Consider the following 56509-nt stretch of genomic DNA (forward strand, 5'->3'; position numbering starts at 1 on the left):
TGTTCGGTCTCCACGCGCTGGCGCTCCAGGCCGCTGGAGCTGTTGTGCGCCAGGGTGTTGGACTGCGCCGCCTGGTCGTTGAGGTGTTCGGCGGTGTCCTGCAGGCGGGTCAGGCAGGTCTTCAGACGCGCTTCCTGGCTGAGGATCGACATCTCCAGGCGCGCCTGGGCGCCACGGCTGTCGGTGTACATTTGCGCGATCAGCGGGTCGGAGGTGGTCTGTTCGGCCAGGCGCAGCAAACGCTTGAGGCCGCGCTGCTGCCAGCTCAGGCCCAGCAGGCCCAGTGGCACCGACAACCCTGCCGCGAGGGCAAAGCCCCACTGGGAAGTGAGGGTCGCGCCGATCATGAAGCTCAACTGGCTGACCAAAATAAACGGCAGCCAGTCCTGCAGCACCGGCAGCCACTTGTCCCGCTGAGGAACGGCCGACTTGCCCTGGTTGATGCGTTGATAGAGCGCTTCGGCCCGGCGGATCTGCTCGGCGGTGGGCTTGATGCGCACCGATTCGTAGCCGATCACCTGGTTGCCGTCGAAAATCGGCGTCACATAGGCGTTAACCCAGTAGTGATCACCGGTCTTGCAGCGATTCTTGACAATGCCCATCCATGGCAAGCCTTGTTTGAGCGTCGACCACATGTGCGCGAACACCGCCGCCGGAACGTCCGGGTGACGCACCAGGTTGTGCGGGGCACGGACCAGTTCATCGCGGGTGAACCCACTGATTTCGACGAAGGCGTCGTTGCAGTAGGTGATCACACCCTTGGCGTCTGTGGTGGAGATCAACCGTTGCTGAGCGGGGAAGGTACGTTCGCGCTGGGTAACGGGTTGGTTATTACGCATGATTGTTCAATCCGCAAGGCTTTCACGGGTTATCGGCCATGCCGGGCGTTTATTTAACTTATTTTTGCAACAATCCAGCGAGCAGCGTTGCCCCTGTAGGAGCGAGCTTGCTCGCGAAGCACTCAAGGGCAACGCGTTCATTCAGGATGCCTGCGTTAGCGTTGACGTCCTTCGCGAGCAAGCTCGCTCCTACAGTAACGCAGGTTTAGCCGGCGAGCATAGGGTAGGTGAACAACCCGAAGTGCAGCAGATTCAAGCCAAAATGCGTGGCAATCGCCGCGCCCAAACCACCAAAGCGATAGGCCAGGCCGTAACCCACGCCGGCAATACTCGCCAGCAGCATCCACTGCCAACCCGCAGCAAAATGCACCAGGCCGAATAACAGCGAGGCCAGCAGCAGCGCGAGGTTCTCGCCGTAGGGCAGGTGTTTGAAGCGCCGACTTAGGCCGCCCTGGATATACCCGCGAAACAGCGCTTCTTCGACCAGCGTCACCAACAGCAGATTATTCAACACCCACAGCCACGCCTCGTCCGGCCATTTCGGCGCCCAACTGATCATCCCTAGCAGCGCTGCACCACCCAGGGCGGCGATGGCGGCCAGGGTCAGGGCCACGGCCGTAACGCAGATCGACAGGCGCAGTGAGCGGCGCGCCACAATCCACGGGCAGGCCAGCAATAGCCAGAAGCCGATCAGCGGTTTGTCCTGGTTCAGGTACATCGAGAACGGCACCGCGTCTGGGGTGAAGCGCTGAGGCGCGATGGCGCGGCCATTGTGGAACCCCGGCAACCAGTGCATCGCCAGGCCCAGGGCCAGGACGATAAACAAGCCGTGGCCCAGGTAGCGTGCCCAAGGGTTGCGTTGCTGGCGTACGGCGTACCCGGCTACTAACAGCAGTGCGATGGAGACCGCGGCCAGTACGCCCAGTTGGCCGTAGATCAAGGCCACGACATAGCCAATGGAAAGTAGGGTGAGGTACAGCCAGGGCAGAGCAATCATGTGCAATCCTTGAATAAACTGGGCGGCATTATAACGAGCGGTCTGCCTGGGCGGCATGAAAACTCCGCCACGCACAGGGTGAGGGGAAAGGATTGCAAAATGTATTTGCGGCTGGTTATAGTCGTCGCGTCTTTATCCCTTCAAAAAGATCAGCACATGCCAGCTTCCCAGCGCATAGCGGTAGTCGATTCAGCGGTCAACGCTGTGGTCGTGCCGTGCGGCGCCGAGCAGCCTGCGCAGATCAGTCACTACCCCCCCACCTGTCAGTAGCACGCCGGTGTACGCAGTCGTATCACCGCCGGGTTTGGGCATTTCGGGCTGATCAGCGATTCGCTGCCGTCCGGTGCCTGCCTGAAAAAAACCTACTGAAATTCAGTCCTTACTGAGTCGGCTTTTTTGCCTGATGACAGGTGGTAACTCATGTCTGTTCTTTCGAAACAATCCGTGGCCGCGGCGGCCTCGACGAGCTTGTTCGTTCTGCTATGGAGCAGCGGGGCGATTTTTTCCAAGTTGGGCCTGGCGCATGCTTCGCCCTTTGCCTTTCTGCTGATCCGGTTTGCCATCGCCCTGTTGGGGTTGGTGCTGCTGGTACCGCTCCTCAAGTTGACGCTGCCACGTCCCGGCAAGCCCATGCTGTATGCGGCGGCGACGGGCCTGGTGTTGTTGGGGGCCTATCAGATTTTCTATCTGCTGGCCCTGGACCTCAAAGTCACCCCCGGGGTGATGGCGACCATCATGGGCGTCCAGCCGATCCTCACCGTGGTGCTGATGGAGCGCCAGCGCTCCTGGCGCCGGCTGTTCGGCCTCGGGTTAGGGCTGGCCGGCTTGATCATGGTGGTGTACCAGGGCATCGGGCTGGCGGGCATGTCCCTGGCCGGGATGCTGTTCGGGCTGCTGGCGCTGGCGAGCATGACGTTTGGCTCGATCATGCAAAAGCGCATCACCGACAACCCGTTGGGCACATTGCCGTTGCAATACCTGGCCGGGATGCTGTTGTGCGCAGTGTTCGTGCCGTTCCAGCCATTTCACTTTGAACACGAGGCGGGCTTTTACCTGCCGGTACTGTGGATGGGGCTGGTGGTGTCAGTGCTGGCGACGCTGTTGCTGTATCGGCTGATCGCCCGCGGCAACCTGGTGAATGTCACCAGTTTGTTCTATCTGGTGCCGGCGGTGACGGCGGTGATGGACTACCTGATCTTCGGCAACCGGCTGGCTCTGTTGAGCCTGTTGGGGATGGCGTTGATCATCGTTGGTTTGGTGTTCGTATTCCGTAAGAACTAGCCCCCCTGCAGGCGCGAGTTTGCTCGCGAAGAACATCAACGACTACGAGGGCATCCTGAATGAACAGGGTGCTCTCGGATTTTTCGCGAGCAGGCTCGCTCCTGCAACGCAGTTGTTATTTGGCCGGGCGCAGCACCAACCACAACGCCCCGGCAATCAACACCCCGCCGTATACGTGGGCCATCGACAGCGGCTCGTCCAGCAGCAACGCGCCCCACAGTACGCCGAACGGCGGAATCATGAAGGTCACGGTCATCGACTTGACCGGGCCAATGGATGACAGCAGGCGGAAATACAGAATGTAGGCGAACGCCGTACACACCAGGCCCAACCCCAGCAAGGACAGCCACACCTGCCAGCCACCCCAGCTCGCTGGCGGCTGGCTGATGGTGCTGTAAGCGAACAACGGCAGCAAAAACAACGTCGCGCCGAGCATGCTGCCCAGCGCGGACAGGCGGCTGTCCAGCCCACCGCGCTGATCCAGCCAGCGCCGTGCGAGAAATCCGGCAAAGCCATAGCAGGTGGTGGCCAAAAGGCACGCCAGCGCCCCCGTCAACAAGTCCATGTCAAAAGCTACCGGACCCGCACGGGTCAGCACGCCCACGCCGAACAGGCCCAGGCACACCCCGGCGATTTTCGACGGCGTCAGGCGTTCACTGAAAAACATCCCGCCAATCAACACGCCCATCAATGGCGTAGTGGCGTTGAAAATGGCCGAGTAACCCGCCGGCAACACCTGTGCGGCTACCGAATACAGGGTCGCCGGAATCCCGGAGTTGATCACGCCCAGCAGTAAAATGGTCTTGAACTTGCCCTTGAAATCCCAGTTCACGCGCATAATCGCAAGAATCACCAACAATCCGGCGGCAGCGATTGATACGCGGAAAAACGCGGTCGGCACGCTGCCGATTTCCGGCGCAATGATGCGCATGAACAGGAAACTCGCCCCCCAGATGGCGGCCAGTCCCAGCAAGTACAGGGTGTCGACAGGTCTCACGGAAAACTCCTACGTAATCGGGCGGCGGAGTGTTGCCCAGCGTTTCGGTCGGCACAATCGTTAAGTATCGCTGTCGATGAAAAATCGGCCTTCTCCTGCCTCGGTTCACTGGCTAAGCTCAGGGCTTCCCGCTACCCGTTCGAGGTTTTCCGCATGTCGCAGCCCGCCCTCGCTATCGCCCGGATGATCCTCGACGGTTTCGACGACTACCGTGAACACTTTCGCCAGATCACCGATGGCGCTCGCGAGCGTTTCGAAAAGGCCCAGTGGCAGCAAGGGCAGGCGGCTTCGGCGGCGCGCATCAACCTCTACGAAGAGAAAGTGGGGGAGGTCACGACGCGTCTGCGGGCGGCTTTTGATACGGGCGTGTTGCAGGCTATCGATCTGTGGCCGCTGGTAAAAAGTGCCTACATCGGTCTGATTGATCTGCGCTTTGACGATGAGCTGTCGGAAACCTGGTACAACTCGGTGTTCTGCAGCCTGTTCAGCCATGACCTGATCAGCGACGGCTGCATGTTTATCCACACCACGCGGCCCAGCCTGCGGCGGGCGCGGGCGGCGCAAACCCGCACCTATACGCCTGTCGGCAAGATAGCGGACATGCTCGCGCAGATGTTTGCGGACTACCGCTTCAGTGAGCCCTACGCCGACTTGCCTGCCGACCTTCGCCGCCTGGAAGCTCAACTGCGGGAAAACCTGCCGGACTGGGTATGCAAGGACCCGGACCTGACCGTCGAGCTGTTTTCCTCGGTGCTCTACCGCAATAAAGGCGCCTACCTCGTCGGACGTATCCACACCCGCGACGAACAATGGCCGTTGGTGATCCCGTTGCTGCACCGCGAAGGGCAGGGGATTCAGATCGATGCGTTGATCACTGACGAAGCCGACGTGTCGATCATCTTTTCCTTCACTCGTTCGTACTTCATGGTCGACGTGCCGGTACCTGCGGAATTCATCGACTTTCTCAAGCGCATCCTGCCCGGCAAGCACATTGCCGAGCTGTACACCTCCATCGGCTTTTACAAACACGGCAAGTCGGAGTTCTACCGCGCACTGATCAATCACCTGGCGACCACCGATGATCAATTCATCATGGCGCCGGGAGTGCGTGGCATGGTCATGAGCGTGTTTACCCTGCCGGGTTTCAACACCGTGTTCAAGATCATCAAGGACCGTTTCTCACCGTCGAAAAACGTCAACCGCGCCACGGTGATCGAGAAGTACCGCCTGGTCAAAAGTGTCGACCGGGTAGGGCGCATGGCCGATACCCAGGAGTTCGCCGACTTCCGTTTCCCCTTGAGCAAGTTTGAGCCCGAGTGCCTCGCCGAGTTGCTGGAAGTCGCCGCCGGCACCGTCGAAGTGGAGGGCGACACCGTCCTGATCCGTCACTGCTGGACCGAACGGCGCATGACCCCGCTCAACCTTTACCTCGAGAATGCCAACCCCGCCCAGGTGCGCGAAGCCCTGGAGGACTATGGCCTGGCGATCAAGCAATTGGCGGCGGCCAATATCTTTCCGGGTGACATGCTGCTCAAGAACTTCGGCGTCACCCGTCACGGCCGGGTGGTGTTCTACGACTACGATGAAATCTGCTTTCTCACCGAAGCCAACTTCCGCCACATTCCCGCGCCGCGCACTCCCGAGGATGAGATGGCGTCGGAACCCTGGTATTCCATCGGTCCGCTGGATGTGTTCCCCGAAGAATTTCCGCCCTTCCTGTTTGCCGACGCCAGCCAGCGCAGGTTGTTCGATGAGCTGCATGGCGAGTTGTATAACGCCGATTATTGGAAAGGCCTGCAGGAGGCGATACGTGCCGGTAAGGTCATTGATGTATTCCCTTACCGGCGCAAGCAATGCGATGAATCATAAGAACGAGCGGTGTTTGAACCGCATGATGGCAGTGTCAAATCCCGCTCATGAAGTTCATGCCGCGTACTGCCTGGCTGGTTGTGTGGTAATTCGCAATTCTTTGGGCCGCCAGGCTGGTGACTGGCGCTGACGTGGTTCGAGGGCTTGATGTAGAAGACGCCTTTTCTGTGTAGGCGGGGGGGAATTCATATTGGGGAGGTGGCAGCGACTCTTTTGAGCGCGGTTGGGCCTGCATGGACTGTGTGTAGCTTGGCGGGCGTGGGGTGACGGAATCGATTGACATTTTAAACTCCAGTTTCAATAGGGGACACGTTAATTTTCTAGACCTGTCCAGAGCTTTATTGAAACTCGCGTATTGGGTCCATTACATCGGATTTTCGCTTTTCAACCATGAGAAATTGGATCCAGGATTTGTAGTAAAAGTCGCCCCAGACGGCTAAGCCCGCGCGTTCATTTTTGATTGACCGTCTCAAGGCCGGAAGAAATCTGCGACAATCTTTCCCCCATGCAATCGATCCACGCTGTGCAGGGCAGACCTGCCTCACCAAAAGACCCTTGCCACCCAGATGACTGACCAAGCACCCACCCTCGACCAACTGCTCAAATCCCTCGATCACGCCATGCTCGCCGACCGCCACCGCTTGCGCCGGCAGTTGCTCGAGCTGCGCAAGAAGCCCGACGAGGAAAAGCTGGCGCAGTGGGTGGCGCGCATGCAGGCGTCATGCGCCCAGGTCACGGCGCGGCGTGCGAGCCTGCCGGTGATTCGTTACGACGACAGCCTGCCGATTGCGGCCAAGCGCGACGAGATCAAGGCTGCGCTGAACAAGCATCAGGTGCTGATCATTGCCGGCGAAACCGGCTCGGGTAAAACCACCCAGTTGCCGAAGATCTGCCTGGAAATCGGCCGTGGTCAATACGGCCTGATCGGCCATACCCAGCCACGCCGGATCGCTGCGCGCAGCGTGGCCAGTCGCGTCGCCGAAGAACTGGCCACGCCGCTGGGCGCCTTGGTCGGCTATCAGGTGCGCTTCGAGGACCAGAGCGATTCCAATACGCTGATCAAGCTGATGACCGACGGTATCCTGCTGGCGGAAACCCAGAACGACCGGTACCTGGAACGCTATGACACGATCATCGTCGACGAGGCCCACGAGCGCAGCCTGAACATCGACTTCCTGCTCGGTTACCTCAAGACGCTGTTGCCGCGCCGCCCCGACCTGAAAGTCATCATCACCTCGGCCACCATCGACCTTGAACGTTTCTCCAAACACTTCGACGACGCGCCAATTGTCGAGGTCTCGGGCCGTACTTTCCCGGTCGACACTTGGTACCGCCCGCTGACGCTGGAGCAGGACGAGGAGGGCAACCGCGTCGAGGACGACCTCACCGTCGACCAGGCGATCCTCGCCACTCTCGATGAAATCGCCGCCTACGAGCGCAGCGAACGGCGCAGCCCCGGCGATGTGCTGGTGTTCCTGCCCGGCGAACGCGAAATCCGCGACGCTGCCGAAATGCTGCGCAAGGCCCAGCTCAAGCACACCGAAATCCTGCCGCTGTATGCGCGCCTGTCACCGGCCGAGCAACAGCGCATTTTCCAATCGCACCCGGGTCGCCGCGTGGTACTGGCGACCAACGTTGCGGAAACCTCGTTGACGGTGCCCGGCATTCGTTATGTGATCGACAGCGGCACCGCGCGCATCAGCCGCTACAGCTACCGCGCCAAGGTGCAGCGATTGCCGATCGAGGCGATTTCCCAGGCCAGCGCCAACCAGCGTAAAGGCCGTTGCGGCCGGGTCGAGCCGGGCATCTGCATTCGGTTGTACAGCGAAGAAGACTTTATCGGGCGCCCGGAATTTACCGACCCGGAAATCCTGCGCACCAACCTCGCGGCAGTGATTCTGCAGATGCTGCACCTGCGCCTGGGCGAAATCACTGACTTCCCGTTTATCGAACCGCCGGATGGCAAGGCCATCAGCGATGGTTTCAACCTGCTGCAAGAGCTGTCGGCGGTGGACCGCAACAGCCAGCTCACGCCGTTGGGCCGCCAGCTGGCACGCTTGCCGGTGGATCCGCGCATGGGCCGCATGCTGCTCGAGGCCGCCAAGCTGGGCAGCTTGCAGGAAGTGTTGATCGTGGCCAGCGCCATGTCGATCCAGGACCCGCGCGAGCGCCCGCCGGAACGCCAGCAGGCCGCCGATCAGGCCCATGCGCAGTGGAAAGATGCGGATTCGGACTTCGCCGGGCTGGTCAACCTGTGGCGCGGCTTTGAAGAACAGCGCCAGGAATTGACCGCCAGCCCGCTGCGCAATTGGTGTCGAAAGAACTTTCTCAACTACCTGCGCCTGCGCGAATGGCGCGACTCCCATCGCCAGTTGAGCCTCATCTGCCGCGACATGCAGCTGACAATCAACAAGGAACCGGCCGATTTCCCGAAATTGCACAAGGCGGTGCTGTCCGGCTTGCTCAGCCAGATCGGCCAGAAGACCGAGGACGGCGACTACCTGGGCGCGCGTCAGCGGCGCTTCTGGATTCATCCCTCCTCGGGTATCGGCAAGAAACGCCCGCAGTGGCTGATGACCGCCGAACTGGTGGAAACCACCAAGCTGTATGCGCGCATGGTGGCCAAGATCGACGCCGACTGGATCGAACCGCTGGCCGGGCACCTGATCAAGAAAAACCACTTCGAGCCGCATTGGGAGAAAAAGCGCGGGCAGGTGGTGGCATTTGAACAGATCACCTTGTTCGGGCTGATTGTGGTCGGACGCCGGCCGGTGCATTACGGGCCGATCGATCCGGTGGTGTCGCGCGAGTTATTTATCCGTGAAGGCCTGGTGCGCGGCGAAATCCAGTCCCGAGCCAAGTGCCTGGCGGCCAACCAGCAACTGCTGGAGCAGCTCGACGAACTGGAAGCCAAGGCGCGCCGCCGCGACATCCTGGCCGACGAGGAAACCCTCTACGCTTTCTACGATGCGCGCCTGCCGGCCGAGATTCACCAGACGGCGACCTTCGACAGCTGGTACAAGGTCAACAGCCAGAAAGACCCGCAACTGCTGATCATGCGCGAAGAAGACGTGCTGGCCCGCGAAGCCAGTGAAGTGACTGCCGCGCATTATCCGGACACCTTGCACCTGGGCGACCTGGCCTTGGCCTTGAGTTACCACTTCGAGCCCAACCACCCGCGCGACGGTGTCACCTTGCGCGTGCCGGCGCCGTTGCTGCCGGCCTTGCCGGCCGAGCGTCTGGAATGGCTGGTGCCGGGGGTGATCGAAGCCAAGTGCATCGCTCTTGTGCGCAACTTGCCGAAAGCGCTGCGCAAGAATTTCGTGCCGGTGCCGGATTTCGTCAAGGCGGCGCTGCAGCGCATCGAGTTTGGCCAGGGCTCGCTGCCCCAGGCGCTCGGCCGTGAATTGCTGCGCATGACCGGTGCGCGGGTCAGCGACGAGGCCTGGGCCGAGGCCGCGCAGCAGGTGGAAAACCATCTGAAGATGAACCTGGAGGTGGTCGACGGCCAGGGCAAGTTTCTCGGCGAAGGCCGGGATCTGGCGCAGCTGACGGCACGTTTCGCCGAGGCCAGCCAGGCGGCGCTGGCGGTACCGCAAACTGCGAAAAGCCAGCAGCCGGTGGAGGCCAAGGTGTTTGCGGCGGTCGCTGAGAAGACCCAGCAGAACATCGCCGGCCTGTCGATGACGGTGTATCCGGCGCTGGTGGAAGAAAACGGCACCGTCAAGGAAGGGCGTTTCTCCACGGCCGCCGAGGCCGAGTTCCAGCACCGTCGTGCCTTGCAGCGCTTGCTGCTGCAGCAACTGGCGGAGCCGGCGAAATTTTTGCGCGGCAAATTGCCGGGGCTGACCGAGTTGGGCCTGATGTACCGCGAACTGGGGCGCATCGATGCGCTGGTGGAAGACATCCTGCTCGCCAGTCTCGACACCTGCGTACTGGAAGGCGAAGCCACTTTACCGCGCGATGGTGCCGGGCTGGCCGCGCTGGCCGAGCGCAAGCGTGGCGGCTGGACCGAACACGCCGAGCGTCTGGCGCGCCTGACCCTGGACGTGCTGAAGCTCTGGCATGGCCTGCAAAAACGCTTCAAGGGCAAGATCGACCTGGCCCAGGCGGTAGCCTTGAACGATATCAAGCAGCAGTTGAGCAACCTGGTCTATCCAGGGTTTGTGCGCGAAACCCCGGCGCAGTGGTTCAAGGAGCTGCCGCGTTACCTCAAGGCCATCGAGCTGCGCCTGGAAAAACTGCCGAGCCAGGTGCAGAAGGACCGTGTGTGGAGCACCGAACTCAGCGGCCTGTGGGCCCAGTACCAGAACCGCCTGAACAAACACGCCCAGGAAGGCAAGCGCGATCTGCAGTTGGAGCTGTATCGCTGGTGGCTGGAGGAATATCGCGTGTCGTTGTTTGGCCAGCAACTGGGGACCAAGGTGCCGATTTCCGATAAGCGCCTGAGCAAGCAATGGAGCCAGGTAGAGCCCTGAAAAACGTTCCCGATTCCTGATTTGGGCAAAGTCGAATGTGGGAGGGGGCTTGCCCCCTCCCACATTTGATCTTCGCAGCTTTAAGCATTTTGTTCGCTTAACTGACTGGCATTAGGGCTTGCCCCCTCCCATATTTAAACGGTGTTTGTCCGGGAAGTGGCGCCAAACCCCAGTGTTTGTGGCAAACTTCGCGCCCATAAATGCCGGGTTCGTCGTAGCAGCGACGCGATGGAATAAAGCGTTGCCAGTTTGATGCCCGCTGGACGGAATCAAACGACCTACAGTTTGGTACGACGGTACCAATATCTTCTGCCTGACAGATTTAGAGGAACGACCGTGCATAACGTCGTCATCAGCGGCACTGGCCTGTACACCCCGGCCAACAGCATCTCCAACGAAGAGCTGGTGCAGTCTTTCAATACCTATGTGCAGCAGTTCAACAGCGAAAACGCCGCGGCCATCGAGCGCGGCGACGTGCAGGCGCTGACGGAGTCCAGCGCGGCGTTCATTGAAAAGGCCTCGGGCATCAAGAGCCGTTTCGTGATGGACAAGGACGGCATCCTTGACCCACGGCGCATGGCCCCACGCTTGCCCGAGCGCAGCAACGACGAATGGTCGGTGCTCTGCCAGATGGCCGTCGGCGCCGCCGAACAGGCCCTGGAGCGCGCCGGCAAGACCGCCGCCGATATCGATGGCGTGATTGTCGCCTGTTCCAACCTGCAGCGTGCCTACCCGGCCATCGCCATCGAGGTGCAGGAAGCCCTGGGTATCCAGGGCTTCGGGTTTGATATGAACGTGGCGTGCTCTTCGGCCACCTTTGGTATCCAGAATGCCGCCAACAGCATCCAGCTGGGCCAGGCCCGGGCGATCCTGATGGTCAACCCGGAAGTCTGCACCGGCCACCTGAATTTCCGTGATCGCGACAGCCACTTCATCTTTGGTGACGCTGCCACCGCAGTGGTCCTCGAGCGTGCCGACCTGGCAACCTCCGAGCACCAGTTCGATGTGGTGAGCACCAAGCTGCTGACCAAGTTCTCCAACAACATTCGCAACAACTTTGGCTTTCTCAACCGCACCGCCGAAGAAGGCGTCGGCGCGCCGGACAAATTGTTCGTGCAGGAAGGCCGCAAGGTGTTCCGCGATGTCTGCCCGATGGTGGCCGAGTTGATTGGCGAGCACCTGGCGCAAAACCAGCTGAGCGTCACCGATGTGAAGCGCTTCTGGCTGCACCAGGCCAACCTGAGCATGAACCACCTGATCGTGAAGAAACTGCTGGGCCGCGAGGCGTCGGTGGAAGAAGCGCCGGTGATCCTCGATACCTACGCCAATACCAGCTCGGCGGGCTCAGTGATTGCCTTTCACACTTATCAGGACGACTTGCCCAAAGGCGCCGTGGCGGTGCTCAGCTCGTTTGGTGCGGGCTACTCCATCGGCAGTGTGATCCTGCGCAAACGCTGATGGCGGAGCGGGTCTGCACGTTTTTATCGAGGTGTTGAATGGCAGCAGCGGACGACGCGCACCTGCTTGAACGCCTGCTCAAGGGTGAGCAGCGGGCCTACAAGGAGTTGGTCACCACTTACCAGAGTGCGATGCGGGCGGTGGCCTATGCCATCGTCGGCCAGCGGCATGCCGATGAGGTGGTGCAGGATGCCTGGTTGTCAGTGGTACGCAACCTCGCCAGGTTCGAAGGGCGTTCCAGCCTCAAGACCTGGTTGCTGACCATCACCGCGAACGCCGCCAAGGGTCGCTACAAGCAAAATCGCCGGGAGGTGTTGCTCGACGACCTGCCGTCTCCCCATGGGACCATTGGTGATGAACGCTTTACGCCTGACGATGGGCACTGGGCAGTGGCCCCGTATGCCTGGCACCAGGACACGCCGGAAGCCTTGTTGACCGAGGAGGAATTGCGAAAATGCCTGGAGCATACGCTTCTGAGTTTGTCCCAATTGCAAAGCAGCGTGCTGGTGCTGCGTGAGCGCCAGGGCCTGGAGCTGGAAGAAATTTGTAATCTTCTGACGCTCTCGCTCTCCAATGTGCGTGTGCTGTTGCATCGAGCAAGGCTCAAAGTCTTTGCCACAGTGGAGCATTTTGAGGAAACGGGCGAATGTTGACGTGTAAGGAACAAGTGGCACGTTCCAGTGACTATCTCGATGGGCAATTGACCTTTCGTGAGCGTCTGCTGGTGCGTCATCACTTGATGTTCTGCCCGAACTGCCGACGATTCATCCGTCAGATGCGCCTGATGCAGGCGACATTGCGGATCATGCCGGACGAGCCGGTCAGGGATGCGGATGTGCTGGCGGAGCGACTCGCTGCCGAGCGGCGTAAAGACTTGTAGGAGCGAGCTCGCTCGCGAAAAACCTCAACGATAACGCGGGTATCCAGGATAAACGCGCTGCCTGTTCGTTCTTCGCGAGCAAGCTCGCTCCTACAGTGGTGAGGTTAGAACTTGGCTTCAGCATCCAGCTGCAAGGTGTTGGTGTTGGCATCACGCTGGGTACGGCTGGCGTAGTCTGCCTTGGTCAGGAAGTACGTGGCGCCCAAGGCGAAGTTCTTGTCGATGTCGTAGCTGACCTTCATCTTGTGACCGCGCGAACCGGTGGTGCCGTTGGCGAAGTCCGAATCGGTGAAGGCGCCTACAACTGCGTCACGTTGCGTATCGCGGTAGTTATAGTCGAGGTTGAAACCGAACACCTTGGACTTGGCACCCACCAACCAGGCGGTGTCCTGATCGGTCACGGCATCGTTGTTTTTCACGTACTGGCCGTAGAAGGCCAGCGGCACTGCCAGGCCGCCGATGTCGGCTTGGGCAAACCCTTCATACAATCGGAATTCGTTATTGGCCGAGTTGCCATTGACCGCCAGTGCGCAAGGCGTGGTGGTGGTCGTGCAGCGGCTGTCCTTGTCGTTCTGGTAGGCGTAGACACTGCCGCCCAGGGTCATTTTCAGGTTGTCGGTCAGCGAGAAACGCGTACCCAACTGGCCGGACGTCAGACGCAGGTCGTGGCGAAATTGCACGCCGTCGCCGTCGACGTTGTCCTTGAGGTTGTAGTTACCCAGGCTGCCGAACAGTTCGGCACTGCTGCCCAGCGGGTATTTGTAGGTGACTGCCAGGCCTTCGGGGTTGATGTCGCTATCCCAGATCACGTCACCCATGCTCACCCACGGCTGCAGCATCTTGCCGCCGATCACGTGCAGGTTCTTGATCTGGTCCGGGTGGTAGTCGATGTAGCCGAGGTCCAGCCAGATCGATTTTTTATCGAAGTAACCATCCTGGTCCTGGTTGGTGGAACGCGCATCGTCGCCGCCACCCGTGGCGATACGGATACCGGTGTCCACTTGCGGGTTGATCTCGGTATAGGCGCCCAGACGCGCGCGGATTCGCTGACGGTCCTTGTCACGCCCACCGTTGTTGGGCTCGCCGTCGATCTTGATGGTTTCCTGGCGAAAGCGCACATCGCCCTTGAACTGAGTCTTGGCGGCCCAGGCCAGTTTCTGGTCGAAGCTGCTCAGCTCGCTGGTCTTTTTCGCGGTGGCCGCGATCTGTTCGTTGCTTTCCTGTTGAGCCTGCCGTGCGATCTGCTGTTCTTTCTGATCCTTGGCCAGCTCGTTCTGCAATTCGGTGTACTGCGAAGCGGTGATCTGGCCGTTGGCCTTGAGCATGTCGAGCAACTTAGCGTCGACTGCAGCGCTGGCCGGAACGCTCAGGGCCAGCAACAGGCCGCCACACAGGGCCGCAGCAGTTTTAGTGGAAGCAAGACGCATATCAATCTCCGAAAGTGAGGAGGGATAACAAACCCTCCAGGACACAACCGACCGCTGACGGACGGAAAAAGGCCACCTGGCAAACCCGGGTGCTCTAAAAACAGGCGTCAGTATCGCGACGGTTTATGACGCAGTAGTGGCTAAGTGATTTCATCTGTATGACAATTCGTTTGCTCACGGAACTATTGATTTCGAGTTGTGTCAGGGGATTTTTCGGGGTGTGCGCGGGGCTGTGATAGGCGATACTCGCCAGGCCTTCACGCCCTGGACACAGAGAAGATGCCGATGCCGCTGCAACGCCTGGACAGCCTGTCCGACATCACCCCGCAGGCCTGGGATGCCCTGGCGCCGCAGGCCCAGCCATTCGTGCGGCATGCATTCCTGAGCGCGCTGGAAGACAGTGGCAGCCTGGGGGCCCACTCGGGCTGGCAACCGGAGCATTTGCTGCATTGGGAAGGCGAGCGGCTGGTGGCGGCATTGCCCGGTTATCGCAAGTGGCATTCCTATGGCGAGTACGTGTTCGATCACGGCTGGGCCGACGCCTGCGCGCGTGCGGGCATCGACTACTATCCCAAGCTGCTGACGGCGGTGCCGTTCAGTCCGGTCAGCGGTCCGCGGCTGCTGGCCGCCAACGCCGAGGACGGTTTCGAACTGCTGAACAGCCTGCCCGGTTACCTGGAAATCGAAGGGCTCTCCAGTGCCCATATCAATTTCACCGACCCGTTGGCTGACGATGCGCTGGCCCGGCAACCTGGCTGGTTGCAGCGCCTGGGCTGTCAATTCCATTGGCAGAACCGTGGCTACCGCGACTTCCAGGACTTTCTCGACGCCCTGAGTTCACGCAAGCGCAAGCAGATGCGCAAAGAGCGCGAGCAGGTGGCGGGGCAGGGTATCGAGTTCGAGTGGCTGCAGGGCCATGAACTGAGCGAAGCCCAATGGGATTTTGTCTATGCCTGCTATGCCAACACCTACGCGATACGTCGGCAGTCGCCCTACCTGACCCGGGCGTTTTTCAGCCTGCTGGCCGAGCGCATGCCCGAGGCGATTCGCGTGGTACTGGCCAAACAGGGCTCACGCCCGGTGGCCATGGCGTTCAGCCTGATCGGCGGTGACAGCTTCTACGGCCGCTATTGGGGCTGCCTGGCGGAGTTCGATCGACTGCATTTCGAGACCTGTTTCTACCAGGGCATGGACTACGCCATCGCCCACGGCCTGCAACGCTTCGATGCCGGCGCTCAAGGCGAGCACAAACTGATTCGCGGCTTCGAACCGGTGATTACCCGTTCGTGGCATTACCTGCGCCATCCGGGGCTGAAAAACGCCGTGGAGGATTTCCTCGAGCGCGAGCGTGTGGGCGTGTTGGCCTATGCCGAAGAGGCGAGGTCGGCGCTGCCCTATCGGCAGGCCTGACCCTAAGATCGTTCCCATGCTCTGCGTGGGAATGCCGCCTTGGACGCTCTGCGTCCGCGCTTGAAGTCGTGACGCAGAGCGTCACAGGATGCATTCCCACGCGGAGCGTGGGAACGATCAAGGCCGGCTCTCATTAATCGATGCCAACAAACCCACCCGTCTGGTGCTGCCACAAACGTGCATACAGCCCGCCATGAGCCAGCAGTTGGGCGTGGCTGCCGCTTTCGGCGATCTGGCCTTTCTCCAGTACCACCAGGCGGTCCATCCGCGCGATGGTCGACAGTCGGTGCGCAATCGCAATCACGGTCTTGCCCTGCATCAGGGTTTCCAGGCTCTCCTGGATCGCCGCTTCCACCTCGGAGTCCAGTGCCGAGGTGGCTTCGTCCATGATCAGGATCGGCGCGTCTTTGAGCAGCACGCGGGCGATGGCGATCCGCTGGCGCTGGCCGCCGGAGAGTTTCACCCCACGCTCGCCCACATGGGCATCCAGCCCGGTACGGCCTTCGGAATCCGACAGCAGCGGGATGAACTCGTCGGCGCGCGCCTTGTGCACGGCGGCCCAGAGTTCTTCGTCGGTGGCCTGCGGCTTGCCATACAGCAGGTTGTCGCGGATCGAGCGGTGCAGCAGCGAGGTGTCCTGGGTGATCATGCCGATCTGCGCGCGCAGGCTTTCCTGGGCGACCTCGGCGATGTCCTGCCCGTCGATCAGAATGCGGCCGCCTTGCAGGTCGTACAAGCGCAGCAGCAGGTTGACCAGGGTCGACTTGCCCGCGCCGGACGGACCGATCAGGCCGATCTTTTCCCCGGCCTTGATTTCAAGGTTCAGGCCGCCAATGATCCCGCTCTGCTTGCCGTAGTGGAAATCCACCTGCTCGAAGCGCACCAGGCCATGGGGCACTGTCAGGCGCGGGGCGTCGGTACGGTCGACCACTGCGAGCGGCTGGGCGATGGTCTTGAGGCCATCCTGCACGATGCCGATGTTTTCGAAAATGCCGTTGACCACCCACATGATCCAGCCGGACATATTGACGATGCGAATCACCAGGCCGGTGGCCAGGGCAATGGCGCCGACGGAAATCAGCGACTGCGTCCACAGCCACAGGGCGAGGCCGGTGGTGGTGACGATCAGCAGGCCGTTCAGGACGGTGATGACCGCGTCCATGCTGGTGAGCACGCGCGCCGCCAGTTGGGTTTTTTCGGTTTGCTCGACAATCGCTTCCTTGGCGTATTCCTGCTCATTCTGCGTATGGGCAAACAGCTTCAAGGTGGTGATGTTGGTGTAGCCGTCGACGATGCGGCCCATGAGTTTGGAGCGTGCTTCGGAAGAGATCACCGAACGCTCCTTGACCCGCGGCACGAAGTAACGCAATGCCAGGCAGTAGCAGATGATCCAGATGATCAACGGAATCATCAGTCGCCAGTCGGCCTCGGCGAACAACACCAGCGAGGTGATGGCATAGATCGACACGTGCCAGATGGCTTCCGCCGTTGCCACCGCAGAGTCACGCAATGAGTTGCCGGTTTGCATGATGCGTTGGGCAATGCGTCCGGCGAAATCATTCTGGAAGAAATTCAGGCTCTGCTTGAGCACATAGCTGTGGTTCTGCCAGCGGATCAGGCTGGTCATGCCGGGGTTGATGGTCTGGTGCACCAGCAAGTCATGCAGGCTGTTGAAGATCGGCCGCAGCAGCAGGGCGACCACTGCCATCCAGATCAGCTCGGTGCTGTGCACCTGAAAGAAATTCGCGGGTGGCGTGCCCTGGGCCAGGTCGATGATGCGGCTCAGGTAACTGAACAGCGCGACCTCGATCAGTGCACCAATCAGGCCCACCACCAACAGCGCGGCAAAACACGGCCACACCTGGCGCAGGTAGTAGAGGTAGAAGGGCAGGACTTTATCGGGCGGGGCCGCGCTGGGAGCATCGCGGAAGATGTCGATCAGTTGTTCAAAACGACGATAGAGCATTAGGCTTGACGCCCGCCGTGCGGGCTCTCCTTTCAAATGCGCACGTCGCCTTGTGGGCAACGTGCGGAAGTTCCCGCGGACCTCAGTCGATGCGCTTGGCCGACTTGATCAAGACAGGATCGATTGGCACGTTCTGCATGCCTTGCTTGGTGGTGGTCTGCGAGTTGACGATCACATCAACCACGTCCATGCCCTTGACCACCTTGGCGAATACGGCGTAACCGGCATCGCGACCCGGGTCGAGGAAGGCATTGTCGGCCACGTTGATGAAGAACTGGCTGGTGGCCGAGTTCGGGTCATTGGTGCGGGCCATGGACAAGGTGCCGCGAACGTTATGCAGGCCGTTGCTGGCTTCGTTCTTGATCGGTGCTTCGGTCGGCTTTTGCGACATCTGCTGGGTGAACCCGCCGCCCTGGACCATGAAGCCCGGGATCACACGGTGAAAAATGGTGTTGGTGTAGAAGCCCTTGTCGACATAGGCGAGGAAATTCTTGGTGCTGATCGGCGCCTTGACCGGGTCGAGTTCGATTTCAATGTCGCCATTGGTGGTGGAGATCAATACGTGGGGCGCCTTGGCGGGCTCGGCCGCCATCAGGTTGGCAGCGAACAGAACGGAACCGGCAAAGAAGGCGATTTTTTTCAGCATGGGTCAGTGATCCTGGGTTGTGGGGTCGACGGTGTTTCGAGCAGGGTAGCGTTAAACACGTCGGGTTGATCCAAGGGCGTGGCATGGCGGGAATCTTCGATTACCACCAGTCGCGCGTAGGGCAGCAGTTTTACATAGTTTTCTACGTTGATGACCAGGGTTCGACAGGTGATTCTGGAACGTTGTTCCTGTCGCCACAGCCCACAATCGCGTCGAAGCGCGCGGGATTGAACCAGGCCATGGATAAACTCCGTTTCAGGCTTGCCGGGGGGCCGCGAAGGGCGCATCCAGCGGAGCGGTGTCAAAGGTGCGCAGCAATTCCACAAGGATCTGCGTCGCCGGCCCCAAGGGTTTGTCCTTGTTCGAATACAAATAGAACGTGGGGTGGCGGCTGCCGCCCTGTTCCAACGGCAGTTGCTTGAGCACGCCTTCGGCCAGTTCGCGCTCGATCATGTGCCGGGGCAACCAGGCAAACCCCAGGCCGCTGCCCACGAACGCGGCGGCGGTGGCCAGGCTGCCGACGGTCCAGCGCTGTTCGGCGCCGAGCCAACCCACATCCCGTGGTTGCTGGCGGCCGGAGTCTCGGATGACCACCTGCATCTGGCTTTCCAGGTCCTGGAAGCTCAACTCGCGGTTCATGCGGTGCAACCCGTGTTCTGGATGGGCCACGGCGACGAATTCAACATCGCTCATTTCGGTGCCCAGGTAACCGGGAATGCTGAAACCGCAGATCGCGAGGTCGGCCACGCCTTCTATCAAAAGCTCCTCGACGCCGGACAATACCTCCTCACGCAAGCGTACCCGGCACCCTCGGCTCTGCGGCATGAAGGCGGTCAGGGCACGTACCAGGCGCGCGTTGGGATAGGCCGCGTCCACGACCAGGCGCACTTCGGCCTCCCAGCCTTGTTCCATATGATGGGCGAGGTCTTCCAGCTGGCTGGCGTTTTTCACCAGTTGCCGCGAGCGGCGCAGCAGCACTTCACCCGCATCGGTGAGGACCGCCTTGCGCCCGTCGATGCGCAGCAGCGGCACGCCGAGTTGGTCCTGCATGCGCGCCACGGTGTAGCTCACCGAGGACTGTGAACGGTGCAGCGCTTCGGCCGCCTGGGCGAAGCCGCCATGGTCGACCACGGCCTGCAATGTGCGCCATTGATCAAGGGTAACGCGGGGCGCTTTCAAGATGAGCTCCTCTTGTCCTAAGCTGGCGGTCCTTATTGGAGACTGCCGAATGAGAAAATTGTGTTGTGTGTGGCTGGCGCTGCTGCCGATGAGCGCGTTTGCCTACCCCATCGACGTGACCAAAAAGATCGACGGCGTCAGCATCGACTACACCGCATCCGATGTGGACGGCGATATCAGCTCGATTCAGTTGAATAACTACGGCACTCAAGATGCGCTGTGCTCTGTCATCTTTACCAATGGCCCTGAAGCGCCGCGCCGACGCACCGTCAGCGTACCCGCAGGCAAAAGCACCCACACCACGGTCAAGTTCAACCGCGCAATCATCAAGATGCGCATTGCCCTGGCGTGCGCGCCGAAATAAAGCGACAGCGGAGCAGGCCTATAGGAATACTCCGCTTATAAACGAATTTATAGATGGGTTATAGCAGTTTTTTGCGCTTTTTAATCGAAGTGGCCATGGTTAATCTTTTCTGCATCGACTTACAGCATTTCCCGATGGAGCCTACATAGCCATGTCCAACGTTCTGATCATCGAAAGCAGCGCCCGCCAGCAGGATTCGATTTCCCGCCAACTGACCCGGCAGTTCATCAGCCAATGGCAGGCCACCCACCCGGCCGATCAGATCAACGTACGCGACGTGGCGCTCAACCCGGTGCCTCACCTGGACGCCAACCTCCTGGGCGGCTGGATGAAACCTGCCGAACAGCGCAGCGTGGTCGAAAAGGCTTCCCTGGACCGCTCCAACGAATTGACCGACGAACTGCTCGCCGCCGACGTATTGGTGATGGCGGCGCCGATGTACAACTTCGCCATCCCCAGCACCCTCAAGGCCTGGCTGGACCATGTGTTGCGCGCCGGGGTGACCTTCAAGTACACCCCCACCGGGCCGCAGGGTTTGCTGACCGGCAAGCGCGCCATCGTGCTCACCGCCCGTGGCGGCATTCACACCGGCGCCACCTCGGACCACCAGGAACCTTACCTGCGCCAGGTCATGGCCTTTATCGGGATTCACGACGTCACTTTCATTCATGCCGAAGGGGTGAACCTGAGCGGCGATTTCCAGGAAAAAGGCATCAACGATGCCAAAGCCCTGCTTGCGCAGGTGGCTTGATCCTTTAATCGCCAGATAATCCGCCAGTGTTTATCTAGCGCCACGCAATCCCTTCAAGTACGCGTACCGAACCTCCCTTTGCACTTGTTGCTCCTGAGTGCTCCTGCCCGACTGCCGCTTCAGCGAGGTCGGGTTTTTTTTGCCTCGAGTTTCTTCAACCGTCGAAAAGCTTTAATGTCGCGCCCATTCGAAACGAGGCGCACATGGGCTATCTACTGGTTGTCACCCTGATTCAGGCATTTTCCTTCAGCTTGATTGGCGAATACCTCGCCGGTCACGTCGACAGCTACTTCGCGGTACTGGTGCGTGTGGTACTGGCCGGGTTGATCTTTATTCCGCTGACCCGCTGGCGCTCGGTGGCACCGGCGTTCATGCGCGGCATGCTGGTCATCGGTGCGCTGCAATTCGGCGTGACCTACGTGTGCCTGTACCTGAGCTTCCGGGTACTGACGGTGCCGGAGGTGTTGCTGTTCACCATTCTCACACCGTTGCACGTGACCCTGATAGAAGACGCGCTCAACCGGCGGTTCAATCCCTGGGCACTGGTCGCCGCGCTGGTGGCGGTGGCGGGCGCGGCGGTGATTCGCTTCGACCAGATCACCCCGAACTTTCTGATGGGCTTTTTGCTGCTGCAACTGGCCAATTTCACTTATGCCGCCGGGCAAGTCATGTACAAGCATCTGGTGGCGCGCTATCCGAGCGATCAGCCGCACTACCGGCGTTTCGGTTATTTCTACCTGGGTGCCTTGCTGGTGGTGTTGCCCGCGTTCCTGCTGTTCGGCAAGGCGGACTTTCTGCCTCAAGCGCCGTTGCAATGGGGCGTGCTGGTATTCCTGGGGCTGGTCAGCACCGCACTGGGCATGTACTGGTGGAATAAGGGGGCCTGCCTGGTCAATGGCGGCACCCTTGCGGTGATGAATAATCTGCATGTGCCGGTGGGGCTGCTGTTGAACCTGCTGATCTGGAACCAGCATGAGCCGCTGGGAAGGCTGGCCCTGGGCGGCCTGGTGATTCTGGCGGCGGTGGCGGTCAGTCGATTGGGTATCAAACCCGCCGCTGGCGTAAAGTCTGCGACCTGAGGGTGCCAGCGATGTGTGAGCGGTAATGAAAGTGTGTTATCGAAAGGAACGGTGTGGGGGTGGCAGAGTGGACAAGGTTGATGAACTGATAATAGCTGCCTTGAAGGATGACTCCCGCGTCAGCCTGGCGGAACTGGCGCGCCAGGTTCACAAGTCTCGAACCGCCGTGGAGTCGCGGGTTCAAAAACTGATCGAAAAGGGCATTATCCTGGGCTTTACCATCAACGTCGCTGAGGACGATCAAACCCTGCAATCGGCATTCTTGATGCTCAAGCTCAACGGTAGCAGCTGCCACCTGGTGTTCCCCAAAATCTACCAGTATCGCGAGGTGGTGCAGGCCTATTCGTTGTTTGGCGACGTGGACATGATGCTTGAGGTGCGCTACCGCAATTTTGAAGAATTGATGGTGTTCAAGGAAAACCTGCTCAAGATCGAGCATGTGAATGAGGTGGTGGTCAACCCGGTGCTCAAGGCCTGGCGCTAGCCGGTGCCGTCCGCGACGGCAGCGGCTGACGCCCGATCAGGCTGGCGCGTGGTCGTGGAAGGTTTCGAGAAAGTAATGGTTCAAGGCAGGCATTGTCTGGCGCAGGGTGTCCACGAATTCTGCGATGACCGTCTGGTTGAACGCCAGCGTCGTGTCCTCATGCCCCAGTACCACCACCAGCAGGCTGGACGATGCGTCCGTCAGCCTGAAGTCATGGGCATCGGCATCGACTTTGCCGATGCTCGCCAAGGGCACGTCGCCGCAGGTATAGACGATGTCGCCGGCGGGGATCATCACGTCCTTTTTGGCAAACAGCGGACGGAACGCCCTCGGTGCAGGCGAACGCATGACGTGTATATCGTCCCGCTGATGATAGGTATGTACGCCTATGCTGACGCCGTGTCGGATTGCCACGGCGTTATAGGCGTCGACGACGTTATTGATGGGGCGCACACCGTTGGCGATCAAGCGCCGCAGCAGTTTTTCATTGGCGCTGACGGTGTTGGTGTAGCCGAGCTTTTCAAGCTGGCGGGCAAATCCTTCGTAAACGGGGTTCGACTCCAGTTCGTTGAGGCGTGAGGCCACGTGGTTCAAGTTGCTTTGCAGGAGACTGACGAAACTCGGGTCGTCAGACACGCTGATGTTTTCGACAACGGCGGCGCACGCATTATTGAGGCCCAGGTCGAGGGCAGACTGTTGAATGATCAAACGACTTTTCATACCCTCAGCTCCATAGCTTCTTGCGCAGAAGGTCGGTGCTGGCATCCAGCTGTTGCGTGCTTGGGTGCTGCAACCAGAACAGCCCGGGGCAGGTGGCGAAGTCGATCGTGACCGGTGTGGTGTCGCCCGGGCTGATGAAGAAGCGATGGCCGCAGTAGGCTTCATCCAGCATCGCGCTCTGCAGGGCCTGGGGGGAAGGGGCGGTAAAGGTGCGGCGCTCATCGGAACAGAAAAAGCCGATGCGACCATGGCTGATCTCGCGTGCAGCGCCGGCCGGCGGGCGAGGCCGGCCGAGGTAGCTGTCGATGGCCAGCGACAGCAGGTCCGGCTGGTACACCTGTTGAAACAGCAGTGGCGCGATGCCGCCATGCAAGCGGCCGCCCGCCTCAATCATCACCGGGCCCGTGTCGGACCAGATGATTTCCATATGAATCGGACCGATCTCGATGCTCAAGGCCGCCGCTGCCTGACGGGCGTAGTCGATCAAGGGTTGCAGCGCTTGTGCCTGGGGATCGAGGGTGTCCAGGCTTTCGTAGACAAACTTGCTGCCGTTTCTGTGGATCTTGGTGTATTTGCACACCGTGGCGATGGTGTACTCGCCGTCAAAGGCGACCATGTCCACCACGTACTCCGGGCCCGACACGAACGGCTGCACGATAAACCCGAGGTTGAACTCCCCAAGGTCGTTTTTCTGCCGCCAGGCCGCATTGTTCAAGGCGGCTTCCACTTCGTGTTTGCCCTGGGCGAATACCACGCCTTCGGTGGCGGCGGAATTGAGTGGCTTGACCACGTAGGTGGCGGCTTCCTCCAGTGATTCAACCACCGCCCGAATGCGGCTTGGCGAACTCAGCAGTTGGGACGCAATGTTCGCCAATCCCTTGTTCTTGAGCGCTTGCTGCATGGAAAACTTGTTGCGCCGCAGGTCGCTGGTGATGCGGCTGTTGCCTGCAATACGCAGCACTTCTGTGAGGTAATCGGTGAGGTAGATTGCGGTTTCGCAGCCTGCGATCACCGCGCTCAATGACAGTTTCTCCAGGGTTTCCAGCAAGCTTTCTTCCCAGTGGTAAACCTCTTCGAAATCTTCCCTGATCAGGTCATCGGTGAAGTGCCTGGGCAAGGTGTCGGTGGAAATCACCGCGATACATTTCACGCCCTGGGCCTTGAATAACGGGGCGTAGAGTTTACCGGTGGAGAACGGATCGACGATCAGTACGGTTTGCAATTGAGGCATTCCTTATTCAAGGGTCGCGGTGGCCGGAACCGCCGGCGTGAGGTTCCACGCCAGTACGGCGGCGGCCAACAGGCCGGCGGAGACGATCATCAACGCGCGCGCGCCTTCCAGGCCGAGGAACCCCGCCGTGGTAAAAAACGTCAGGATCATCGGCGCTGAACCGCTGACCAGCAGGTAGTAGAGCGAACTTTTTGCGGCGATCACGTCAGCCACCCGAGCGTTGGGCGCCGACTCGATCAGGTTTTTACGCAATTGGATGCGCAGGCTGTTGATGCAAAAGCCCAGCAGGAACGCGGCCGCCATCATCACGTAGAGGTTCTGCCAATACACGATTGCCACGTCGGCCAGCAGCACCAGCACGATGGCGCCATAGCTGTTGAGCTTGATACGTGGCAGCACTGCCGCACTGAATGCACCCAGGCCCGCCAGACCGCTGGCCACGCCGAACAGGGTGGCGTTCCACTCATTGAGTTTTTGAAACACGATCGGCACCAGGCTGTTGAAGGCGCCGATATGGAACCCGATCATGCTTAATACGATGATCAGCACGTAAAGGTTTCGCGGCAGGTTCAGCGCCTGGGCGACAGGGCTGTCGCTGGTCTGTTCGGCGGCGTCGCTGCCTGGCGTGGCCTGCACGAACAGGATCGCCACCAGCGAGACAATCGCCGCCAGGCTGATGATCTGAAGGGTCTGGCTGACCGAGAATACGTCCACGATCACCCCGCCCAGCAATGCGCCGCCAAAGGCGCCGATCTGGATGGACGTTTGCATCAGCCGCGCCGAGGTGTCGCTGTCGGTCGCACCGGCCAGCACCAGCTTGGTATTTTTCGACTCGAGGGTGCTGATGGTGAAATAGTCGGTGACACCGACCACAAAAGCGATGGCCAGGAAGCCGACGGGCAACACGGCGGCGTCCGTGAACGACAAGCCAAGCACGGCGGCGAACGCGGTCAGGCGGATGTACAGCAGGCGTTTCATGCTCAGTTCAAGGGTGAAGAATTTGCCGATGTATTGTTCGCACACATACGGCACCACCGTCGCCACGCACAGCGTGGCCCCCACCAGAAATGTCGAGCCGGTGGTTTCCAGGCCGAACCAGACCATGGCAATCACAATCGCCATGTCCAGGCCGGTAAACAGGGTCACGATCGAGTAGAACGCTGTCAGTGTTGATTTATTAGTCATAGGGATCAGTCGTAACGAGAGAGTTTGAGTAAAGGCACGCACCGTTGGGTGTCACCTACGACGGTACTGAACTGGTTTCTGACGCGAACGCTGGGTGGCGACTTCTTTTCCAGGTTGCACACCTTGTAAGCGTTGTCGTGCCAGGGGCAGATCACACTCTGCCCGTCGCCGCTGGTTTCACCCATGTGCAACGGGCCGCCGCGATGGGGGCAAGTGGTCGGCAGCAGCTGCGTCGAATAGGTGTGGCGCTTGAGAAAATAAGTGGTGTCTTCCACGGCCACGTAGTTGGCGTCGGTCAGGTTCAGACGGATAGCTTTCATGGGGTGCCTACTCAAAGTGCCGTGACGGTATAGGTGCAGGATGGGCTGACGACGCGTGTGCCATGCAGCATGCCCTTGGGAATCACCACGCCTTCCCCGGCCTTCAGGCGCACGCTGAGTTCGGGGCTGGCGACAAAATCCAGCTCGCCGGTTTCAACCCAGAACAGCTCGTCATTGGGGTGGGTGTGCGGCACCGAGAGTTCGTGCTCGGTCTCGGTAATGCGCAGGTCAACCGGCTTCAGGCCGTGGCGGGCGGCAGCCAGTGCACGGTGTTCATCCAGCTCGTCATGCCATTTGATATGGGCGTAGAGCTCTTCGTCGGCGATGTCCTGCAGCAACCTGAATTCCTCGAAACCGCGGACGAGGTCGGGAATGATCTTGCTGCCAAATTGCTTGATCATGGGCAGGATGAGGCGCTGCAGGGCCATTCTTCCGTGATGGACATCGATGTGTGAATGTTCATCGAAATAATCGGTGGAGACGCTGTCGCCAAAAATGGCCTTGATGGCGCTCGACTGGTGCTTGGTGGTGAGGGCCAGGCTGGCCTCGGTGTAATACATCGCGCCGATGTAGCGGAACAGCTCGCCATGGTTGGCGGATACATAATGGAAGTAGTTGGTTAGCGACAGGGAACCTGCGGTGTAGAACTGCCAGTAATGGTGCACATGATGAGACATGCCCATGTCTTTGAGCATGTCTTCAAAAATGGTGCTGTGCTTCTTTTTATCGACACCGTAGCCATATTCATCGATCAGGATCTTGAACAGCTCGCTGGTGTAAACGCCGCAGTTGCCCAGCACATTGCGCGCCATTGCGGAGGCTTCACTGAGGAAATCGCCGGCGCATTGGGTCATGAAAAAACGCGCGGCACGTTCAGGGTTGCGGCTGGTGGTCAGCACCTTGTGCAGCTTGGACTCCGACTGCGCGACATCCTCCAGGACCTTGTCGGTGTGGGCGACAAACGATTCCAGGCACCACGAACCGTTGATATGCACTTCTTGCTTGAGCCAGTCATACAAGTACTGTTCGAGCAGTGGACGGATCTTCTTGCCGCTGGCGGCGTGTTCAGGGTCGTAGAACTGTTTGAACGCCTTGAGATCAAGTTCCATGGGCGGCTTGGGCAGAAATACCAGGTCCTGCTCGTAGATATTCAGTAACAACCGCTGTGCCAATAAATGATGGCTGTCGGAAAGTTGATCGCTTGTTAGACGACTACTGATAATTACGTCTGATATGTCCTGCGGCCGAGAAGGGCGCTGAAAGGGACTGTTGGTATAAAAGCTGCGCGGCTGGGCAAAAGCACTGGCGCTACCGTAGTGGGTAAGCGCCTCGGCATCTGAGCTGAGTGCGAAGTGTGGCGCATCATCTGACAGCTTAGTTGTCCATAACATAAGAAATGCCTTCTGGCTGATTTGTTCGATGGCCAGATGCTATAGATTTGGTTTTTCTAAAAACAGATTGAAAATTGGGTGCGTAGATAGTGAATTTCACTAAATCAATAGGTGGAGTCTGCTTTGTGATTTGGGTGAGTTGATTTATTTCGGGGCGACGGCTAGACATGTTCGCCGGCGTTTTTCCGGCATGCGGGCTGAAAGGCCGGGAAGGAGAGGGAAGATGACAGTCAACGTTTTGATCCTGCCGGGCCTGTTCAACTCCGGTGAAGCCCATTGGCAATCGCAATGGGAGCGTCAATTCCACGGGTTGCAGCGGGTGGAGCAGCAGGACTGGGAAACACCGGTCGCTGCCGATTGGGTGGCGCGCCTGAATCAGGCGATAGAGGCGGCTGACAGCGAGGTTGTGCTGGTCGCGCACAGCCTGGCGATTACCCTGATTACGCGCTGGGCGGCGCAGTATCCGCAGTCGAACAAGGTGAAGGGCGCCTTGCTGGTGGCGCCAAGCGATACCGAGGCGGACTCGTATCCGTCGGGCACAACCGGTTTTACTCCGATGTCGATGCAGCGCCTGCCTTTTCGCACCATCCTGGTGGCGAGCACCAATGATCCCTACGTCACCCAGCAAAGGGCGAGAGCGTTCGGCGAGGCATGGGGCAGTGAACTGGTGTGGGAGCAGGACGCCGGCCATATCAGAGGCGACGCGGGGTACGGGCCTTGGCCAAAGGGTGTGGAATACCTTTACCAATTGACCGGTGACCCGCAGTTCCAGCTTAAGTAGCGCCACTGCGAGGGGCCGCTCAAGCCCCTCGCAGCTCAGTTGCTCAATGCTCCAGGGTTTCCACGGCCTTGGCATTCTGCGTCATCGCAAACAGCCCGCCGCGCAGGTCCGTGCCGCTCGGCTGCTGGTACAGGCTCAAGCCGAACTCCGGCAACACCGCCAATAGATAATCGAAGATATCCCCCTGGATCCGCTCGTAATCCGCCCACGCCGTGGTGCGGGTGAAGCAGTAGATCTCCAGCGGCACGCCCTGGGCGGTGGTCTGCATCTGGCGCACCATGCAGGTCATGTTCGGCTGGATGTCCGGGTGACTTTGCAGGTAGGCCAGGGCGTAGGCGCGAAAGGTCCCCAGGTTGGTCATGCGGCGGCGGTTGGCCGACAGCTGCGCGCTGTGGCCCTGGGCCTCGTTCCAGGCCTTGAGTTCGGCCTGCTTGCGGCAGATGTAGCCGGTGAGCAGGTGCACCTGGGTCATGCGTTCTTCTTCGTCATCGCGCAAAAAGCGCACGCCGCTGGCGTCGATGAACAGGCTGCGCTTGATGCGCCGTCCGCCGGATTGCTGCATGCCGCGCCAGTTCTTGAACGACTCGGACATCAGGCGCCAGGTGGGAATGGAGACGATGGTCTTGTCGAAATTCTGCACCTTGACCGTGTGCAGGGTGATATCCACCACATCGCCGTCGGCGCCGACCTGGGGCATTTCGATCCAGTCGCCGACCCGCAGCATGTCGTTGCTGGTCAATTGCACGCTGGCGACGAACGACAGCAGGGTGTCCTTGTACACCAACAGGATCACCGCCGACATCGCGCCCAGGCCCGACAGCAGCAACAGCGGCGAACGGTCGATCAGGGTGGCGACGATGATGATCGCGCCAAACACGAACAGCACCATCTTCGCCAACTGCACATAGCCCTTGATCGAGCGGGTGCGCGCATGTTCAGTGCGCGCGTAGATATCCAGCAGCGCGTTGAGCAGGGCACTCATCGCCAGCACCATGAACAGAATGGTGATCGCCAGGGCCACGTTGCCGATGAACAGGATGGCAGTCTTGCTCAGGTCCGGCACCAGATACAGGCCGAACTGGATCACCAGGGACGGCGTCATCTGCGCCAGGCGCTGGAACACTTTGTTATGCCGCAGATCGTTGAGCCAGTGCAGCGCCGGTTGCCGGCCGAGCAGCTTGACCGCGTGCAGGATGAGGTAACGCGCCACGCGCCCCACCACCAGGGCCACCACCAGCAATACCAGCAGACCGAGGCTGGAATGCAGGACCGGGTGTTCATCGAGGGCGCCCCAGAGGTCTTGGACGTTGCGCCAGAGCTGTTTGGTATCCATGGGTTAACCGATTCTTCTGTAAGACAACACGGGCCGATTAGAGCATTTAAGTGCAACAAAGTTGACGCCACGGACAAAACCGCTGACAAAAAAGCAGCTGATTAGCACCGTTCGCGTAAAGAAACTCGGTTTGGACGCCCGAAACCGGTAACCTATGCCGCTGATATTTTGTATTTCTTCGAGGTAGCACCCGTGTTTTCCCAATTCGCCCTGCACGAACGCCTGCTCAAAGCCGTGGCCGAGCTTAAATTTGTCGAGCCTACGCCTGTGCAGGCAGCGGCCATTCCGCTCGCGCTCCAGGGGCGTGACCTGCGGGTGACGGCGCAAACCGGCAGCGGAAAGACCGCCGCTTTCGTCTTGCCGGTTCTCAACCGCCTGATCGGTCCGGCCAAGGTTCGCGTCAGCATCAAGACCCTGATCCTGCTGCCGACCCGCGAGCTGGCCCAGCAGACCCTGAAGGAAGTCGAGCGCTTCTCGCAGTTCACCTTCATCAAGTCCGGCATCATTACGGGTGGCGAAGACTTCAAGGTCCAGGCCGCCATGCTGCGCAAGGTCCCGGACATCCTGATCGGCACCCCGGGGCGCATGATCGAGCAACTCAACGCCGGCAACCTCGACCTCAAGGAAGTCGAAGTGCTGGTGCTCGACGAAGCCGACCGCATGCTCGACATGGGTTTTGCCGATGACGTGCAGCGCCTGGTGGCCGAGTGCGTCAATCGTCAGCAGACCATGCTGTTCTCCGCGACTACTGGCGGCTCGACCCTGCGCGACATGGTCGCCAAGGTGCTGAACAACCCCGAGCACCTGCAGGTCAACAACGTCAGCGACCTGAACGCGACCACGCGTCAGCAGATCGTCACCGCTGACCACAATGTGCATAAAGAACAGATCCTCAATTGGTTGCTGGCCAACGAGACCTACCAGAAGGCGATTGTGTTCACCAATACCCGCGCCGCGGCCGACCGCATCTACGGCCGGCTGGTGGCGCAGGAATACAAGGCGTTCGTGCTGCACGGCGAAAAGGACCAGAAGGACCGCAAGCTGGCCATCGACCGCCTCAAGGCCGGCGGCGTGAAAATCCTGGTCGCCACCGACGTTGCCGCGCGCGGTCTCGATGTCGACGGCCTGGACATGGTGATCAACTTCGACATGCCGCGCAGCGGCGACGAATACGTGCACCGCATTGGCCGTACCGGGCGTGCCGGCAATGATGGCCTGGCCATCTCGCTGATCTGTCACGGCGACTGGAACCTGATGTCGAGCATCGAGCGCTACCTCAAGCAATCGTTCGAGCGCCGCACCATCAAGGAAGTCAAAGGCGCTTACACCGGTCCGAAGAAGGTCAAGGCGTCGGGCAAGGCCGTTGGGGTGAAGAAGAAAAAAGTCGACGCCAAGGGCGACAAGAAGAAAGCCGGCGCCAAGTCGCCGACCAAGCGCAAGATCGCCAACCGGCCGAAGACCGACAACCTGTCGCTCGTCAGCAAGGACGGCATGGCCCCGCTCAAGCGCCGCAAGCCGGAAGCGCCGGCTGCCGAGTAACATCCGTCTGACCGATCGTTCCCACGCTCCGCGTGGGAACGCCTCCCGGGACGCTCCGCGTCCATGCCTGCATTCAGCTTTTGGCTTTAGCCGCTGCTTCCTTGAGTTCCTTGAGGCGCGCATCAATCAACTGACACTTGTCGGGAAATTCCGCGCTTTCGGTGTCCAGGTCCATTTTCTGCAGCTCGTCATTCATCTCTTTGGCCTTGGTCGGGTTCTGCTCAGTGAGTCGAGTCACTTCCCGCGCGAGTTGCTCGCGCTTGGCTGTGGCTTCGTCCGGCGTGCAGGCCCAGGCGGACACGCTGCTCAGCAGCGTGGCGGCGATGGCCAGGTTCATCAGGGTTTTCATCGGGGACCTCCTTGGCGATTGTGTGCGGTTGAGGGCGCGAACGTCGGGAAAGTTCAGCGAAATGACCGCCGTCGATCAGGCTGAACGGCGAGTGAGCTGGCGTGTCACACCTTCAGACGGGCTACTTTTTCGTGGGCCTGCAGGAGGAATCAGGATGACGACTTACAACTGGGATCTGATCGAACGTCTGCTGCATGAAGTACAAAACGGCGACGGTAGCTTTGCCCCGCGCAAATATGCGGAACAGGAAGCCGCCGACAAGGCCACGGCGGGCGAGTCTGTTGGCAATCTGGATGCGCTGAAAAAGGAGGCTGCGGATTACGAAGCACTGCTACTCAAGCGTGGATTTATCGAATCGCGTCCGGAGGAAGAGGGCGGCAATGGCGAGAATTTCATTTTGACCCCGCGAGGTTCAAGCCTGCTTTCCCTGATCGACAGTTCGATTCCAGGTGAACACCATCCACGCCATGTCCTGGATCAACAGGAAGATGCGCTGGACGAAGCAACTTTCGACCAAGTGGCCTCCAAAGCCGCAATTGCCGGCGGCGCCATCTGAAGCCCCGCATAAGCCTGTGGGACGTGTAGGAGCGAGCTTGCTCGCGAAAAACTCACGGGCACCGCGTTTATTCAGAAAGCACGCGTTATCGTTGACGTTTTTCGCGAGCAAGCTCGCTCCTACAGACGGCGGTAAGGCTTTTCCCCGATAGCGGTTTGTCAGTCATCAAAGATAAGTCTGACCCGCCGCTCTCGAGAGCAAGCCCTCTCCCACATTAAATCGAGGCAGCCTTGAGGCATTTGAGGGCCTTGAAGTCGTTGCGTACGCTGTCGATTTTCTGGGTCAGCTTCATGCGCTGTTGCGGGGTGCTCTGCGCCATCAAATCCACAATCAGGCTACGCGCCGCCGCTTCGGTCTGTGCATAGGCAGCACGGTACTCGGGTGTCCAAAGGCTTTCCCGGTCCACCAGCAACTGCTGTATTTTTTGTGCAAAACCCGGACTGTTGCGCTGCTGCACCGCCTCGCTGAATTGCGTCTGCCAATGGGCGCGGTTGCCGATCCACGCGCCGTTCTGATCCCCCAACGCAACAGACCAGTCCATCACCCGTTGCTGCTGGCTGGCGCTGAGTGGGCCGATCCAGGCATCCAGGCGCTTGCTCATGCGCTCGGCGCGCTCTTTGATCTGCTGGGCCAGTGGTGGCTTGAGGTATTCGTCCTGGCGCTTGCGCAGGTCCTTGGCCAAGGCGTCATTCATTTCCTTGACCTGCTGATCGTCCAGACCTTGCAGCAGTTGAACCGCAGACGGGGTAATTTCACGCGCGATCTCGGCGATAGCCTGTTTTGCTTCGACAGTGCGGGCCTGCAAGGCGGCGTCGGTGACCTGGTTGCTGTCGACCATCTGTTGCAGGCGGTCCAGCCAGCCCAGGTAACCCGGCAATTGCGTGGTGCAGTGCCAAGCCAGGTGTCCCTTGAGTGTGTCGTTGAACCAGCTCTTCTGCCCGGCGTTCATGTCCAGGTAGTCGTTGAGGGTCCAGGGAATGATCACGTCAAGATTGCGGTAGGCCAGGCCCACGCGATTACAGCCGGCGAGCGCCAGGCTCAGGGTCAGCAATAACACCAGGAATTTGAGCCGACGCAACATGGGCGGGTCCTTGCACGGATGGGATTAATGCATGTGAACCTGCGCAGGGTGCGACAGTTCAGCCCATCAATAAAACGACCGGACAGCCTTCAAGGTCAACAGGCCGTCACATTGCGAATTGTGTCCGGAGTACGCCGAGCAGTCACCGCCACTGAGGCTGGAGTCGCTGTAGATCAGGTCCAGGTCCACCCCTTTCCAGGCTCGGGACAGTTGCACCGACCAGTCGCTGAAGCTGCTGATAGCGCCGTTCTCCACTGACACCGGTGTGCCCAGTTGATGGGTGGTGTACTTCATGCTGACGCCGATGCCGAAAGGCTGGGTGCCGCCGAGGTCGGCAAACAGCGTGCTGTCCTGGCGGTCGGGGTCGTTGCTGAAGGATACGCCGAAACGGTTGCCCAGCAGGTTCAGCCCACCATAAAACGCCTGGCTGTCGAGGGGGCTGACCTTGGGGTAGCTGTAGTGGATCAAACCCACTTCGTAGCCCAGAGTCTGGTCGAAAGGGTGTTTGAAGCCCATGTAGGAATCGACTTCAAGGGTACTGGGCGAGGACAACCCCATGTTCGGTGAAAACTGGCCGACGTACAGGCCGCTGTCGTGAGTCAGGTCCAGCCCGCCATGGAACGCATCGCTGCCGGGGGAGGTCGGTTTGACCAGGCCCTGGGCCATGGTACGGCTGGGAGTGGTACCCAATTTGAGGTCGAAGTCGCCCAATTCGCGCTGGAAAATATGCGCTTCGGCGAGTGGACAAGCGGCAAGCGCGCTGATCAGGAAAATGCAGGATTTGAGCATGCTTCACTCCATGAAAAGCGAGGAGCAGTGATGAAGAAAACTGGGCAGATGCCCGTGCCAGACGTGTGCAAGGATACCGGCGAATGCTCGGCAATGAGGCCCGTTCGTCGATTGACGTGAGAATCCAGGTGCTGCGGGGTGTGTTTCGGGCTCTAGTCCTAGCGCCTTGAGGGCAAGACGCTTAGGGACCAGGTGCGTTGCGAGGTATTACTTCTTGCCCAGGCTGATCTGCTTGGACGGGCCGAAAGTCTGGCCGCTCACGCCCTTGGCAATTTGCTGGATTTCGCCGCCGGACTTGAGGAACGCAGCAATCTGGTTGTTGATCGATTCGCTGGTTTCAACGGCGGGAGCTGGCTTTGCTTTGCTGTTGGATGCTTTTACACGCATGGCGGCCACTAACCTGTAGAAAATTAACTTGGCCAGGCATCGTACAGGAAATACTTGACAATTGCTTGGCCAATATCCCCGAAGAATTAAATGCAGCGTCTGCAAAACACTGAACTTGATCAACGAATTAATCCCCTAACTGACTGTTTTAACTCGAAAGCTCGAGATGAACGGGCGCTGGCGATGAGCAAAAATTCGCAGGATTGATCAGACGAGCGGGGCAGTGCCATTGGAGCGCCACGCCAGCCTTCGGTTTTTTCAGGCGCGCGCGCGTGTCCGGCTCAACTCGGGTAGAATGCCGCCCACGCAATGAGGGTATCTGGAAATGGCTTTAGTCGGGCGCTACAACAGCTTGCAAGTGGTTAAACACACTAACTTTGGTTTGTACCTCGATGGGGCGCAAGACGGTGAAATCCTCTTGCCTAATCGGTATATCCCCAAAGATATTCCCAGTGAGGATGAAGACTGGCTTAACGTTTTCATTTATCTGGACAGTGATGACAAACTTATTGCCACCACTGAAAAACCCAAAGTTCAAGTGGGCGAATTTGCCAGTTTGAAAGTGGTGGAAGTCAACAGTATCGGTGTTTTCCTCGATTGGGGGCTGCCCAAGGATCTGTTGCTGCCCTATTCGGAAGAAAAACGCCAGTTGAGCGCCGGAGAATATTGCGTGGTGCATGTCTACCTCGACAAGCACACCAAACGCATCACCGCCACCGCGCGCCTTGACCGCTACCTGGACAAGACGCCGGCCAATTACCAGGTGGGCCAGGAAGTCGACCTGTTGGTGGCCGAAGCCACGGACATGGGCTTCAAGGCGATCATCAACAACAAACATTGGGGACTGATCCACAAGAACGAAGTGTTCAAGTTCCTGCGCCCAGGCAAGGAAGAGAAAGGCTTTATCAAAGAGATTCGCGCCGATGGCAATATCAGCCTGAGCCTGCAGCCGGTTGGCCAGGAAGCGGCTTCCAGCCTCAACTCGAAGATCCTCGCCAAATTGCGTGACAACAACGGCACCTTGCCGGTCAGTGATAAAAGCGATCCCGCCGTCATCAGCAACTTGTTCGGCGTGAGCAAAGGCAACTTCAAAAAGGCCATTGGCGCGCTCTACAAGCAAGGGCAGATTGTGATTCATGCCGATCGCATTGAACTAAGCTGAGTGCGGCTGGCTCTGCTGTAGGAGCACGCTTGCTCCTGCAGTGGAACGGTCAGATGTCGAAGAAAACCTTGTTTGCCTATCTCGGTACCTTATTCACCTTTCTGGTGCTCGACGGGCTCTGGCTCGGCGTCCTCATGGGGCCTACCTATAAAAGCCTGCTCGGCGCGCTGATGCTCGATCAGCCCCGCCTGTTGCCCGCCGTCGTGTTTTATCTGCTGTATGTCCTCGGTTGCGTGATCTTCGTGGTCTTGCCCAGCGCAAGCTGGCAACGCGCTGCGCGGTTGGGCGCCTTGCTTGGGTTGGTGGCTTATGGCACCTACGACCTGAGCAATTGGGCCACACTGCAAGGCTGGTCCGCCGGCCTGGCGATGATGGACATGGCGTGGGGTACTGTTCTCACGGCGGTCTGTTGCACAGTCGGCTTCCTGTGTGCACAACGGGTGCGCCAGTGATTGTGTACAGGATTGTCTTGCACCGTTGCTGCGCATAGCTTCTATTTCTAAACCTTCTTAGATCCTTTGGAACGTCGTTCCAGAGGGATTGTGTGCCATTGGCACGCATTCTGCTGAATACCTCGTATACAACCCGTATCGTCCACCGTATGCATATCGCTACGACGGCGCACGGCGAGCTTTCGAGGAGCCCAGCAATGACAGAACAATTGCCCAAAGGCTACAGTCCGCGGCTGTATAACCATGACCTGGGCCCATTGCCGCAGAAGTGGACCTGGTACAACATCTTCGCCTTCTGGATGAGTGATGTGCACAGCGTCGGCGGCTACGTGTTCGCCGCCAGCCTGTTCGCCCTGGGGCTGGCCAGCTGGCAGGTGTTGATTGCCCTGCTCGCGGGCATTGGCATTGTGCAACTGATTGCCAACCTGGTGGCCAAGCCAAGTCAGCAAGCGGCGGTGCCTTATCCAGTGATTTGCCGCCTGGCATTTGGTGTGTTTGGCGCGAATATTCCTGCGGTGATCCGTGGCCTGATCGCGGTTGCCTGGTACGGCATTCAGACGTACCTGGCCTCGAGTGCCTTGATCATCGTGGTGCTGCGCTTTTTCCCGTCGATGGCTGTATATGCAGAGCCGCATTTTGCCGGTTTGTCTTACTTGGGCTGGTTCGGTTTTCTCACCCTGTGGGTCTTGCAGGCCGCCGTATTCTGGGCCGGCATGGAGTCCATCCGCCGCTTTATCGACTGGGCCGGCCCGGTGGTGTATGCGGTGATGTTTGCCCTGGCCGGCTGGATTGTGTGGAAAGCGGGCTGGGCGAATATCAGCTTTACCCTGGCGGAAAAATCGCTGTCAGGCTGGCAGGCGTTCGGCCAGGTGATCGTGGCGACGGCGCTGGTGGTGTCGTACTTCTCCGGGCCGACCCTGAACTTCGGCGATTTCAGCCGCTATTGCCGCAGCATGCAGGACGTGCGCCGTGGCAACTTCTGGGGGCTGCCGGTGAACTTCCTGGCGTTCTCCCTGGTAACCGTGGTGATCGTTTCGGGCACCCTGCCGGTGTTTGGCGAAATGCTGCATGACCCCATCGCCACCGTGTCGCGTATCGACAACAGCATGGCCGTGTTGCTGGGCGCCTTCGCTTTCGTCACCGCGACCATCGGCATCAATATCGTCGCCAACTTTGTCTCGCCGGCATTTGACTTCGCCAACATTGCGCCGAGCAAAATCAGCTGGCGTGCGGGTGGAATGATCGCGGCCGTGGCATCGATCTTTATCACGCCGTGGAACCTGTTCAATAATCCGCTGATGATTCATTACACCCTGGATATCCTCGCCGCATTTATCGGGCCGCTGTTCGGCATCCTGCTAGTGGATTTTTACCTGGTCAAAAAGCAGCAGATCGACGTGGATGCGCTGTTCGATGACAGCCCGAGCGGGCGCTATTACTTCGACGGCGGGGTCAACTGGACGGCGGTCAAGGCTCTGGTGCCGGCTACGCTGGTGGGTGTCGCGATCACCTTCACCCCGGCGTTGCAGGGCATGGCGAATTTTGCCTGGTTTACCGGCTGCTTCCTGGGAGGGCTGTTTTTCCTGGTACTGGCACGCCGTGAGCAGGTGCGCTTGCCGAGCCCTGTGGTCGCTGGCTGAGCAATACACCGCCCGCCACCAACAGGCCGCAACCGGCGATCACCAGCGCCGGTTGCAGGCCGCCGCTCAAGTGGCTGCTTACCGAGGCCAGCAGCGGCCCGCTCAATTGACCAATGGCAAAGCTGGCCGTCAACAACCCGGTGCTGCGCTGGTAGCCGTGGGGCGCGATCTCGCGCAAACGCGCCATGACCAATTGCATGCATGCCAGAAACGGTGCACCGCACAGCAACACTCCCAGCGCCAGGCCCCAGCCATTGCCCAACAGACAAGTGAATACACCGGCCGCTTGCAGCCACAGCGTGGTCATCAGCCAGCGCCGGGTGGTGTTCGGATCCTTGCGGCGCAGGCTGGCAATCGCCACGCCCGTCGCTGCGGCGAGGCCAAAGCACGGCCAGAACAAGTCGGCCTGCCAGGCGCCCTTGAACTGCGCACTGGCCATCTGCGACAGGAAAGTCGCGGGAATGATGTAGCCCAGGCCGTACAGGAAATAGATCCAGCCCAAGTGCGCGATGCTGCCGTTATTGCCAGCGCTGGAGGCGGGCGCAGCCAGCGTGGTCGGCTTTGGCAGGAAGGGCAGGATGGCCAGCAGCATCACCAGTGCCACCGCGCCATACACCAACCACAGCGTCGCGGAGCTTTGCCCCAACAGGTTGGAGCCCAGCGCCAGCAGTCCGGTGAGCACAATGCCCAGGCCAGGCCCTGCGAACACCAGTGCTCCCAGACGTGGCCTGCCGGCGGCAATCGCCAACGGCTGGCTCAGGCTGGTAATCATCACCAGGGCCCAGGCGCTGGCGACACCGGTGCCGAAACGCAGCAGCAGGTGCGGCCAGAAACCGTGGGCCCAACAGGACGCCAGGGTCAGCAGCATGCAGAGCCATAATCCGCCGTACAAGCGCCCCTTAATATGATGGTGACTGCGGGCGAATATCGAGTCCACCGCACCGACAAAGTAACCCAAGTAGTTGGCGGCCGCGATCAACCCGGCGCCGGTCAGGTCGATCTGGCCTTCGCTGAGCAAATGCGGCATCTGCGGGGTAAGGGCAAAGCGGCCAATGCCCATGGCCATCATCAAGGCGACAAAGCTGGCGGTTAAGCGAATCAACGGTGACATGTTCAAGTGTCCTGCGAAAAAGCGAAGACCGTCAGGCTAAAGCGGATTGACTTTCTGTAAAAATGAATAATAGTGAGCAACTTGTTCAGTTTTGGAGAAAGGGTATGGAGTTCAGTCAACTGCGCATCTTCCAGGCGGTGGCGGAGGAGGGCTCCATTACCCGCGCCGCCGAGCGCCTGCACCGTGTGCCGTCCAACCTGTCGACCCGCCTCAAGCAAATGGAAGAACAGCTTGGCGTCGAGCTGTTTGTGCGTGAGCGCCAGCGTTTGCAGCTTTCTCCTGCGGGTAAAGTGCTGCTGGACTACAGCACACGCTTATTGGCGCTACACGACGAAGCTCACGGCGCCGTGCAGGGCGGGCAACCGGCCGGGGATTTTGTGCTCGGCAGCATGTACAGCACGGCGGCGATTCACTTGCCCAAACTGTTGGCGCGTTATCACAAGGCCTATCCGATGGTGAACCTGCAGGTGCAATCGGCGCCGAGCGGCGAACTGCTGGAAGGCTTGATCACCGGTCGGCTGGATGCGGCGCTGGTGGATGGTCCGTTGACGATTGCCACGCTCGATGGCGTGCCGCTGTGCGAAGAGCGTCTGGTGATCATTTGCGAGGCCGACCATCCGCCGGTGCGTGGCCCCCAGGACGTGGCCGGCCGCTCGGTGTTCACCTTCCGCCGCAGTTGCGCCTATCGCACCCGCCTGGAGACCTGGTTTTCCCACGAACGCGTGGCCATGGGCCGCGCCATCGAGATCGAGTCCTACCAAGGCATGCTCGCCTGTGTGGTCGCCGGCTCCGGTGTGGCGTTGATGTCCGAATCCATGCTCGACAGCCTGCCGGGCAGGGACAGTGTGTCCGTTCATCCGCTGACTGGGCCTTTTGCCACTGCCACCACCTGGTTGATGTGGCGAAAGGGTATGCTCGGCGCTAACCTCAATGCATGGATCGAGCTGCAGCAGGCGGGCCAGGCAGAGAGCGTGCAAGACGGGCGCAAGATCGCTTGAACGATCCGACAGGATTCTGATCCATTCAGTAATAGTTCGTTGTGGTTTGGCGCAAGCAATACATAGGACTTAGGGCTACTATCAGTGTAGGAAAGGGCGACAAAACAGACGCCTACCCGCATCACCCTCAAAGGGGGCACATCATGAAAGAGAAAATTCAAACCTGGCTCCATGACCTTGGCGTTGCGCTGGGCTTGATCGAGCCTCCGCTGCAGCCGGTACCGATTCGTACCGATGACGAGCAACGCCGCCCCCGTCGGCGTTGAGCTCAAGCCAACCCGGTATTCGTGTGGGAGCGGGCTTGTTCGCGAATGCGGTGAGTCAGTCGATAAATAGTTGACTGGTTTACTGCATTCGCCAGCAGGCCCGCTCCCACATTTTGTTTGTGTCCGGCAAGACGAGCGGATAGGGCGCCTGACTTAATAATAAAACGGGAGGGCCGAGCGCCAGTCCGTCGTTGTGCATAAACGCCCGCGCGGTCACGAACACCAGAGTCATCGCAATTCACTTAAAAAAGCCCAGCTCAACCAAGCCTGAAAAAACATGTCCAGACCCCAGTGTTCCCGTTGCCTCAGGCCCCTCAGCCACTGCTTGTGCCCGCTGATTCCCCAGCTTGACAGCCGAACCCGCGTGTTGCTCTTGCAGCATCCGAGCGAGGTCAACCACGCGCTCAATACCGCGCGGCTGGCGGCGTTGGGATTGAACAATGCGCAGTTGGTGGTGGGGGAGGTGTTTGATGACCTGGCGACCCTGTTGAACCCGCCCGGTTATCAGGCGCGCCTGCTGTTTCCGGCCGACGATGCCCAATCTCTTCACGCCTACGCACAACACGATCAGCCGCTGCTGCTGGTGGTGCCCGACGGCACCTGGCGCAAGGCGCGCAAGTTGCTGCACCTCAACCCATTGCTGGCGGCGTTGCCTCGGGTGACGCTGGCCAACGGCGGCATCTCCCGGTATCGCTTGCGCAAGGCGCCGGGGCCTGGCGCCTTGTCGACGGTCGAAGCGATCGTGCAAGCGTTGCAGGTATTGGAAGCGCCAGCATCGTTCGAGACGCTGCTCAAACCCTTTGAAGTGTTGATCGAGGGGCAGATTGCGGCGATGGGGGAAGAGGTTTTTCAGAGAAATCATGGCGGTGGGGATTAGGGCCAGGCGGATGATCGAGGCGCGGCCATCGGGGGCAAGCCCCCTCCCACATTCGACCGCGTTCCAGCATGGGATTGCGGTCCAGGGTGGGAGGGGGCTTGCCCCTGATGGCGCCCTCACTGGCACCACATCCCTTCCTTATTCCTATAAGCCATAAGCACCACACTTTGCGTGATATGGCCTGCCGACCTTTCCCGGTATGATGTGCGCCCCGCAGTCTGGATTGCGAATACGCCATGACCTTGCAGTACCCAACAATCGCCGATTGCGTCGGCAACACGCCCCTGGTCCGCTTGCAACGCATGGCGGGTGAAACCAGCAATACCCTGTTGCTCAAGCTTGAAGGCAACAACCCCGCCGGTTCCGTCAAGGACCGCCCGGCGCTGTCGATGATCAGCCGCGCCGAGTTGCGTGGGCAGATCAAGCCGGGAGACACGCTGATCGAAGCCACTTCGGGTAATACCGGGATCGCCCTGGCTATGGCCGCCGCGATCAAGGGTTACAAGATGGTGCTGATCATGCCCGACAACGGCAGCGCCGAGCGCAAGGCGGCAATGACCGCCTATGGCGCCGAACTTGTCCTGGTCACCCAGGAAGAAGGCATGGAAGGCGCCCGCGACCTCGCCGAACGCATGGCCGCCGAAGGCCGTGGCGTAGTGCTGGACCAGTTTGCCAACGGTGATAACCCCGAAGCGCACTACACCAGCACCGGCCCGGAAATCTGGCGCCAGACCCAGGGCACCATCACCCATTTCGTCAGCTCCATGGGCACCACCGGCACGATCATGGGCAATTCGCGCTACCTCAAGGAGCAAAACCCGGCGATTCAGATCGTCGGCCTGCAGCCGATGGAAGGCGCGGCCATCCCCGGTATCCGCCGCTGGCCCGAAGAGTATCTGCCGAAGATCTACAACGCCACGCGCGTGGACCGCATCATCGACATGGCCCAGCGTGAAGCCGAAGACACCACCCGGCGCCTTGCCCGTGAAGAGGGCATCTTCTGCGGTGTGTCGTCCGGTGGCGCCGTGGCCGGTATGTTGCGCTTGTCCAAAGAGGTGGAAAACGCGGTGATCGTCGCGATCATCTGTGACCGAGGCGACCGCTACCTGTCGACCGGCATTTTCGACGAACCCAACTGATGGCCAAGCACGAGAGAGGCCTGCGCTTCCAACCGACGGGCGGCAGCCGGGCCCCACAGATTCCTGTGGGCAAGAAGCAACGCCTGACCATCGAGCGCCTGGCCAATGACGGGCGCGGCATCGTGTTCTTCGAAGGGCGTACCTGGTTCGTCAACGGTGCGCTGGCCGGCGAAGAGGTGGAAGCGCGGGTGCTGGGCGCCCACGGCAAGGTGGTCGAGGCGCGCGCCGAGCGTGTGTTCAAGGCCAGCGAACTGCGTCGTGCTGCACCCTGTGCGCATTTTGGCCGCTGTGGCGGTTGCAGCGTGCAGCACCTGCCCCATGCCGAACAACTTGCGCTGAAACAGCGCATGCTCGCCGAGCAATTGTCCCGTGTGGCCGGTGTCGAACCGCACGCGTGGGCGCCGCCGTTGAGCGGTCCGGAATTCGCCTACCGCCGCCGTGCCCGCGTGGCCGTGCGCTGGGATGCCAAGGCCAAACACCTGGAGGTCGGTTTTCGTGCCGTGGCCAGCCAGGACATCGTCGCCATCGATGATTGCCCGGTACTGGTACAGACCTTGCAGCCGATCATGCAGCGTCTGCCGAGCATGCTGCGCCGCTTGAGCAAACCCCAGGCGTTGGGGCATGTGGAATTGTTCAGTGGTACGTCCATCGCGGTGTTGCTGCGGCATATGGCACCGCTGTCCGACGCGGACATGCAGGTGTTGCAAGAATTCTGCAGCTTCCATGATGCCCAGTTGTGGCTGCAGGGTGAGGGCCAGCCGGAGCCGGTCGAGCCGGGTAACACGCTCGGTTTCCGCCTGGAGGCATGGGATCTGGAGCTGGCGTACCGGCCGGGCGATTTTGTGCAAGTCAACGCCGGAGTCAACGAGGCGATGGTGGCCCAGGCCCTGGAATGGTTGGCGCCGCAACCCGATGAGCGGGTGCTGGATCTGTTTTGCGGGCTGGGCAATTTTGCCCTGCCACTGGCCGGGCAGGTACGTGAGGTCGTGGCGGTGGAAGGCGTGCAGACCATGGTAGAGCGCGCGGCACAGAATGCCCTGAGCAACAATTTGCATAATGCACGGTTTTTTCAGGCCGATTTGTCCCAGCCCCTGACTGACGCGGAGTGGGCCAAACAAGGCTTTTCTGCGGTACTCTTGGACCCACCTCGCGACGGTGCCCAGGAAGTTGTGCGCAGACTTGCCACTCTGGGGGCCAGGCGCCTGGTGTATGTGTCCTGCAATCCGGCCACGCTGGCGCGGGACACGGTTGAGTTGGTCAAGCAAGGCTACCGGCTAAAGCGTGCCGGGATCCTCGACATGTTTCCGCAGACCGCGCATGTCGAGGCCATGGCGTTATTTGAAGCGGGCTAGGATGCCCGTTTAATCCGACTGGCCTGCAGTCTCCAGGGCCGTGAACTGCCAGGGAATCTGCAGCAAGGTCGGCGATGATTTTTGGCGCATCCAAGGTGCGTCGTAGGGAAGGTAAGCAAGATGGTACAGGTGAGAGCACACCAGCCGATCAACACCGACGGCAGTATCAATCTCGAGGCATGGCTGGATCATGCCGTCAGTGTCGACCCGGCACTGGACCGTGAAGCCTTGAAAGCAGCGTGCGAGTTCGCGCGTGAGTCTGAACAGCAGGACAATGCGGCCAAGAACCTGTGGGCGGAGGGCACTTCAAGCTTTCGTACCGGGTTGGAAATCGCCGAGATCCTGGCCGATCTCAAGCTGGACCAGGATTCGCTGATCGCCGCCGTGCTCTATCGCGGCGTGCGCGAAGGGCATATTCCGTTGCCGACCGTCAGCCAGCGTTTCGGCGCGGTGGTGGCCAAGCTGATCGACGGCGTGCTGCGCATGGCGGCCATCAGTGCCAGCCTCAGCCCGCGCCAGTCCATGGTGCTGGGTACCCAGGGCCAGGTGGAAAACCTGCGCAAGATGCTGGTGGCGATGGTCGACGACGTACGCGTCGCGCTGATCAAGCTGGCCGAACGTACCTGCGCGATCCGTGCAGTGAAGACCGCCGACGACGAAAAGCGCAACCGCGTCGCCCGCGAAGTCTTCGACATCTATGCACCGCTGGCGCACCGCCTGGGTATCGGTCATATCAAATGGGAGCTGGAGGACCTGTCCTTCCGCTATCTCGAGCCCGATCAATACAAACAGATCGCCACGCTGCTGCATGAGCGGCGGCTCGACCGCGAGCGCTTTATCAGCGACGTGATGGGCCAGTTGCGCTCCGAGTTGCAGGCCACCGGCGTCGATGCCGACATCAGCGGTCGCGCCAAGCACATCTATTCGATCTGGCGCAAAATGCAGCGCAAGGGCCTGGCATTCAGCCAGATCTACGACGTGCGGGCCGTGCGTGTACTGGTGCCGGAAATGCGCGATTGCTACACCGCGCTGGGGATCGTCCATACGCTGTGGCGCCACATCCCCAAGGAATTCGACGACTACATCGCCAACCCCAAGGAAAACGGCTACCGCTCGCTGCACACGGCGGTAATCGGTCCTGAGGGCAAAGTGCTGGAAGTGCAGATCCGCACCCATGCGATGCATGAGGAGGCGGAGCTGGGCGTCTGCGCGCATTGGCGCTACAAGGGCACCGACGTCAAAGCGGGGTCGAACCAGTACGAAGAGAAGATCTCCTGGTTGCGCCAGGTGCTGGAGTGGCACGAAGAACTCGGCGACATCGGCGGCCTGGCCGAACAGCTGCGCGTGGATATCGAACCGGACCGGGTCTACATCTTCACTCCCGACGGTCACGCCATCGACCTGCCCAAGGGCGCCACGCCGCTGGACTTCGCTTACCGCGTGCACACTGAAATCGGCCACAACTGCCGGGGCGCCAAGATCAACGGGCGCATCGTGCCGCTCAACTACAGCCTGCAAACCGGTGAGCAGGTCGAGATCATCACCAGCAAGCACGGTACGCCGAGCCGCGACTGGCTGAACCCGAACCTGGGCTACATCACCACCTCGCGGGCGCGGGCGAAGATCGTCCACTGGTTCAAGCTGCAGGCCCGCGACCAGAACGTCGCGGCCGGCAAGACCCTGCTCGAACGCGAACTGGCGCGCCTGGGCCTGCCCCAGGTGGACTTCGACAAGCTGGCCGAAAAGGCCAACATGAAGATCGCCGAAGACATGTTCGCCGCCCTCGGTGCCGGTGACCTGCGCTTGGCGCAGCTGGTCAACCTGGCCCAGCAACTGGTCGAACCGGAGCGCGGCAACGAACAGCTGGAACTGATCCCGCGCAAGGCCACCGGCTACAAACCCGGCAAGCGCGGCGATATCCAGATCCAGGGCGTAGGCAACTTGATGACGCAAATGGCCGGCTGCTGCCAGCCGTTGCCGGGCGACGCGATTGTCGGCTACATCACCCAGGGCCGTGGCGTGAGCATTCACCGCCAGGACTGCGCCTCGGTGCTGCAACTGGGCGGGCGCGAGCCGGAGCGGATCATCCAGGTCAGTTGGGGGCCGGTGCCGGTGCTCACCTACCCGGTGGACATCATCATCCGCGCCTACGACCGTTCCGGTTTGCTGCGTGACGTGTCGCAAGTGCTGCTTAACGAGCGGATCAACGTACTTGCGGTCAACACCCGCTCGAATAAAGAGGACAACACCGCGCTGATGTCCCTGACCATCGAGATTCCGGGGCTGGACGCGTTGGGGCGGCTGCTGGGGCGGATTTCCCAGTTGCCGAACATCATTGAGACACGGCGTAATCGCACCCCTGGGTGAACGCAGTTAAATAATGTGGGAGGGGGCTTGCCCCCGATAGCGGTGGGTCAGTCAATACAGGTGTCGGCTGATCCTTCCCCATCGGGGGCAAGCCCCCTCCCACATTGGATCGGCGGTGTTCATACCTGATTGGAAAGAGATCGATGTATTCACTAGATGACCTGCTGCACCTGATGAACCGCCTGCGCGACCCGCAATTTGGCTGCCCGTGGGACATCAAGCAAACCTACGCCAGCATCGTGCCGCATACCCTCGAAGAAGCCTACGAGGTGGCCGATGCCATCGAGCGTGGCGACTTCGATCACCTGCAAGGTGAGCTGGGCGACCTGTTGTTCCAGGTGGTGTATTACAGCCAGTTGGCGCGCGAAGAAGGGCGCTTCGAATTTGCCGGAGTGATCGACAGCATCACCCGCAAGCTGATCCGGCGCCATCCCCATGTGTTTCCTACCGGCGATCTTTACGCACCGCTGGATATCCCGCAGTTGAGCGAAGAGCAGGTCAAGCAGCGCTGGGAGCAGATCAAGGCGGAGGAGCGTGCGGAAAAATCCGACGCACCCGAGCAACTGTCCCTGCTCGATGATGTACCCACCGCCTTGCCGTCACTGTCCCGTGCCGCCAAATTGCAAAAGCGCGCCAGCCAGGTGGGTTTCGACTGGCCGTCGGCGTTGCCGGTGGTGGATAACGTGCGCGAAGAGCTTGATGAAGTGCTCGAAGCCATGGCCGATAACGATCCGTCAGCGATTGCCGATGAGGTCGGCGACCTGTTGTTCGCGGCGGTCAACCTGGCCCGTCACCTCAAGGTTGACCCTGAAACCGCATTGCGTGGCGCCAATGCCAAATTCGAGCGACGTTTCCGATTTATCGAACAGGCATTGCGCGACACGCACCAACCCATAGAAGATTGCACCCTCGAAACGTTGGACGCCCTGTGGGGCGAAGCCAAACGCCAGGAAAAGAATGTATCCAGCTGCGGTTGAGCAGTTGCCCAAGTGAGTAAGCACCATGAGCCTTTCCCTTCGCGACCAGTTGCTCAAAGCAGGTCTGGTCAACCAAAAGCAGGCCAAACAGGTCGGCAAAGAGAAGCAGAAACAGCAGCGCCTGGTCCACAAGGGCCAGGCTGAGGTCGATGACACCCAGGCGCGCCTGGCGGCCGAGGCGCACGCCGAAAAGGTCAAGCGCGACCAGGAGCTGAACCGCCAGCAGCAGGAAAAAGCCGAGGCCAAGGCCCGCACGGCCCAGGTCAAGCAGTTGATCGAAACCTCGCGCCTGCCAAAGTTGACCACCGAGGACTACTACAACTTCGTGGATGACAAGAAGGTCAAGCGCCTGTCGGTCAACACGCTGATGCGCAATAAACTGAGCAATGGCTCCCTGGCCATCGTGCACCACGGTGGCGGCTACGAAGTGATCCCGCGCGAAGCCGCGCTGAAGATCCAGGAGCGCGCGCCGGAACGTATCGTGCAGCTTAACCTTCTGACCGAAAGCCAGGTGCCGGATGAGGATGATCCATACGCCGCGTACCAGATCCCGGATGATCTGATGTGGTAAGGCCGTAGAAACAACAAACCCCGCCAACAGGCGGGGTTTGTGTTTTACCGTGCAGCGCCTGCCGGTTACCAATCCACCGCGTAGCTCAGGCTGAAGGTGCGACCTTCGGCATTCGGGTACGGTGCGCGGGCATTGGCCTGGGCGAACATGTTCTGGTAGTTGCGGTTGGTGAGGTTATACACCGCACCCTCGAGGCGACCGACCGGCAGCCTGACCGAGCCCAGCAGGTCAACCAGGGTGTAGCCCTGGATATCGCGACCATTGTTGTCCTTGAAGGCAGCGTCGTAATTGGCCAGGCGCATGCCCTGCAGGCGCAGGCTGTAGTCGTCACGCTGATAGCCGACGAAGGCGGTGGTCTTGGCCGGGGAAATGCGCGTGGCGGGCAGGTCGATCCATTTGCCGTTCTGCTGGGTTTCGCCTTTGGAATACGCGTACGTGCCGCCTACCGACCACTGGTCGGTGACGTTGTACGTCAGGCTGGTTTCGATACCGCGCACGCGCTCTTTCTGGTTGATCAGGCGCAGCACGCGGTCATTGGCGTCATAGAACTGGGTCACATCCGAGGTGTTTTCATACGCCGTAACATTGGCCAGCCACTTGTCCCAGTTGCCACGCCAGCCCAGCTCATAGCTGTCGACCTTCAGCGCCTGGGCATTGAGGTCCTGGATGTTGTAGGTGCTGTTGACGTCACGCAGGAAACGCTGGATATCCGGCAGGGAGAAACCCTGGCTGAAGTTGGCGAACACGTCCTGGTTTTCACTCAGGTGGTACACCGCGCCGAGGTTGTAGAGGGTGTCGTCATACTTGAGGGTGCCGCCCGGCAGCGTTGCGCGGTTGCCGGTCTGAACGATTTCGCCGTAGGCGATGCTGTCGTCGACTTCACTCTGGATCCATTCGCGGCGCACGCCACCGCGCAAGGTCCAGTCGCCGATGTCATAGGACAGCTGGCCGAAGATGGCCTTGGTGGTGGTCTGGATATCCGGGCCCAGCTCGAAGGTGGTACCGGTCTTGGTGTAGGTCAGGCCGTTGACCCGGTATTGGTCGCCGCGTTGACGCGAGGTTTCGTGATCGTAGTCGGCGCCCCACACCAGGTTGCCGGTCGCGGCGCCGATGTCCGGCATCTGCGTGTCGATGGCGGCGCGCAGGCCATACACGTCTTGCACGCTGTTGTTGTCCGAGACGCCGGCTCGGCCCCGGGACAGGTCAGGGAAGAACAGCGCATCCGCGCGGCGCCAGTAGCTTTCGACCTGCAGGCCCTGGCCGTAGAAGTCCTTGTCGGCGTAATTGAGGTTGACCGCCTGGTTGTGGGTGGACGGCTGGTCATCCAGGTCCAGACCCTTCACCGCGACGGCCTCGCTGGTGATGCGGGGGTTCTTGGTGTAGCGGGTGTCCTGTTCGTCTTTGTAGTCCTGCAGCGACAGGCTGATCTTCTTGTCGTCATCGAGCGCGTAGCCGAAGCGACCTTGCAGATCGTAGGTGTCGGTGTCCATGTTGCTGCCCTGGGACGTGTCCTGGGGAATGCGCTTGCCGTTGCCGTCGAACTGGTCGTTGCGTTGCACGGTGTTGCCCGACACATACCAGTCCAGGGGGCCCTCGCGGCCTGTTGCGCTCTGGAAGGCCTGGTAGGAAAAGCCCTTGCGGCTGAGGTTGTCACCGGACGTCATGCCGATCTTGCTGCTGAAGGCCAGGTCTTCACCGGTGTTGCGCTTGGTGATGATGTTGATGATGCCGCCCGATGCGCCGGCGCCGTAGACACTGCTGGCGCCGGAAATCACTTCGATGCGCTCGATGCTCTCCGGTGCCACGCTGTTGAGCTGGCGGAAGTTGTCGCGCGTGGCGTTCTGGGACACCCCGTCGATCAGGATCAGCGTATTGCGTCCGCGCAGCGTCTGGCCAAAGTTGCTCATGCCGCCGCTGGAAGGGGCGATGCCAGGCACCAGTTGCCCGAGGATATCGGCAACCCGGCGTCCCGCCGACGTCTGCTGGCGGATCTGTTCTTCATCGATAACCTGCACCGAGCCCGGTATCGCCGCAATGCTGGTTTCACTGCGCGTGGCCGAAACCACCGTGGCCTGTAATTGCAGGTTGGTTGCCGCTGGCGTGTCTTCAGTCTGGTCGGCCCAGACGGGGGCGCTGATTGACCCGAGCAGGGGCAGCAGAATCGCCCATTGTGTTGTATTCATGACCTTGCCTTTGAGTTATTAGAAGTATTGACAGAAAAATCGGACATTTGGGGTGTTCGGGTGAACGAACGAATCGCGCGGATGCCCACGGCAGCCAGGGCGTATGTCAGTGCCACCAGCCAGAAGCTGTGCGCCAGGCCCACCATTGTCATGCCGATGCCACCCAGCAGCGCGCCGCACAACGCGCCGGCCTTGGCGGCGCTGTTACCCATGCCCAAGGCAAATCCCTGCTGGCTGGGAGCAACGGTGTTGGCGATCAAGGTGTAGGCGACCGGCAGCAATGCGCCCTGCCATACGCCCCACAGCAGGCGGCTGGCGAGGAATCCCAGCCATTCGCCGGCCAGCGCCGTGAAAGCCAGGGTCAGGGCGCAGAACCAGGTGATCCATTCGATGATGTGCAGCGTGCGCGCAGGTGAGTGCCGGTCAAACAAACGGCCCCACAACGGCGCGGACAGCGCCAGGGTCAGTGCGCTGGCGGCATAGCTGGCGCCGATCAGCCAGGCGGGCGCGTGTAAAACATCGGCTACATACAACGCGTAGAACGGTTGCGGCATCATCTTGGCGGCCTGGATCAATACAATGATTCCCAGCATCGCGCCAAGCCAACCTTTGGGAAGGGCAGCAGGCTTGGACGTGAGCGCAGGTCTGGATCGTGGTGAATCGCTGGGCAGGAACACGCTGATTATTGCGCATATCAGGCAGACTGCGGTGGCGCTGTAGCACAGCAAAGCGAAACCGGATATATCCATCAGCCAGCCACCCAGCACCGGCCCGGCCAGGGAGCCCACGGCGGTGGCTGATTGCAGCCGCGCCAGAATATGTCCGCGACCGCCCTCACCGCAGCACGCGAGTGCATAGGCCTGGGCTGCCGCGATGAATCCGGCCAACGCGCCTTGCGCCACACGGATAAGCACCAGCAACCAGGGGTCGTAGGTGATGGCAGCCAAGGCCTGGCACACCGCCAGTGCCAGCAACGCACGAATGATCATCGGCTTGTGGCCGGTGCGGTCGCCCAGGCGTCCCCACATGGGCGTGAGGATCATCGCCGCCATCATTGGCCCGGCGTACACCAGCGAAGACAGCAGGCCGGTGTAATGGGCGTTTGCAGTGCCAAGCAACTTCTGGATCTGCAAGGGCCAGAAAGGCCCGCTCATTTCCATGGCGCCCATCGACACCAGCTGAATCACCACCAGCAAGCGCAGCGCAGTGCTGTTAGCCGACATTGGCGGCAGTGCTCAACGGGTTGGGCAGGCGCCCGACGATATCGGCATGGCTTTCCATCAGCCGCATGCGCATAAACGACTTGGCCGGCCAGTCCTGTTCCAGCAGCGCGGCGCGTTCGGTCAGCCAGCGTTGGGGGTCGACCTGGCTGCGTACGTCATCGAAGCACTGGCTGACCTGCGCTGACAATTCTTCCCACAACAGTGCCTGGTCAATATCGAAGTGGCGCGCGCAGAGCAATACCAACTCGCCCAGATGGCACATGAACACCGTGTGCAGCAACTTGTCACGCACGAAACCCGCGTCATCGTACAAGGTCATCTTCGGATCGTGCAGTTCGATATCCAGACCGTGGGCATGCAAGGTCTTGCGGTCGATGCGGATATCGCCGAAATCGCGTAACAGCAGGCGGCTGACGTGCCCGTCTGCGCCCATGACCATAAAGGAATTCTGCTGATGGGCCTCGAAGGCAACGCCATAGCGCAGGTACATGCCCAGCAGGGCCGGCACGGCGATGGACGCATAGTCCTTGAAAAATGCGCGTATGGCCTGTGCGTCGTCAGTGCCTTTGCTCAGACGCACCCACTGGCGGAGCAACGGCTGTCCATGCTGGTCGGTGGCGAACAGGCTGCCTACGGGGATGGCCATCTCGCCCGTTTCGAGCAGGCTTTGCGGGTTGTCGCGGTAGAGCACGGCCAGGTGGCGGGAGTGTTCGTCATTCACCGGTTGTGGCTTGAAATGCACACCGAGGCGCTCGGGCACGATGCTGAGCAGGCGCTGGATGTCGGGCTCGCGCGCCAGAATGGTCTGCAGCAGATGGCTGATCCGCGGGCCCATGCGCGCGGAGCGGGGTGACACCGTGCGCTGCACGCTGGTCAGGCGCAACGACACCGGGAGCTTGACCATTGGCGCATCGCTGCGGCCTTCAGGCAAGACGGTCCTGAACGACATGGTCGGGTGGGCGGTGAAGGCCACGATGTCGGTCAGCACCAGCAGCCGGTCGGCGATTTCGTTGGCGAACAGGTGCGGTAACTCCTGGCGAGCTTGCCAGGGGTGGGCAGGCAGCGGCAGATAATCGCTGACCTCAAGGCCCTGGGCGGTCAGTTGCGCCGTCAACTGGAGGGCGGCCTGCGGGAATTGGTGTTGCCACCACTGCCAGTAGTCCGCAGTCCCGGCCAGGCTTTCGACGTGGGCGTACTGGCGGTGCAGGGCGCACAGCAATACCGGGAAGCGCGCTTCGAACTCCGGCGAGAAATCGATCACCTGTTCTGTGCCCAGACCCAGCTTTGTCTTGTAGTTCGGGTGCCAGGGATGGCCGAGCGTTCCCCACTGTTCAAGCACTGACGTCGGGTTGCCGACGCCTGGATCATTTTTCAGATAGCCGAGCAGATTGCCTTGATGCGCAGGGTCCATTGCGGCCTGCAAGTGGAGCGTCCATTGCTCGTGAAAGGCAAGGCACAGGGTATCGTTGATGAAGCTGTCGTCGATCTCTGTGTTGAGACGGTCCAGGACCTCTGGGGTGGCAGGCGATTCGAGGCGGGTGTTCAGCAAGCTCAGCAACTGCGACGGGAACTGGATCTTCTGTTCGGGCTGCCCAGCGCGCAGCACGCTGACCTGGCCGCGCAGATCCCAACTGGCCATGCGGCCGGGGCGCAGATGCTCGAAGCGCACGCGGGTCTGGTCGGGCAGCACCAGCCAGCAGTGGCCGTGTTCGTCATGGCTGAGTGCGCCTGGATCAAGCAGGCCTTCACGAAACAGTGCCTGGACCAGGCGCTGGAAACTACGTTCGCAGGCGGGCGCCAGGGTGGCGACCAGCGTATCGATCGTGATGTGCCTGGCCTGGAATTGACGGGTGGCGAGTGCTTCACCCCAACGGCCAAGCAGGGATTTTTCCGGTGTGGTGACATGTCCGTGCATCAAGTCAAACTCCGTTTCCGTGGGGTCGAGTAAAAGCGCAGCGATACTATCGAGAATCATTACCAAATGTCTATTTGTTGTTACGCTTTTTGCGGAAACGATTATTCAGGACAGCGAATGGCATTTTTTAAAAACAAAAACCCCGCTCAAAGGCGGGGTTTTCGTTTGCAGGCGGCCCGGCTGCGTGGGCCGGGCGTCTACGCGATTTCAGGGTATCAGGAGCCTTCCGCCTGGCGTTTCATCTCAAGCGATTCAAGTTCGTTTTTATAATGATGGGCATCGCTCTCGTTGTGAAACATGCCGACCAGCAAATCTTGTTGATGTACATCCCAGATGTGAATCCCGTGGCCTATTGCTTCATGGGACATATGTTCGTCGTCGCGCTCAGTTACTTTTACAGTCATCTGCTTGCTCCAATCTCTGGTTGACCTGCGGCAAGTCGTCGCAGGTCTTTGTTATATGATTTGTTAGCTTGCTAAGTAAACCGGTTTTGCGTGCAACAATTCATTGCAGGAAACGCAACAGTGCTGCAGGCCGCGTAAGCCGTGGCATTCGGTCGCAGGAGGGGTAGTTAGATGACAAAAGTTTCATGTTTTGGAAGGGTTTGTTAACCCCACTGACGCCATCGGGGGCAAGCCCCCTCCCACACTTGGACTGCATTCCAAATGTGGGAGGGGGCTTGCCCCCGATGGGGCCAGAAGCTTCACAGCAAATATCCAGGCGAAAAAAAGCCCCGCATTCAGCGAGGCTCTTTTCAACGCATCAGGGCAATCAGCTACCTTTAACGGCCTTACCGTCAACAGTGCCATCCTGCAGCATGATGTTGTATTCCTTGCCATCCGTCTCAACCTGGCGCAAAGCAACCAGAATGCCGCCCTGGTCCTTGGCAAACCACATCTGCGTGATGCGCTTGCTCTGGGAGGGATCACGCACGCGTTCAACCTTGATCGCGTCGATGGCGCCCACCTTGGTCTGGACCTTTTCCGCGCCAATCACGCGGAAGTCATAGGTGTCGACGTCAGTGCCTTCGGCCACTCGGTAGCTCATGCTTTTCTTGCCGGCCGCCACATCGCGCTGAAGGGCGAGTTGGTAGGTGGACTTGTCGAGCATGCCGCTTTCGAGGGTGACGTTGACCGGGTCCTTGTTTTCAAAGCCGGTGATTTTCTTGGTCGCCTGGTCGAAATCCAGGTTGATCTTCTTCGCTTTGCCCAAGCCGCCGCGTTCGAAGCTGTAGCTCTTGGGTTGCAGAGTGTCCTTGTCGAACAGGATCACGCTGGTTTCGGTCAGGCTGGCAATCATCATCGAGGCCTTGAAGTTCAAGGTCCAGGTGCCGTCGCCGTTCTTGGTCAGGCTGCGTTCAGCCGAACCGCTCATGGGCAGTTGCTTCCAGTCGGCGGTGTAGCTGACGGAGAAAGGGTGAAGGTCTGCCGCTTGCACGGCAGGCAGAGCGAACAGCGCAAAAGCGAAAAGCAGGGCGCGACGCATAAAATCTCCTAGGTTCGAATCAAGTGGCCGCTGGCCGCGAGTAACTGACCGTCCAATAATGCACCCTGTTCACCCAGAATCAACCGACCCTCGGCAAACCAGCGAACAGCCAGCGGGTAAATCCTGTGTTCCTGGGTATGAACCCGTTGCGCAAGCGTCTGCGCCGAGTCGCCTGACTCTACCGGAACCACTGCCTGTACGACCAGAGGCCCGCCATCGAGTTCCTCGGTGACAAAGTGCACGCTGCAGCCATGCTCGCTGTCACCGGCATCGAGGGCGCGCTGGTGGGTATGCATGCCTTTGTACTTGGGCAGCAGGGACGGGTGGATATTGAGCAGGCGCCCTTCGTAATGGCGCACGAAATCGGCGCTGAGAATGCGCATGAAGCCGGCGAGCACCACGAGTTTGGGGTCGAAGGCGTCGATCAGTTCGATCAAGGCCTGGTCGAAGGCCTCGCGACCTTCGAACGCCTTGTGATCCAGCGACCGGGTCTCGATGCCCGCGTCCCGGGCGCGTTGCAGGCCATAGGCGTCGCTGCGGTTGGAAATCACCGCAGCGATGCGCACCGGGCTGTTGCCGGTACGCGTGCTGTCGATCAGGGCCTGCAAGTTACTGCCGGTGCCGGAAAGCAGCACCACGACATCACAGGTTGCGGGCATCCGCTCGTGCATCAATGGGCCTTAAGGTTCTTCAGTTCAACCTGGGCTGCGCCTTCGGCAGCCGTGGCGATCTGGCCGATGACCCAAGGCTGCTCGCCGGCTTCACGCAATACGTTCAGCGCGGTTTCAACGTGTTCCTGCGCCATGCAGATGACCATGCCCACGCCGCAGTTGAGCACGCGGTGCATCTCGGTTTCGTTGACGTTGCCTTTCTCCTGCAGCCAGTCGAAGACCGCAGGGCGCTGCCAGCTGGACACGTCGACAATCGCCTGGGCGCCTTTTGGCAGCACGCGTGGAATGTTGTCCAGCAGGCCGCCGCCGGTGATGTGGGCCATGGCCTTGACGGCGCCGGTGTCCTTGATCAGCTTGAGCAGTGGCTTGACATAGATGCGCGTCGGGGCCATCAGCAGGTCGGTCAGTGGCTTGCCGTCGAGCTGGATGTTCTCGATGTCGGCGCCGGACACTTCGATGATCTTGCGGATCAGCGAGTAGCCGTTGGAGTGCGGGCCGGAGGATGGCAGGGCGAGCAGGGCGTCGCCGGCGGCCACTTTGGAGCCGTCGATGATTTCAGACTTTTCTACAACGCCGACGCAGAAACCCGCCAGGTCGTAGTCTTCGCCTTCGTACATGCCTGGCATTTCAGCGGTTTCGCCGCCCACCAGGGAGCAACCCGACAGTTCGCAGCCGGCGCCGATGCCGGTGACCACCTGGGTCGCGGTCTCGACATTGAGCTTGCCGGTGGCGTAGTAGTCGAGGAAGAACAACGGCTCGGCGCCGCACACCACCAGGTCGTTGACGCACATGGCGACCAGGTCGATGCCGATGCTGTCGTGCTTGTTCAGGTTCAGGGCCAGGCGCAGCTTGGTCCCCACGCCGTCGGTGCCGGATACCAGGACAGGCTGCTTGTAGCCGGCCGGGATTTCGCAGAGGGCGCCGAAACCGCCCAGGCCACCCATGACTTCGGGGCGCGCAGTGCGCTTGGCGACGCTCTTGATGCGTTCGACCAATGCTTCACCGGCGTCGATGTCTACACCGGCGTCCTTGTAGCTCAGGGAGGGTTGCTTGCTCATGATCCAGGCCTTTAGGGGGGATTTCTGGGTAACGACCGGACGGGCGGGCACTTTTGGCAAAGGCCCGGCCGTCGACGGTCTGCGAAGGCGCGCGATTTTATCAGGCTTGAGGGGCAGCGGCCATCCTCGGGCCGACGGGCAGGGCATATGAGCTTAAAAAAACCGGAATCGGCGCGGTAATGGAGCGTATTAAGGTATAGCCTTGAACCCGCTATCGTTATGACAGTATGAAAACTTGTCGAGACCCGTGAATGTTTTACCGGTCGCTGGGTCACAGCCTTGCCAAACCGAGATCACGCGGTCTGTTCCAGCCGCTAAATTTGTCGTTCGGGAATCTTCCATGCGTCTGTGTAAATTCTTTTTTGTAGGCTGCTTGTCGTTGGTCAGCCTGGCGAGTCATGCCGAAACCCTCAATGGCCTCTATCAAGTCCTCGAACCGGTCAGCAGCCAGTCGCCCCAGGAGCGCGACCAGGCCACCCAGCGCGCCGTGCAGACCCTGGTCATCCGCCTGACCGGCGATGCCAAGGCCGCCGAGGGCCCAGGCCTGGCGGCGATCCGCAAGGACCCGCAGCAAATCATCAGCCAGTACGGCTACGACGCCGGCCCGCCGGAAAGCCTGCAAGTGGATTTCGATCCGGTCAGCACCGATCGCGTCTTGCGCGACGCCGGGTTGGCGATCTGGGGCAGCAATCGACCTTCGATCCTCGGCTGGTGGCTGAACGACTCCACTGACGGCAGCAGCCTGGTCGGCGACGGCCAGGCCGTGGCGCAGACGCTGCGCCGCGCGGCCCAGCATCGCGGCTTGCCGTTGCGCCTGCCGCTGGGTGACTTGGACGAACAGGTCGTCGCCACCGCGCCGAATCTGGAAAGCGCAGACGCCACGCCGCTGCGCGCCGCCTCCGAGCGCTATGGCGCCGATGCGTTGCTGGCGGTGCATGCGCGCCAGGAAGGCAGCCAGTGGCAGGCCAAATGGCGCCTGTGGCTGGGCGACAAGACCGAGCAGGGCAGCGTGCAGGGGGCCGACACCGCTGCGGTCGCCGATGCCGTATTGCTCGCTGTCAGTCAAACGCTGGCACCGCGCTTTGCGGTCAAGCCTGGGGTCAGCTCCGAGCAGTTGCTTGAGGTGCAAGGCATGAACCTGGAGCGCTATGCCGCCCTGGGTCGTTTGCTGGAGCCCTTTGGCGGCCAGCCGCAGCGGGTGGACGGCGATCGAATTGTGTATCGCGTCAATGGCAGTGCCGAGCAGTTGCGCACCCAGCTGAGCCTGGCCAGGCTGCAGGAAGTGCCGGCCGGTG

General features: G+C 60.4%; 51 protein-coding genes and 1 pseudogene (2 of these 52 running past the window's edge). 26 read left to right on the top strand and 26 right to left on the bottom strand.

The features are described 5' to 3' along the window. A protein-coding gene (locus TU82_RS00795) for a methyl-accepting chemotaxis protein (protein WP_057721248.1) crosses the window boundary here: on the bottom strand, nucleotides 1–839 show its 5' portion. The gene continues 727 nt to the left of window position 1, outside the view; the window shows 839 of its 1566 coding nt (coding positions 1–839); its start codon is at nucleotides 837–839; the stop codon falls past the left edge of the window. A 205-nt stretch (nucleotides 840–1044) separates the two neighbouring features. Further along, on the bottom strand, nucleotides 1045–1836 hold the full coding sequence (locus TU82_RS00800) for a CPBP family intramembrane glutamic endopeptidase (RefSeq protein WP_057721249.1): 792 nt from the start codon (nucleotides 1834–1836) through the stop codon (nucleotides 1045–1047). A gap of 420 nt (nucleotides 1837–2256) precedes the next feature. Between TU82_RS00800 and TU82_RS00805 the strand changes: the two genes are divergently transcribed. Next, a complete protein-coding gene (locus tag TU82_RS00805; RefSeq protein ID WP_057721250.1) occupies nucleotides 2257–3117 on the top strand; it encodes a DMT family transporter in 861 nt (286 codons plus the stop codon). Nucleotides 3118–3232: 115 nt separating this feature from the next. Here the strand turns inward: TU82_RS00805 and TU82_RS00810 are convergent, their stop codons facing one another. Continuing rightward, complete coding sequence (locus tag TU82_RS00810; protein WP_057721251.1) at nucleotides 3233–4114, bottom strand: DMT family transporter; 882 nt, start codon at nucleotides 4112–4114, stop codon at nucleotides 3233–3235. A gap of 153 nt (nucleotides 4115–4267) precedes the next feature. On the opposite strand from TU82_RS00810, the gene aceK reads away from it, so the two are divergent. The 5 genes from aceK to TU82_RS00835 all read left to right on the top strand — a co-directional run bounded on the left by aceK (nucleotide 4268) and on the right by TU82_RS00835 (nucleotide 12799). After that, nucleotides 4268–5983: a bifunctional isocitrate dehydrogenase kinase/phosphatase gene (aceK, locus tag TU82_RS00815; RefSeq protein ID WP_057721252.1), complete on the top strand. Its 1716-nt coding sequence runs from the start codon at nucleotides 4268–4270 to the stop codon at nucleotides 5981–5983. A 566-nt stretch (nucleotides 5984–6549) separates the two neighbouring features. Beyond that, nucleotides 6550–10461: an ATP-dependent RNA helicase HrpA gene (gene hrpA, locus TU82_RS00820; RefSeq protein ID WP_057721253.1), complete on the top strand. Its 3912-nt coding sequence runs from the start codon at nucleotides 6550–6552 to the stop codon at nucleotides 10459–10461. Between the two features lie 336 nt (nucleotides 10462–10797). Continuing rightward, nucleotides 10798–11919 (top strand): beta-ketoacyl-ACP synthase III, encoded by a 1122-nt coding sequence (locus TU82_RS00825; protein WP_057721254.1) that lies wholly within the window; start codon nucleotides 10798–10800, stop codon nucleotides 11917–11919. Between the two features lie 38 nt (nucleotides 11920–11957). Then, nucleotides 11958–12572 carry an RNA polymerase sigma factor gene (locus TU82_RS00830; RefSeq protein ID WP_057721255.1) on the top strand — a complete coding sequence of 205 codons (615 nt, stop codon included), beginning with the start codon at nucleotides 11958–11960 and terminating at the stop codon, nucleotides 12570–12572. Next, complete coding sequence (locus TU82_RS00835) at nucleotides 12566–12799, top strand: anti-sigma factor family protein (RefSeq protein WP_057721256.1); 234 nt, start codon at nucleotides 12566–12568, stop codon at nucleotides 12797–12799. The genes TU82_RS00830 and TU82_RS00835 overlap by 7 nt, the downstream gene beginning before the upstream one ends. Before the next feature lie 104 nt (nucleotides 12800–12903). Here TU82_RS00835 and TU82_RS00840 read toward each other — a convergent pair whose 3' ends face one another. Beyond that, nucleotides 12904–14226 carry a putative porin gene (locus TU82_RS00840; RefSeq protein ID WP_057721257.1) on the bottom strand — a complete coding sequence of 441 codons (1323 nt, stop codon included), beginning with the start codon at nucleotides 14224–14226 and terminating at the stop codon, nucleotides 12904–12906. Nucleotides 14227–14511: 285 nt separating this feature from the next. Between TU82_RS00840 and TU82_RS00845 the strand changes: the two genes are divergently transcribed. Beyond that, nucleotides 14512–15636 carry a GNAT family N-acetyltransferase gene (locus tag TU82_RS00845; RefSeq protein WP_057721887.1) on the top strand — a complete coding sequence of 375 codons (1125 nt, stop codon included), beginning with the start codon at nucleotides 14512–14514 and terminating at the stop codon, nucleotides 15634–15636. 133 nt (nucleotides 15637–15769) lie between these two features. Here the strand turns inward: TU82_RS00845 and TU82_RS00850 are convergent, their stop codons facing one another. The 4 genes and pseudogenes from TU82_RS00850 to TU82_RS00860 all read right to left on the bottom strand — a co-directional run bounded on the left by TU82_RS00850 (nucleotide 15770) and on the right by TU82_RS00860 (nucleotide 19427). Next, nucleotides 15770–17602, bottom strand: a complete 1833-nt coding sequence (locus TU82_RS00850) for an ABC transporter ATP-binding protein (RefSeq protein ID WP_057721258.1) — start codon at nucleotides 17600–17602, stop codon at nucleotides 15770–15772. 82 nt (nucleotides 17603–17684) lie between these two features. After that, nucleotides 17685–18248: a peptidylprolyl isomerase gene (locus tag TU82_RS00855; RefSeq protein WP_057721259.1), complete on the bottom strand. Its 564-nt coding sequence runs from the start codon at nucleotides 18246–18248 to the stop codon at nucleotides 17685–17687. 3 nt (nucleotides 18249–18251) lie between these two features. After that, nucleotides 18252–18513: pseudogene (locus TU82_RS27440) on the bottom strand (alpha/beta fold hydrolase); the annotation flags it as partial. Then, on the bottom strand, nucleotides 18504–19427 hold the full coding sequence (locus tag TU82_RS00860) for a PA3225 family LysR-type transcriptional regulator (protein ID WP_057721260.1): 924 nt from the start codon (nucleotides 19425–19427) through the stop codon (nucleotides 18504–18506). The pseudogene TU82_RS27440 and the gene TU82_RS00860, both read right to left, overlap by 10 nt. Before the next feature lie 49 nt (nucleotides 19428–19476). Between TU82_RS00860 and TU82_RS00865 the strand changes: the two genes are divergently transcribed. The 4 genes from TU82_RS00865 (at nucleotide 19477) to TU82_RS00880 (ending at nucleotide 22105) form a co-directional block, all read left to right on the top strand. Next, on the top strand, nucleotides 19477–19791 hold the full coding sequence (locus TU82_RS00865) for a hypothetical protein (RefSeq protein ID WP_057721261.1): 315 nt from the start codon (nucleotides 19477–19479) through the stop codon (nucleotides 19789–19791). Between the two features lie 151 nt (nucleotides 19792–19942). After that, nucleotides 19943–20542 (top strand): FMN-dependent NADH-azoreductase, encoded by a 600-nt coding sequence (locus tag TU82_RS00870; RefSeq protein WP_057721262.1) that lies wholly within the window; start codon nucleotides 19943–19945, stop codon nucleotides 20540–20542. Nucleotides 20543–20745: 203 nt separating this feature from the next. Next, on the top strand, nucleotides 20746–21621 hold the full coding sequence (locus TU82_RS00875; RefSeq protein WP_057721263.1) for a carboxylate/amino acid/amine transporter: 876 nt from the start codon (nucleotides 20746–20748) through the stop codon (nucleotides 21619–21621). 67 nt (nucleotides 21622–21688) lie between these two features. Next, nucleotides 21689–22105, top strand: a complete 417-nt coding sequence (locus tag TU82_RS00880) for an Lrp/AsnC family transcriptional regulator (RefSeq protein WP_057721264.1) — start codon at nucleotides 21689–21691, stop codon at nucleotides 22103–22105. A 36-nt stretch (nucleotides 22106–22141) separates the two neighbouring features. On the opposite strand, the gene TU82_RS00885 is transcribed toward TU82_RS00880, so the two are convergent. From TU82_RS00885 to TU82_RS00905, 5 genes are read right to left on the bottom strand one after another with little or no spacing between them, the layout of a single operon-like run. Next, entirely contained in the window at nucleotides 22142–22825 is a 684-nt protein-coding gene (locus TU82_RS00885; protein WP_057721265.1) for a phenylalanine--tRNA ligase beta subunit-related protein, read from the bottom strand. Between the two features lie 4 nt (nucleotides 22826–22829). Beyond that, nucleotides 22830–24056, bottom strand: a complete 1227-nt coding sequence (locus TU82_RS00890; protein ID WP_057721266.1) for an ATP-grasp domain-containing protein — start codon at nucleotides 24054–24056, stop codon at nucleotides 22830–22832. 3 nt (nucleotides 24057–24059) lie between these two features. Continuing rightward, nucleotides 24060–25241: an MFS transporter gene (locus TU82_RS00895; protein WP_057721267.1), complete on the bottom strand. Its 1182-nt coding sequence runs from the start codon at nucleotides 25239–25241 to the stop codon at nucleotides 24060–24062. Nucleotides 25242–25246: 5 nt separating this feature from the next. Next, the gene (locus tag TU82_RS00900) at nucleotides 25247–25561 is read right to left on the bottom strand and encodes a Rieske 2Fe-2S domain-containing protein (protein ID WP_057721268.1); all 315 of its coding nucleotides are present in this window, start codon (nucleotides 25559–25561) and stop codon (nucleotides 25247–25249) included. Between the two features lie 11 nt (nucleotides 25562–25572). Continuing rightward, complete coding sequence (locus tag TU82_RS00905) at nucleotides 25573–26721, bottom strand: iron-containing redox enzyme family protein (RefSeq protein WP_231982772.1); 1149 nt, start codon at nucleotides 26719–26721, stop codon at nucleotides 25573–25575. Between the two features lie 454 nt (nucleotides 26722–27175). Here TU82_RS00905 and TU82_RS00910 point away from each other — a divergent pair, with 454 nt between their 5' ends. Beyond that, nucleotides 27176–27733 carry an RBBP9/YdeN family alpha/beta hydrolase gene (locus TU82_RS00910; protein ID WP_057721269.1) on the top strand — a complete coding sequence of 186 codons (558 nt, stop codon included), beginning with the start codon at nucleotides 27176–27178 and terminating at the stop codon, nucleotides 27731–27733. Between the two features lie 43 nt (nucleotides 27734–27776). Here TU82_RS00910 and TU82_RS00915 read toward each other — a convergent pair whose 3' ends face one another. Then, on the bottom strand, nucleotides 27777–29066 hold the full coding sequence (locus TU82_RS00915; RefSeq protein WP_057721270.1) for a mechanosensitive ion channel family protein: 1290 nt from the start codon (nucleotides 29064–29066) through the stop codon (nucleotides 27777–27779). Between the two features lie 192 nt (nucleotides 29067–29258). Between TU82_RS00915 and TU82_RS00920 the strand changes: the two genes are divergently transcribed. Next, complete coding sequence (locus TU82_RS00920; protein ID WP_057721271.1) at nucleotides 29259–30605, top strand: DEAD/DEAH box helicase; 1347 nt, start codon at nucleotides 29259–29261, stop codon at nucleotides 30603–30605. A 73-nt stretch (nucleotides 30606–30678) separates the two neighbouring features. Here TU82_RS00920 and TU82_RS00925 read toward each other — a convergent pair whose 3' ends face one another. Then, nucleotides 30679–30954: a hypothetical protein gene (locus TU82_RS00925; protein ID WP_057721272.1), complete on the bottom strand. Its 276-nt coding sequence runs from the start codon at nucleotides 30952–30954 to the stop codon at nucleotides 30679–30681. Nucleotides 30955–31108: 154 nt separating this feature from the next. Here TU82_RS00925 and TU82_RS00930 point away from each other — a divergent pair, with 154 nt between their 5' ends. Continuing rightward, complete coding sequence (locus TU82_RS00930) at nucleotides 31109–31510, top strand: hypothetical protein (RefSeq protein WP_057721273.1); 402 nt, start codon at nucleotides 31109–31111, stop codon at nucleotides 31508–31510. Nucleotides 31511–31724: 214 nt separating this feature from the next. Here the strand turns inward: TU82_RS00930 and TU82_RS00935 are convergent, their stop codons facing one another. The 3 genes from TU82_RS00935 to TU82_RS00945 all read right to left on the bottom strand — a co-directional run bounded on the left by TU82_RS00935 (nucleotide 31725) and on the right by TU82_RS00945 (nucleotide 33767). Further along, a complete protein-coding gene (locus tag TU82_RS00935) occupies nucleotides 31725–32591 on the bottom strand; it encodes a DUF6279 family lipoprotein (RefSeq protein WP_057721274.1) in 867 nt (288 codons plus the stop codon). Between the two features lie 66 nt (nucleotides 32592–32657). Continuing rightward, on the bottom strand, nucleotides 32658–33380 hold the full coding sequence (locus TU82_RS00940; protein ID WP_057721275.1) for a TorF family putative porin: 723 nt from the start codon (nucleotides 33378–33380) through the stop codon (nucleotides 32658–32660). Between the two features lie 207 nt (nucleotides 33381–33587). Further along, nucleotides 33588–33767, bottom strand: a complete 180-nt coding sequence (locus TU82_RS00945) for a hypothetical protein (RefSeq protein ID WP_017527541.1) — start codon at nucleotides 33765–33767, stop codon at nucleotides 33588–33590. A 325-nt stretch (nucleotides 33768–34092) separates the two neighbouring features. Here TU82_RS00945 and TU82_RS00950 point away from each other — a divergent pair, with 325 nt between their 5' ends. The 3 genes from TU82_RS00950 (at nucleotide 34093) to TU82_RS00960 (ending at nucleotide 37021) form a co-directional block, all read left to right on the top strand. Beyond that, on the top strand, nucleotides 34093–34929 hold the full coding sequence (locus tag TU82_RS00950) for a CvfB family protein (protein WP_057721276.1): 837 nt from the start codon (nucleotides 34093–34095) through the stop codon (nucleotides 34927–34929). 53 nt (nucleotides 34930–34982) lie between these two features. Beyond that, nucleotides 34983–35381 (top strand): DUF2177 family protein, encoded by a 399-nt coding sequence (locus TU82_RS00955; protein WP_057721889.1) that lies wholly within the window; start codon nucleotides 34983–34985, stop codon nucleotides 35379–35381. A gap of 197 nt (nucleotides 35382–35578) precedes the next feature. Next, nucleotides 35579–37021: an NCS1 family nucleobase:cation symporter-1 gene (locus TU82_RS00960; protein WP_057721277.1), complete on the top strand. Its 1443-nt coding sequence runs from the start codon at nucleotides 35579–35581 to the stop codon at nucleotides 37019–37021. Here the strand turns inward: TU82_RS00960 and TU82_RS00965 are convergent. Next, nucleotides 36933–38132 carry an MFS transporter gene (locus TU82_RS00965; RefSeq protein WP_057721278.1) on the bottom strand — a complete coding sequence of 400 codons (1200 nt, stop codon included), beginning with the start codon at nucleotides 38130–38132 and terminating at the stop codon, nucleotides 36933–36935. The genes TU82_RS00960 and TU82_RS00965 overlap by 89 nt on opposite strands. A gap of 104 nt (nucleotides 38133–38236) precedes the next feature. Between TU82_RS00965 and ptrR the strand changes: the two genes are divergently transcribed. The 8 genes from ptrR (at nucleotide 38237) to TU82_RS01000 (ending at nucleotide 46679) form a co-directional block, all read left to right on the top strand. Continuing rightward, nucleotides 38237–39130 (top strand): putrescine utilization regulator PtrR, encoded by an 894-nt coding sequence (gene ptrR / locus TU82_RS00970; RefSeq protein ID WP_057721279.1) that lies wholly within the window; start codon nucleotides 38237–38239, stop codon nucleotides 39128–39130. Between the two features lie 143 nt (nucleotides 39131–39273). Beyond that, nucleotides 39274–39396, top strand: coding sequence for a PA1414 family protein (locus TU82_RS29325; RefSeq protein WP_017737772.1), 123 nt, complete (start codon nucleotides 39274–39276; stop codon nucleotides 39394–39396). Nucleotides 39397–39673: 277 nt separating this feature from the next. After that, nucleotides 39674–40273 carry a tRNA-uridine aminocarboxypropyltransferase gene (locus tag TU82_RS00975; RefSeq protein ID WP_057721280.1) on the top strand — a complete coding sequence of 200 codons (600 nt, stop codon included), beginning with the start codon at nucleotides 39674–39676 and terminating at the stop codon, nucleotides 40271–40273. Between the two features lie 236 nt (nucleotides 40274–40509). Next, nucleotides 40510–41412 (top strand): cysteine synthase CysM, encoded by a 903-nt coding sequence (gene cysM / locus TU82_RS00980; protein ID WP_057721281.1) that lies wholly within the window; start codon nucleotides 40510–40512, stop codon nucleotides 41410–41412. Continuing rightward, the gene (gene rlmD / locus TU82_RS00985; RefSeq protein WP_057721282.1) at nucleotides 41412–42764 is read left to right on the top strand and encodes a 23S rRNA (uracil(1939)-C(5))-methyltransferase RlmD; all 1353 of its coding nucleotides are present in this window, start codon (nucleotides 41412–41414) and stop codon (nucleotides 42762–42764) included. The genes cysM and rlmD overlap by 1 nt, the downstream gene beginning before the upstream one ends. A gap of 120 nt (nucleotides 42765–42884) precedes the next feature. Next, the gene (gene relA / locus TU82_RS00990) at nucleotides 42885–45131 is read left to right on the top strand and encodes a GTP diphosphokinase (RefSeq protein ID WP_057721283.1); all 2247 of its coding nucleotides are present in this window, start codon (nucleotides 42885–42887) and stop codon (nucleotides 45129–45131) included. Between the two features lie 143 nt (nucleotides 45132–45274). After that, the gene (gene mazG / locus TU82_RS00995; RefSeq protein ID WP_057721284.1) at nucleotides 45275–46108 is read left to right on the top strand and encodes a nucleoside triphosphate pyrophosphohydrolase; all 834 of its coding nucleotides are present in this window, start codon (nucleotides 45275–45277) and stop codon (nucleotides 46106–46108) included. Nucleotides 46109–46133: 25 nt separating this feature from the next. After that, complete coding sequence (locus tag TU82_RS01000; RefSeq protein ID WP_057011833.1) at nucleotides 46134–46679, top strand: DUF2058 domain-containing protein; 546 nt, start codon at nucleotides 46134–46136, stop codon at nucleotides 46677–46679. A gap of 65 nt (nucleotides 46680–46744) precedes the next feature. On the opposite strand, the gene TU82_RS01005 is transcribed toward TU82_RS01000, so the two are convergent. From TU82_RS01005 to purM, 7 genes are all read right to left on the bottom strand, one after another. Beyond that, complete coding sequence (locus TU82_RS01005; RefSeq protein WP_057721285.1) at nucleotides 46745–48862, bottom strand: TonB-dependent receptor; 2118 nt, start codon at nucleotides 48860–48862, stop codon at nucleotides 46745–46747. Continuing rightward, nucleotides 48859–50085 (bottom strand): MFS transporter, encoded by a 1227-nt coding sequence (locus tag TU82_RS01010; protein ID WP_057721286.1) that lies wholly within the window; start codon nucleotides 50083–50085, stop codon nucleotides 48859–48861. Before TU82_RS01010 ends, TU82_RS01005 begins: the two co-directional genes overlap by 4 nt. Next, nucleotides 50075–52000, bottom strand: coding sequence for an IucA/IucC family protein (locus TU82_RS01015; RefSeq protein WP_057721287.1), 1926 nt, complete (start codon nucleotides 51998–52000; stop codon nucleotides 50075–50077). Before TU82_RS01015 ends, TU82_RS01010 begins: the two co-directional genes overlap by 11 nt. Before the next feature lie 215 nt (nucleotides 52001–52215). Then, a complete protein-coding gene (locus tag TU82_RS01020; RefSeq protein ID WP_057721288.1) occupies nucleotides 52216–52404 on the bottom strand; it encodes a hypothetical protein in 189 nt (62 codons plus the stop codon). A gap of 367 nt (nucleotides 52405–52771) precedes the next feature. Then, nucleotides 52772–53485: a DUF3108 domain-containing protein gene (locus TU82_RS01025; RefSeq protein ID WP_057721289.1), complete on the bottom strand. Its 714-nt coding sequence runs from the start codon at nucleotides 53483–53485 to the stop codon at nucleotides 52772–52774. Between the two features lie 8 nt (nucleotides 53486–53493). Further along, the gene (purN, locus tag TU82_RS01030) at nucleotides 53494–54144 is read right to left on the bottom strand and encodes a phosphoribosylglycinamide formyltransferase (protein WP_072024050.1); all 651 of its coding nucleotides are present in this window, start codon (nucleotides 54142–54144) and stop codon (nucleotides 53494–53496) included. 11 nt (nucleotides 54145–54155) lie between these two features. Further along, nucleotides 54156–55214 (bottom strand): phosphoribosylformylglycinamidine cyclo-ligase, encoded by a 1059-nt coding sequence (gene purM / locus TU82_RS01035; protein ID WP_057721291.1) that lies wholly within the window; start codon nucleotides 55212–55214, stop codon nucleotides 54156–54158. Nucleotides 55215–55554: 340 nt separating this feature from the next. Between purM and TU82_RS01040 the strand changes: the two genes are divergently transcribed. Continuing rightward, nucleotides 55555–56509, top strand: the 5' portion of a protein-coding gene (locus TU82_RS01040) for a DUF2066 domain-containing protein (protein ID WP_057721292.1). 86 nt of this gene lie beyond the right edge of the window; 955 of the gene's 1041 nt are visible here — the first part of the coding sequence; it begins with the start codon at nucleotides 55555–55557; its stop codon lies beyond the right edge, outside the window.

It is taken from the genome of Pseudomonas orientalis (genome assembly GCF_001439815.1).
In the GTDB taxonomy this organism is placed as follows: Bacteria; Pseudomonadota; Gammaproteobacteria; order Pseudomonadales; family Pseudomonadaceae; genus Aquipseudomonas; species Aquipseudomonas orientalis.

Excerpts from the sequence above, each read along its gene's own strand:
- purM (WP_057721291.1), bottom strand. The coding sequence starts at position 55,214 with ATGAGCAAGCAACCCTCCCTGAGCTACAAGGACGCCGGTGTAGACATC.
- TU82_RS00840 (WP_057721257.1), bottom strand. The coding sequence starts at position 14,226 with ATGCGTCTTGCTTCCACTAAAACTGCTGCGGCCCTGTGTGGCGGCCTG.
- TU82_RS00850 (WP_057721258.1), bottom strand. The coding sequence starts at position 17,602 with ATGCTCTATCGTCGTTTTGAACAACTGATCGACATCTTCCGCGATGCT.
- TU82_RS00960 (WP_057721277.1), top strand. The coding sequence starts at position 35,579 with ATGACAGAACAATTGCCCAAAGGCTACAGTCCGCGGCTGTATAACCAT.
- TU82_RS01000 (WP_057011833.1), top strand. The coding sequence starts at position 46,134 with ATGAGCCTTTCCCTTCGCGACCAGTTGCTCAAAGCAGGTCTGGTCAAC.
- TU82_RS01010 (WP_057721286.1), bottom strand. The coding sequence starts at position 50,085 with ATGTCGGCTAACAGCACTGCGCTGCGCTTGCTGGTGGTGATTCAGCTG.
- ptrR (WP_057721279.1), top strand. The coding sequence starts at position 38,237 with ATGGAGTTCAGTCAACTGCGCATCTTCCAGGCGGTGGCGGAGGAGGGC.
- TU82_RS00875 (WP_057721263.1), top strand. The coding sequence starts at position 20,746 with ATGGGCTATCTACTGGTTGTCACCCTGATTCAGGCATTTTCCTTCAGC.
- TU82_RS00915 (WP_057721270.1), bottom strand. The coding sequence starts at position 29,066 with ATGGATACCAAACAGCTCTGGCGCAACGTCCAAGACCTCTGGGGCGCC.
- TU82_RS00890 (WP_057721266.1), bottom strand. The coding sequence starts at position 24,056 with ATGCCTCAATTGCAAACCGTACTGATCGTCGATCCGTTCTCCACCGGT.
- TU82_RS00865 (WP_057721261.1), top strand. The coding sequence starts at position 19,477 with ATGAGAAAATTGTGTTGTGTGTGGCTGGCGCTGCTGCCGATGAGCGCG.
- TU82_RS00945 (WP_017527541.1), bottom strand. The coding sequence starts at position 33,767 with ATGCGTGTAAAAGCATCCAACAGCAAAGCAAAGCCAGCTCCCGCCGTT.
- relA (WP_057721283.1), top strand. The coding sequence starts at position 42,885 with ATGGTACAGGTGAGAGCACACCAGCCGATCAACACCGACGGCAGTATC.
- aceK (WP_057721252.1), top strand. The coding sequence starts at position 4,268 with ATGTCGCAGCCCGCCCTCGCTATCGCCCGGATGATCCTCGACGGTTTC.
- TU82_RS00925 (WP_057721272.1), bottom strand. The coding sequence starts at position 30,954 with ATGAAAACCCTGATGAACCTGGCCATCGCCGCCACGCTGCTGAGCAGC.
- TU82_RS00930 (WP_057721273.1), top strand. The coding sequence starts at position 31,109 with ATGACGACTTACAACTGGGATCTGATCGAACGTCTGCTGCATGAAGTA.
- mazG (WP_057721284.1), top strand. The coding sequence starts at position 45,275 with ATGTATTCACTAGATGACCTGCTGCACCTGATGAACCGCCTGCGCGAC.
- cysM (WP_057721281.1), top strand. The coding sequence starts at position 40,510 with ATGACCTTGCAGTACCCAACAATCGCCGATTGCGTCGGCAACACGCCC.
- TU82_RS00870 (WP_057721262.1), top strand. The coding sequence starts at position 19,943 with ATGTCCAACGTTCTGATCATCGAAAGCAGCGCCCGCCAGCAGGATTCG.
- TU82_RS00895 (WP_057721267.1), bottom strand. The coding sequence starts at position 25,241 with ATGACTAATAAATCAACACTGACAGCGTTCTACTCGATCGTGACCCTG.
- TU82_RS01015 (WP_057721287.1), bottom strand. The coding sequence starts at position 52,000 with ATGCACGGACATGTCACCACACCGGAAAAATCCCTGCTTGGCCGTTGG.
- TU82_RS00965 (WP_057721278.1), bottom strand. The coding sequence starts at position 38,132 with ATGTCACCGTTGATTCGCTTAACCGCCAGCTTTGTCGCCTTGATGATG.
- TU82_RS00845 (WP_057721887.1), top strand. The coding sequence starts at position 14,512 with ATGCCGCTGCAACGCCTGGACAGCCTGTCCGACATCACCCCGCAGGCC.
- TU82_RS01025 (WP_057721289.1), bottom strand. The coding sequence starts at position 53,485 with ATGCGTCGCGCCCTGCTTTTCGCTTTTGCGCTGTTCGCTCTGCCTGCC.
- TU82_RS29325 (WP_017737772.1), top strand. The coding sequence starts at position 39,274 with ATGAAAGAGAAAATTCAAACCTGGCTCCATGACCTTGGCGTTGCGCTG.
- rlmD (WP_057721282.1), top strand. The coding sequence starts at position 41,412 with ATGGCCAAGCACGAGAGAGGCCTGCGCTTCCAACCGACGGGCGGCAGC.
- TU82_RS00885 (WP_057721265.1), bottom strand. The coding sequence starts at position 22,825 with ATGAAAAGTCGTTTGATCATTCAACAGTCTGCCCTCGACCTGGGCCTC.
- TU82_RS01005 (WP_057721285.1), bottom strand. The coding sequence starts at position 48,862 with ATGAATACAACACAATGGGCGATTCTGCTGCCCCTGCTCGGGTCAATC.
- TU82_RS00800 (WP_057721249.1), bottom strand. The coding sequence starts at position 1,836 with ATGATTGCTCTGCCCTGGCTGTACCTCACCCTACTTTCCATTGGCTAT.
- TU82_RS00950 (WP_057721276.1), top strand. The coding sequence starts at position 34,093 with ATGGCTTTAGTCGGGCGCTACAACAGCTTGCAAGTGGTTAAACACACT.
- TU82_RS00910 (WP_057721269.1), top strand. The coding sequence starts at position 27,176 with ATGACAGTCAACGTTTTGATCCTGCCGGGCCTGTTCAACTCCGGTGAA.
- TU82_RS00900 (WP_057721268.1), bottom strand. The coding sequence starts at position 25,561 with ATGAAAGCTATCCGTCTGAACCTGACCGACGCCAACTACGTGGCCGTG.
- TU82_RS01020 (WP_057721288.1), bottom strand. The coding sequence starts at position 52,404 with ATGACTGTAAAAGTAACTGAGCGCGACGACGAACATATGTCCCATGAA.
- TU82_RS00805 (WP_057721250.1), top strand. The coding sequence starts at position 2,257 with ATGTCTGTTCTTTCGAAACAATCCGTGGCCGCGGCGGCCTCGACGAGC.
- TU82_RS00940 (WP_057721275.1), bottom strand. The coding sequence starts at position 33,380 with ATGCTCAAATCCTGCATTTTCCTGATCAGCGCGCTTGCCGCTTGTCCA.
- TU82_RS00975 (WP_057721280.1), top strand. The coding sequence starts at position 39,674 with ATGTCCAGACCCCAGTGTTCCCGTTGCCTCAGGCCCCTCAGCCACTGC.
- purN (WP_072024050.1), bottom strand. The coding sequence starts at position 54,144 with ATGCCCGCAACCTGTGATGTCGTGGTGCTGCTTTCCGGCACCGGCAGT.
- TU82_RS00830 (WP_057721255.1), top strand. The coding sequence starts at position 11,958 with ATGGCAGCAGCGGACGACGCGCACCTGCTTGAACGCCTGCTCAAGGGT.
- TU82_RS00855 (WP_057721259.1), bottom strand. The coding sequence starts at position 18,248 with ATGCTGAAAAAAATCGCCTTCTTTGCCGGTTCCGTTCTGTTCGCTGCC.
- TU82_RS00955 (WP_057721889.1), top strand. The coding sequence starts at position 34,983 with ATGTCGAAGAAAACCTTGTTTGCCTATCTCGGTACCTTATTCACCTTT.
- TU82_RS00835 (WP_057721256.1), top strand. The coding sequence starts at position 12,566 with ATGTTGACGTGTAAGGAACAAGTGGCACGTTCCAGTGACTATCTCGAT.
- TU82_RS00935 (WP_057721274.1), bottom strand. The coding sequence starts at position 32,591 with ATGTTGCGTCGGCTCAAATTCCTGGTGTTATTGCTGACCCTGAGCCTG.
- hrpA (WP_057721253.1), top strand. The coding sequence starts at position 6,550 with ATGACTGACCAAGCACCCACCCTCGACCAACTGCTCAAATCCCTCGAT.